General features: G+C 44.3%; 50 protein-coding genes and 5 pseudogenes (1 of these 55 only partly in view). 29 read left to right on the forward strand and 26 right to left on the reverse strand.

Going from position 1 to position 57,671, the window contains the following annotated elements:
- A protein-coding gene (locus LGZ99_RS02430) for an Eco57I restriction-modification methylase domain-containing protein (RefSeq protein ID WP_023043811.1) crosses the window boundary here: on the forward strand, positions 1-2,597 show its 3' portion. The gene continues 610 nt to the left of window position 1, outside the view; the window shows 2,597 of its 3,207 coding nt (coding positions 611-3,207); its start codon lies beyond the left edge, outside the window; the stop codon is at positions 2,595-2,597.
- Between the two features lie 23 nt (positions 2,598-2,620).
- Positions 2,621-2,809 (forward strand): hypothetical protein, encoded by a 189-nt coding sequence (locus LGZ99_RS02435; RefSeq protein WP_036837578.1) that lies wholly within the window; start codon positions 2,621-2,623, stop codon positions 2,807-2,809.
- Between the two features lie 33 nt (positions 2,810-2,842).
- On the opposite strand, the gene glnG is transcribed toward LGZ99_RS02435, so the two are convergent.
- The 3 genes from glnG to glnA form a co-directional block, all read right to left on the reverse strand.
- Entirely contained in the window at positions 2,843-4,267 is a 1,425-nt protein-coding gene (glnG, locus tag LGZ99_RS02440) for a nitrogen regulation protein NR(I) (RefSeq protein ID WP_021326207.1), read from the reverse strand.
- Between the two features lie 9 nt (positions 4,268-4,276).
- On the reverse strand, positions 4,277-5,326 hold the full coding sequence (glnL, locus tag LGZ99_RS02445; protein ID WP_021326208.1) for a nitrogen regulation protein NR(II): 1,050 nt from the start codon (positions 5,324-5,326) through the stop codon (positions 4,277-4,279).
- 163 nt (positions 5,327-5,489) lie between these two features.
- Positions 5,490-6,899 carry a glutamate--ammonia ligase gene (glnA, locus tag LGZ99_RS02450; RefSeq protein WP_021326209.1) on the reverse strand — a complete coding sequence of 470 codons (1,410 nt, stop codon included), beginning with the start codon at positions 6,897-6,899 and terminating at the stop codon, positions 5,490-5,492.
- 426 nt (positions 6,900-7,325) lie between these two features.
- On the opposite strand from glnA, the gene typA reads away from it, so the two are divergent.
- The gene (gene typA / locus LGZ99_RS02455; RefSeq protein WP_262978824.1) at positions 7,326-9,164 is read left to right on the forward strand and encodes a ribosome-dependent GTPase TypA; all 1,839 of its coding nucleotides are present in this window, start codon (positions 7,326-7,328) and stop codon (positions 9,162-9,164) included.
- A gap of 84 nt (positions 9,165-9,248) precedes the next feature.
- On the opposite strand, the gene LGZ99_RS02460 is transcribed toward typA, so the two are convergent.
- The 3 genes from LGZ99_RS02460 to LGZ99_RS02470 form a co-directional block, all read right to left on the reverse strand.
- The gene (locus LGZ99_RS02460; RefSeq protein WP_021326211.1) at positions 9,249-9,818 is read right to left on the reverse strand and encodes a disulfide bond formation protein B; all 570 of its coding nucleotides are present in this window, start codon (positions 9,816-9,818) and stop codon (positions 9,249-9,251) included.
- A gap of 14 nt (positions 9,819-9,832) precedes the next feature.
- Positions 9,833-9,991 carry a DUF5993 family protein gene (locus tag LGZ99_RS02465; protein WP_021326212.1) on the reverse strand — a complete coding sequence of 53 codons (159 nt, stop codon included), beginning with the start codon at positions 9,989-9,991 and terminating at the stop codon, positions 9,833-9,835.
- 576 nt (positions 9,992-10,567) lie between these two features.
- Positions 10,568-12,022 carry a carbon starvation CstA family protein gene (locus LGZ99_RS02470; protein WP_262978825.1) on the reverse strand — a complete coding sequence of 485 codons (1,455 nt, stop codon included), beginning with the start codon at positions 12,020-12,022 and terminating at the stop codon, positions 10,568-10,570.
- Positions 12,023-12,177: 155 nt separating this feature from the next.
- Here LGZ99_RS02470 and yihX point away from each other — a divergent pair, with 155 nt between their 5' ends.
- The 5 genes from yihX (at position 12,178) to LGZ99_RS02495 (ending at position 14,929) form a co-directional block, all read left to right on the forward strand.
- Entirely contained in the window at positions 12,178-12,783 is a 606-nt protein-coding gene (gene yihX, locus LGZ99_RS02475; protein ID WP_262978826.1) for a glucose-1-phosphatase, read from the forward strand.
- A 60-nt stretch (positions 12,784-12,843) separates the two neighbouring features.
- Positions 12,844-13,281: a D-aminoacyl-tRNA deacylase gene (dtd, locus tag LGZ99_RS02480; protein WP_021326214.1), complete on the forward strand. Its 438-nt coding sequence runs from the start codon at positions 12,844-12,846 to the stop codon at positions 13,279-13,281.
- A gap of 72 nt (positions 13,282-13,353) precedes the next feature.
- Positions 13,354-14,271, forward strand: coding sequence for a fatty acid biosynthesis protein FabY (gene fabY, locus LGZ99_RS02485; protein ID WP_021326215.1), 918 nt, complete (start codon positions 13,354-13,356; stop codon positions 14,269-14,271).
- Between the two features lie 144 nt (positions 14,272-14,415).
- Positions 14,416-14,652 carry a type II toxin-antitoxin system RelB/DinJ family antitoxin gene (locus LGZ99_RS02490; protein WP_021326216.1) on the forward strand — a complete coding sequence of 79 codons (237 nt, stop codon included), beginning with the start codon at positions 14,416-14,418 and terminating at the stop codon, positions 14,650-14,652.
- The gene (locus LGZ99_RS02495; protein ID WP_081858275.1) at positions 14,636-14,929 is read left to right on the forward strand and encodes a type II toxin-antitoxin system YafQ family toxin; all 294 of its coding nucleotides are present in this window, start codon (positions 14,636-14,638) and stop codon (positions 14,927-14,929) included. The genes LGZ99_RS02490 and LGZ99_RS02495 overlap by 17 nt, the downstream gene beginning before the upstream one ends.
- 47 nt (positions 14,930-14,976) lie before the next feature.
- Here LGZ99_RS02495 and LGZ99_RS02500 read toward each other — a convergent pair whose 3' ends face one another.
- On the reverse strand, positions 14,977-16,683 hold the full coding sequence (locus tag LGZ99_RS02500; RefSeq protein ID WP_036837587.1) for a translocation/assembly module TamB domain-containing protein: 1,707 nt from the start codon (positions 16,681-16,683) through the stop codon (positions 14,977-14,979).
- Positions 16,684-17,237: 554 nt separating this feature from the next.
- Here LGZ99_RS02500 and LGZ99_RS02505 point away from each other — a divergent pair.
- Positions 17,238-18,791 carry a 4-hydroxyphenylacetate 3-hydroxylase family protein gene (locus LGZ99_RS02505; RefSeq protein WP_081858276.1) on the forward strand — a complete coding sequence of 518 codons (1,554 nt, stop codon included), beginning with the start codon at positions 17,238-17,240 and terminating at the stop codon, positions 18,789-18,791.
- 86 nt (positions 18,792-18,877) lie between these two features.
- Here the strand turns inward: LGZ99_RS02505 and LGZ99_RS02510 are convergent.
- A pseudogene (locus LGZ99_RS02510) lies at positions 18,878-19,856 on the reverse strand (uracil-xanthine permease family protein).
- A gap of 151 nt (positions 19,857-20,007) precedes the next feature.
- On the opposite strand from LGZ99_RS02510, the gene gltS reads away from it, so the two are divergent.
- Positions 20,008-21,216, forward strand: a complete 1,209-nt coding sequence (gene gltS, locus LGZ99_RS02515; RefSeq protein ID WP_021326220.1) for a sodium/glutamate symporter — start codon at positions 20,008-20,010, stop codon at positions 21,214-21,216.
- A 170-nt stretch (positions 21,217-21,386) separates the two neighbouring features.
- On the opposite strand, the gene LGZ99_RS02520 is transcribed toward gltS, so the two are convergent.
- From LGZ99_RS02520 to LGZ99_RS02530, 3 genes and pseudogenes are all read right to left on the reverse strand, one after another.
- Positions 21,387-21,704, reverse strand: coding sequence for a HigA family addiction module antitoxin (locus LGZ99_RS02520; RefSeq protein ID WP_021326382.1), 318 nt, complete (start codon positions 21,702-21,704; stop codon positions 21,387-21,389).
- An 11-nt stretch (positions 21,705-21,715) separates the two neighbouring features.
- A complete protein-coding gene (locus LGZ99_RS02525) occupies positions 21,716-22,006 on the reverse strand; it encodes a type II toxin-antitoxin system RelE/ParE family toxin (protein WP_036837591.1) in 291 nt (96 codons plus the stop codon).
- Positions 22,007-22,186: 180 nt separating this feature from the next.
- Positions 22,187-22,329 (reverse strand): annotated as a pseudogene (locus LGZ99_RS02530) (transposase); the annotation flags it as partial.
- A 104-nt stretch (positions 22,330-22,433) separates the two neighbouring features.
- Here LGZ99_RS02530 and LGZ99_RS02535 point away from each other — a divergent pair.
- The 3 genes and pseudogenes from LGZ99_RS02535 to LGZ99_RS02545 all read left to right on the forward strand — a co-directional run.
- Complete coding sequence (locus LGZ99_RS02535) at positions 22,434-23,207, forward strand: Fic family protein (RefSeq protein ID WP_036837594.1); 774 nt, start codon at positions 22,434-22,436, stop codon at positions 23,205-23,207.
- Positions 23,208-23,502: 295 nt separating this feature from the next.
- A pseudogene (locus tag LGZ99_RS02540) lies at positions 23,503-23,649 on the forward strand (type II toxin-antitoxin system RelE family toxin); the annotation flags it as partial.
- A gap of 44 nt (positions 23,650-23,693) precedes the next feature.
- Positions 23,694-23,988: pseudogene (locus LGZ99_RS02545) on the forward strand (transposase); the annotation flags it as partial.
- A gap of 8 nt (positions 23,989-23,996) precedes the next feature.
- On the opposite strand, the gene LGZ99_RS02550 reads toward LGZ99_RS02545, so the two are convergent.
- Together LGZ99_RS02550 and LGZ99_RS02555 are read right to left on the reverse strand one after the other, a co-directional pair.
- Entirely contained in the window at positions 23,997-24,320 is a 324-nt protein-coding gene (locus LGZ99_RS02550; protein WP_072008831.1) for a CcdB family protein, read from the reverse strand.
- Positions 24,317-24,583 (reverse strand): type II toxin-antitoxin system CcdA family antitoxin, encoded by a 267-nt coding sequence (locus LGZ99_RS02555; protein WP_051769240.1) that lies wholly within the window; start codon positions 24,581-24,583, stop codon positions 24,317-24,319. Before LGZ99_RS02555 ends, LGZ99_RS02550 begins: the two co-directional genes overlap by 4 nt.
- Before the next feature lie 685 nt (positions 24,584-25,268).
- On the opposite strand from LGZ99_RS02555, the gene LGZ99_RS02560 reads away from it, so the two are divergent.
- Positions 25,269-26,969, forward strand: coding sequence for an RCC1 domain-containing protein (locus LGZ99_RS02560; RefSeq protein WP_072008832.1), 1,701 nt, complete (start codon positions 25,269-25,271; stop codon positions 26,967-26,969).
- 667 nt (positions 26,970-27,636) lie between these two features.
- Here the strand turns inward: LGZ99_RS02560 and LGZ99_RS02565 are convergent.
- From LGZ99_RS02565 to recG, 3 genes are all read right to left on the reverse strand, one after another.
- Positions 27,637-27,897, reverse strand: a complete 261-nt coding sequence (locus LGZ99_RS02565) for a hypothetical protein (RefSeq protein WP_036837599.1) — start codon at positions 27,895-27,897, stop codon at positions 27,637-27,639.
- Between the two features lie 97 nt (positions 27,898-27,994).
- Entirely contained in the window at positions 27,995-28,273 is a 279-nt protein-coding gene (locus LGZ99_RS02570; RefSeq protein WP_023044544.1) for a hypothetical protein, read from the reverse strand.
- A 654-nt stretch (positions 28,274-28,927) separates the two neighbouring features.
- Positions 28,928-31,009, reverse strand: coding sequence for an ATP-dependent DNA helicase RecG (gene recG / locus LGZ99_RS02575; RefSeq protein ID WP_036837601.1), 2,082 nt, complete (start codon positions 31,007-31,009; stop codon positions 28,928-28,930).
- 429 nt (positions 31,010-31,438) lie between these two features.
- Between recG and LGZ99_RS02580 the strand changes: the two genes are divergently transcribed.
- The 12 genes from LGZ99_RS02580 to LGZ99_RS02635 all read left to right on the forward strand — a co-directional run bounded on the left by LGZ99_RS02580 (position 31,439) and on the right by LGZ99_RS02635 (position 43,135).
- Positions 31,439-32,005 (forward strand): tyrosine-type DNA invertase, encoded by a 567-nt coding sequence (locus tag LGZ99_RS02580; protein WP_021326372.1) that lies wholly within the window; start codon positions 31,439-31,441, stop codon positions 32,003-32,005.
- 426 nt (positions 32,006-32,431) lie between these two features.
- Positions 32,432-33,031, forward strand: a complete 600-nt coding sequence (locus tag LGZ99_RS02585; protein WP_152552706.1) for a fimbrial protein — start codon at positions 32,432-32,434, stop codon at positions 33,029-33,031.
- A 117-nt stretch (positions 33,032-33,148) separates the two neighbouring features.
- On the forward strand, positions 33,149-33,889 hold the full coding sequence (locus LGZ99_RS02590; protein WP_023044539.1) for a fimbrial biogenesis chaperone: 741 nt from the start codon (positions 33,149-33,151) through the stop codon (positions 33,887-33,889).
- Between the two features lie 13 nt (positions 33,890-33,902).
- Complete coding sequence (locus LGZ99_RS02595; RefSeq protein ID WP_262978827.1) at positions 33,903-34,487, forward strand: fimbrial protein; 585 nt, start codon at positions 33,903-33,905, stop codon at positions 34,485-34,487.
- Between the two features lie 245 nt (positions 34,488-34,732).
- Entirely contained in the window at positions 34,733-35,233 is a 501-nt protein-coding gene (locus LGZ99_RS02600) for a fimbrial protein (protein ID WP_235184672.1), read from the forward strand.
- Positions 35,234-35,311: 78 nt separating this feature from the next.
- Entirely contained in the window at positions 35,312-35,959 is a 648-nt protein-coding gene (locus tag LGZ99_RS02605; protein ID WP_262978828.1) for a hypothetical protein, read from the forward strand.
- 52 nt (positions 35,960-36,011) lie between these two features.
- Positions 36,012-36,761 carry a fimbrial biogenesis chaperone gene (locus LGZ99_RS02610; protein ID WP_235184673.1) on the forward strand — a complete coding sequence of 250 codons (750 nt, stop codon included), beginning with the start codon at positions 36,012-36,014 and terminating at the stop codon, positions 36,759-36,761.
- A gap of 68 nt (positions 36,762-36,829) precedes the next feature.
- Positions 36,830-37,591 carry a fimbrial biogenesis chaperone gene (locus LGZ99_RS02615; RefSeq protein ID WP_023044534.1) on the forward strand — a complete coding sequence of 254 codons (762 nt, stop codon included), beginning with the start codon at positions 36,830-36,832 and terminating at the stop codon, positions 37,589-37,591.
- Between the two features lie 84 nt (positions 37,592-37,675).
- Positions 37,676-40,408 carry a fimbria/pilus outer membrane usher protein gene (locus LGZ99_RS02620; protein WP_081704201.1) on the forward strand — a complete coding sequence of 911 codons (2,733 nt, stop codon included), beginning with the start codon at positions 37,676-37,678 and terminating at the stop codon, positions 40,406-40,408.
- Positions 40,409-40,572: 164 nt separating this feature from the next.
- The gene (locus LGZ99_RS02625) at positions 40,573-41,994 is read left to right on the forward strand and encodes a hypothetical protein (protein ID WP_023044532.1); all 1,422 of its coding nucleotides are present in this window, start codon (positions 40,573-40,575) and stop codon (positions 41,992-41,994) included.
- A 143-nt stretch (positions 41,995-42,137) separates the two neighbouring features.
- Positions 42,138-42,629 carry a CaiF/GrlA family transcriptional regulator gene (locus LGZ99_RS02630; RefSeq protein ID WP_036837637.1) on the forward strand — a complete coding sequence of 164 codons (492 nt, stop codon included), beginning with the start codon at positions 42,138-42,140 and terminating at the stop codon, positions 42,627-42,629.
- Positions 42,630-42,664: 35 nt separating this feature from the next.
- The gene (locus LGZ99_RS02635) at positions 42,665-43,135 is read left to right on the forward strand and encodes a hypothetical protein (RefSeq protein ID WP_036837640.1); all 471 of its coding nucleotides are present in this window, start codon (positions 42,665-42,667) and stop codon (positions 43,133-43,135) included.
- Here LGZ99_RS02635 and spoT read toward each other — a convergent pair.
- The 8 genes from spoT to LGZ99_RS02675 all read right to left on the reverse strand — a co-directional run bounded on the left by spoT (position 43,067) and on the right by LGZ99_RS02675 (position 52,439).
- Positions 43,067-45,184 carry a bifunctional GTP diphosphokinase/guanosine-3',5'-bis pyrophosphate 3'-pyrophosphohydrolase gene (gene spoT / locus LGZ99_RS02640; RefSeq protein ID WP_021326363.1) on the reverse strand — a complete coding sequence of 706 codons (2,118 nt, stop codon included), beginning with the start codon at positions 45,182-45,184 and terminating at the stop codon, positions 43,067-43,069. The two genes, LGZ99_RS02635 and spoT, sit on opposite strands and share 69 nt — an antisense overlap.
- Before the next feature lie 17 nt (positions 45,185-45,201).
- Positions 45,202-45,477 carry a DNA-directed RNA polymerase subunit omega gene (rpoZ, locus tag LGZ99_RS02645; RefSeq protein WP_011144672.1) on the reverse strand — a complete coding sequence of 92 codons (276 nt, stop codon included), beginning with the start codon at positions 45,475-45,477 and terminating at the stop codon, positions 45,202-45,204.
- Between the two features lie 54 nt (positions 45,478-45,531).
- Positions 45,532-46,155 (reverse strand): guanylate kinase, encoded by a 624-nt coding sequence (gmk, locus tag LGZ99_RS02650; protein ID WP_021326362.1) that lies wholly within the window; start codon positions 46,153-46,155, stop codon positions 45,532-45,534.
- 362 nt (positions 46,156-46,517) lie between these two features.
- Complete coding sequence (locus LGZ99_RS02655) at positions 46,518-47,363, reverse strand: hypothetical protein (RefSeq protein WP_152552711.1); 846 nt, start codon at positions 47,361-47,363, stop codon at positions 46,518-46,520.
- A gap of 1,067 nt (positions 47,364-48,430) precedes the next feature.
- Positions 48,431-49,762: an RCC1 domain-containing protein gene (locus LGZ99_RS02660; RefSeq protein ID WP_036837642.1), complete on the reverse strand. Its 1,332-nt coding sequence runs from the start codon at positions 49,760-49,762 to the stop codon at positions 48,431-48,433.
- Between the two features lie 70 nt (positions 49,763-49,832).
- Positions 49,833-51,026 carry an RCC1 domain-containing protein gene (locus LGZ99_RS02665; RefSeq protein ID WP_036837645.1) on the reverse strand — a complete coding sequence of 398 codons (1,194 nt, stop codon included), beginning with the start codon at positions 51,024-51,026 and terminating at the stop codon, positions 49,833-49,835.
- An 817-nt stretch (positions 51,027-51,843) separates the two neighbouring features.
- Positions 51,844-52,122 (reverse strand): helix-turn-helix domain-containing protein, encoded by a 279-nt coding sequence (locus tag LGZ99_RS02670; protein ID WP_036837648.1) that lies wholly within the window; start codon positions 52,120-52,122, stop codon positions 51,844-51,846.
- Positions 52,119-52,439: a type II toxin-antitoxin system RelE/ParE family toxin gene (locus LGZ99_RS02675; protein WP_036837651.1), complete on the reverse strand. Its 321-nt coding sequence runs from the start codon at positions 52,437-52,439 to the stop codon at positions 52,119-52,121. Before LGZ99_RS02675 ends, LGZ99_RS02670 begins: the two co-directional genes overlap by 4 nt.
- A gap of 88 nt (positions 52,440-52,527) precedes the next feature.
- On the opposite strand from LGZ99_RS02675, the gene ligB reads away from it, so the two are divergent.
- Positions 52,528-54,471: an NAD-dependent DNA ligase LigB gene (gene ligB, locus LGZ99_RS02680; protein ID WP_235184678.1), complete on the forward strand. Its 1,944-nt coding sequence runs from the start codon at positions 52,528-52,530 to the stop codon at positions 54,469-54,471.
- Here ligB and LGZ99_RS02685 read toward each other — a convergent pair.
- Positions 54,465-55,082, reverse strand: coding sequence for a trimeric intracellular cation channel family protein (locus LGZ99_RS02685; RefSeq protein WP_021325371.1), 618 nt, complete (start codon positions 55,080-55,082; stop codon positions 54,465-54,467). The two genes, ligB and LGZ99_RS02685, sit on opposite strands and share 7 nt — an antisense overlap.
- A 133-nt stretch (positions 55,083-55,215) precedes the next feature.
- Between LGZ99_RS02685 and LGZ99_RS02690 the strand changes: the two genes are divergently transcribed.
- A complete protein-coding gene (locus LGZ99_RS02690; protein ID WP_036837653.1) occupies positions 55,216-56,505 on the forward strand; it encodes a YidR family protein in 1,290 nt (429 codons plus the stop codon).
- 58 nt (positions 56,506-56,563) lie between these two features.
- Here the strand turns inward: LGZ99_RS02690 and LGZ99_RS02695 are convergent, their stop codons facing one another.
- Positions 56,564-56,884, reverse strand: coding sequence for a YceK/YidQ family lipoprotein (locus tag LGZ99_RS02695; RefSeq protein ID WP_031280738.1), 321 nt, complete (start codon positions 56,882-56,884; stop codon positions 56,564-56,566).
- 315 nt (positions 56,885-57,199) lie between these two features.
- Here LGZ99_RS02695 and LGZ99_RS02700 point away from each other — a divergent pair.
- Positions 57,200-57,485, forward strand: a pseudogene (locus LGZ99_RS02700) (hypothetical protein).
- The last annotated feature ends 186 nt before the right edge of the window (positions 57,486-57,671 follow it).

The raw sequence follows: 57,671 nt of genomic DNA on the forward strand, positions 1-57,671 counted from the left end.
TTTTACAGACAGAAGCTATTAACAAAGAGATTGCATTTAGCTGGAATGGTTTTCGGGAAGATTCTACGTCGGCACGGCTATTTGTCATTCATACTTATAATTCGATTCTCATTAAACTGTTAGCTGCTGAAATTGTGTCGGCACACGGATTAACATCATCGACTCAACCGGCTCAGAGTATGTCAGCACAAAAAGATGATGATGAGTTGGTTAATTATTTGGACGACGCTATCGAGAAATCGGCCATTTTCAGGGAAGCGGGGATTAACGGTTTTGTCGAAGAGGTTATTTTTAGTTGGTATCTTGACCTTGCCAGAAATAAGGTTGTTCCGGCGTTACTACCCTCCTTGCGGCGGTTGCTCTCGGTGCTGTCTCTATACCGGCTTGATCATTTATCCAGGACAAGGGATGTTTTGCGAGATCTATACCAAGGCCTTGTCCCAGGTAAACTCAGGCAGAGCCTTGGCGAATTCTACACTCCAGACTGGTTGGTTGATTTCACGCTTCAGAGAGCCGCTAACGACACACTATTAGAGAAGCGTGTGTTAGATCCTACCTGTGGCTCTGGGGCATTCTTGTTGGCGGTGATCCGTAAAAAGCGTAAGCTGGCGGCCCTGCAAGGGTGGAGTGTGCCTAAAGTTATCAAAAACCTATGTGATAGTGTATGGGGTTTTGATTTGAATCCGCTCGCTGTTCAGACTGCTCGTGTAAATTTCCTCATGGAAATTGCAGACCTGCTCGCTGCATGTCCAGGAATAGATATTGAGGTTCCCGTACTAATGGCGGATGCCATTTATTCACCTGCTGAGATCCCCTCCGGAGAAAATAGAATTGTTGAATACAATATCGGAAGTCAGGTAGCTAAACTGAATATTCGCTTGCCTGCTGAGTTGGCCTTAAACAGGGAACGCCTCGATTTTGTGTTTGAACGAATGGGTAAAGATGTTGAGCAGGGGTTAGAGTTCGCCAAATCCAGCCAAAAACTGACAGCAGCAGGTATCGTCACTCAGGAAGAGTTATCGGACTGGGACAAACCACTCCGACACACTTATGAGCAAGTGTTAAATTTACACAGGCGGCAATGGAATGGTATTTGGTTCCGTATTGTCAGGAACTTTTTTTGGTCAGCGTCAGCAGGCAAATTTGATTTAGTCATTGGAAATCCTCCTTGGGTTAGATGGTCAAAGCTACCCGATCTTTATCGTGAACGTGTTAAACCAACGTGTGAAGACTATGGTATTTTTTCTAAAACTAAACGTCATGGTGGGAATGAACTCGATATATCCGCCATGATAACCTACACGGTCTCCGACAAATGGTTGGATGTAGACGGTAAACTGGCGTTTGTCATCACGGGTACACTTTTTAAGAACCCATCGTCAGCAGGTTTTAGAACATTCAAGCTAGAGCCACAACGTGAGGATTCGCTTTATCTTCAGCCATTGTCTGTTGATGACATGAAGGGATTAAAACCATTTGAAGATGCAAGCAACCACTCGTCAGTTGTGCTGTTCCGGAAATCCATCGTCGCTGCGCAATATCCCGTGACTTACAAGGTATGGTCAGCTAATCCTGGTCACAGGAAAGCCATTAGGGCCAGCACACCTCTTAACGATGTGCTGAAAGCTATTTTGTATACGACAAAAGAAGCGTTTCCGGTTGGTGATGAAGGTTCTCCATGGGCAATACTCGAACCTGGACGCTTCAATGCGATTAAATACCTATCATCGCAGTGTGAATGGACTAAGGGGCGAAAGGGTATCACCACGGATCTTAACGGAGTTTATTTTGTGCCAATCTTGCAAAATAACGGTACTCTCGTCCAGATTCAAAGCCGCCCTGAGGCTGGTCGGAAAGATATTGGTCCACAAAAAACTCAGTGGGTAGAACCCAATATGCTTTACCCCTTAATTAAAGGGGCGAGTGATTTTGATGAGTGCTACTTGAAACTTGCTGCTCCAGATTACGATGATGTTGAGCAAAGACTGTTTACGTTTGTACCAAACACGGGAATTTCAAATGCGGAGTATCAGAGTGCAGATGCACAGTTGGATTCTCCGAAACTGAAGAAAACCTCAATATGGTTTAAGGGGTTTGAGAGACTCTTACTGGAACGTTCTACCTATCGTCGCCAGATGAAAGGTGCTCCTTACCATGCGGTTTATAACGTTGGTGATTACACCTTCAAACCGTGGAAAGTGATCTGGCCGGAAATGTCTGCATCGTTTTATGCAGCGGTTGCAAGCTCTCAGAACGTACCTATTGTTGGTGAACGTGTTTATATTCCAGACCACAAAGTATACTTTGCGTCCTTTGATGACAAAGAAACAGCATATTACTTGTGTGGGTTATTGAACTCACCAACAGTTCAAGAATGGATTGATAGCCACAATGTCTCTATTCAGGTTGCGGATGTATTTAAACACCTATCACTACCTGATTTTGATATTACCAACACGATGCACACTAGCCTTGCTGCGCTTGTTGAGGAGGCTCATCAGTGTCACGACAAAACAGAACGCCAGAAAATTATCAAGCGAATAAAATTGGTCGCGGAAAATGTTTTGATCGCCTGGAGTCTAACGCTTGTAGAATAGATGACAAAGGTAAGTTGACTATTATGGCAAATAGCCTTAACTGGCCTCGCTATCAACGTCGACGGATTCCTGATCAGGAATATGAACGAACGGCCTATTACGGTGGGGCGGAGTCGGAAGCGTTAATGAACTACGGTGTGGATATATCAATACGGGTAAGCATGGGTAAGAAAGAGAGAGGCGGGGCGATTATAGCCCTGTCTCAACCATAAAAATCCGGATACTTATCAAGAAATATTCTTCCATTACTCCAACCCCAATTCTTTTAGTTTCCGTGTAATGGTATTTCGTCCCCAACCCAACAGGCGTGCAGCATCCTGCTTATGTCCTTGGGTATGTTTAAGCGCACAGTTAAGTAAAGTACGTTCTAGCAATGGTAAGGCTTCAGATAGCAGATCCTGCTGACCCTTCTCCAACGCATTTGTTGCCCAGTGAGCGAGTAACTGCGGCCAGTTTTCCGGCATTGTTGTTGTCAATGCTGCCATGCTGGTTTCAGGGTGATGAGTTTCAAATAATTCAGATGGCAAATCTTGTACTAATACTTCCTGACTTGCCGCCATCACAGTCAGCCAGCGGCAGATGTTTTCCAACTGGCGAACATTGCCCGGCCAGGATAAGCGCATTAAAGCAATTTCTGCGTTGGGGTGGAGAATTTTTGCTTCCACGCCCAGCTCTTTGGCAGTTTGTTGCAGGAAATGGCGGGTCAGACGAGGGATATCCTCCACTCTGTCACGCAGGGGAGGTAATTGCATACGAATAACATTCAGGCGGTGATACAGATCTTCACGGAATTTGCCTTTTTCTACCAAGTGTTCAAGATCCTGGTGGGTTGCAGCAATAATCCGCACATCCACTTTCACAGGTGCATAGCCGCCAACTCGGTAAAACTGGCCTTCAGCCAATACCCGTAACAGGCGGGTCTGAATGTCTAATGGCATATCGCCAATTTCATCAAGAAATAGCGAACCGCGATTGGCCTGTTCAAATCGGCCATGACGTACTTGATTGGCGCCGGTAAAAGCCCCTTTATCATGACCAAACAGCTCTGATTCAATCAGATCTTTGGGAATCGCGGCCATATTAAGTGCAATAAATGGTTCATGGGCTCTTGGACTGTGGCGGTGCAGGGCATGGGCCACCAGCTCTTTTCCTGTACCGGATTCGCCATTAATCAACACACTGATCGAAGAGCGAGAAAGGCGGCCAATAATGCGGTAAACATCTTGCATAGCAGGCGCTTCACCTATCATGTCGGAAACCGGTGTAATGACCTGTGGATTTTTAGCGGGTTGATTCTGTTCGCGGGAGTGGCTAAGTGCCCGTTCCAGCAGTGCGGCGGCTTCATCAATATCAAAGGGCTTTGGTAAGTAATCAAAAGCGCCTTGTTGATAGGCATTGACTGCGGCATCCAAATCAGAATGGGCTGTCATAATAATGACCGGCAGCAACGGGTGACTCTGCTTGATATTGTTCAGCAGGTTCAAGCCATTCATTCCCGGCATACGGATATCAGAAATCAGGACATCCGGTGTGTTTTGGGTCAGTGCAGTCAGTACGCTGTCAGCGTCTGCGAAACTGATGCATTCCATCCCCGCGCTACTTAGCGCCCGTTCAAGTACCCAGCGGATTGAGTCGTCATCATCAACGATCCAGATTTTTCCTCGTTGCATAGCTATCCTCTATTTCTTGATCGGTAAGTAGATAGAAAATTCTGTGTGCCCAGGCCAACTGGTAAATTCTATTTTACCGGAGTGCTGATCTATCAAATTACGGGCAATGGATAGACCAAGACCGGTTCCGCCTTCATGAGCACTGACCATCGGGTAAAACAGGGTGTCCTGAATCTGTGGTGGGATACCTGGCCCGTTGTCTTCCACATCTATTCTGGCAGCCAGACGATAGCGCTTACCATGCAGGGTGATTTGGAAAGCGGTTCGGGTGCGCAGGGTAATGACACCACCCTGTGTACCCAGAGCTTGCAAGGCGTTACGGGTGATGTTCAGCAGCACCTGCTCAATCTGATCCGGGTAGTGAGCCAGTTCCGGCAGACTCGGATCGTAATCTTTTATCAGTGTGACGTTATCCGGCATCTCCAGCGAGACTAATTGATAGACCCGCTCTGCAACATAATGAATGCTTTGTTTAATTTGTTCGCCTGGGTGTTGTGGGCCAAGTAATCTGTCCACCAGATGACGTAACCGATCCGCCTGTTCAATAATTACCTGGGTGTATTCCTGCAAAGCAGGATCAGGCAGCGCTCTCGAAAGTAATTGCGCGGCTCCCCTCAGCCCGCCGAGAGGATTTTTAATTTCATGCGCCAGCCCCCGAACCAATTCCCGTGCCGCTATCTGCTGGGCTTGTTGTACCTGCTCTTGGCTTAACCGGCGTTGACTATCCATAGGCGCCAGTTCCAGCAAAATAAACTGCCCGGAAATGGGTTGGGCACTGAGCGACATAATATGAGAGCGGTTATTAACCACTAATGTCACTTCGTTGTCCGTAAAACTCTGACCGCTGACTAAACTGGCGTACATCAGCTCTGTATCCAGTGAAAAGTAACTGAACAGCACCGGAAGAGGTGTACCTAATAGTTTACGGGCGCTCTGAGCTAATAGTTGCAGCGCTGCATGGTTGGCATAGCGGATCACGAGATCGGTATCCAGCACCAGTACGCTGTTAATCAGTGAGTTTAATATTTGCCCGGTATCGGGTAGATTTTCCGTTTTCATTCATACTCCCACCACACTCCCGCACCTTTTTGGTGCACTGTATCATATTCGAGCGTAAAACCTAGCCAAAGCCTGAACTCAGGGAATAGGAAAAAGGCCCATCCGAAGATGGGCTAAAGGTTTCACGGCAACAAAAAATGATCAGCGGGAACGGCGCTGGTAATTACACACTGTAATACAGTTCAAACTCCAGTGGATGTGGCGTCAGGCGGACACGTTCCATTTCACTGTTTTTCAATTCAATATAAGCATCAATGGCGTCATCGGTGAAGACACCACCACGGGTCAGGAACTCGCGGTCGGTATCCAATGCTGCCAATGCTTCATCCAGGGAAGAAGCGACGGTTGGGATCTCTTTGGCTTCTTCCGGTGGCAGGTCATACAGGTTTTTATCCATCGCATCACCCGGATGGATTTTATTGATGATCCCGTCAAGGCCAGCCATCAACTGAGCGGCAAATGCTAAATAAGGGTTAGCTGCCGGGTCAGGGAAACGGACTTCAATACGGCGGGCCTTGGTGCTGGCGACAACCGGAATACGGATGGATGCAGAACGGTTACGGGCAGAGTAGGCCAGCATAACCGGTGCTTCGTAGCCCGGAACCAGACGTTTATAAGAGTTGGTTGTCGGGTTGGTAAATGCGTTCAGTGCACGGGCATGTTTGATAATACCGCCAATGTAGAACAGCGCCAGTTCAGACAGACCACCGTATTTGTCACCGGCAAACAGGTTGGCGCCGTTTTTGGACAGGGACATATGACAGTGCATGCCGGAGCCATTATCACCAACCAGTGGTTTTGGCATGAAGGTGGCGGTTTTGCCAAAATTGTGCGCCACATTATGTACGACGTATTTGTAAATCTGGGTTTCGTCAGCCTTTTTGGTCATGGTGTTGAAGCGGGTCGCGATTTCATTTTGACCGGCAGTGCCAACTTCATGATGGTGAGCTTCCACAACCAACCCCATCGCTTCCATCGTCAGGCACATGGCTGAACGTAAATCTTGAGAAGAATCAACTGGAGGCAGGGGGGCGTAACCGCCTTTTACCGCAGGCCGGTGGCCTTTGTTACCGCCTTCGTATCGAGTTCCAGAGTTCCATGCTGCTTCAATATCATCAATATGGTAGTAGGAACCGGACATAGAACTGCCGAAGCGTATGTCGTCAAACAGGAAAAACTCAGGTTCAGGCCCACACAGGACGGTATCTGCAATGCCGCTTGAACGCAGAAAATCTTCAGCGCGTTTGCAGATGGAGCGTGGATCACGTTCATAGCCTTGCATTGTGCCGGGTTCCAGAATGTCGCAACGGAGGATCAGAGTGGCATCATCAAAGAACGGATCAAGCATGGCTGTACTTGGATCTGGCATCAGCACCATGTCGGATTCGTTAATCCCTTTCCAACCGTGAATTGAAGATCCGTCGAACATTTTTCCATCTTCAAAGAAGTCCGCATCAACCTGATGAGCAGGAATGGTCATATGTTGTTCTTTGCCTTTGGTATCAGTGAAACGTAAATCAATAAACTTCACCTGATGCTCTTCAATCATGGTTAAAACATGTTCAGCGGACATACTCGGTTTCTCCTGGTTTGTGTCGGTCTTGATAAAATGGTTTTAGATTAAGACTTAAAGAAAACACAGTTACATTGTTTTACCTTAACAAGGCTATTTATGCGTTTGCAAACTTGTCGTTGTAAAAAACAATCTTATTAGATGAGAAAAACAATTGCGAAAAGCGTGCCAACTTTCTGACACCTTGCAATATACTGTGTTATGGGTATCACCATGATGGGATGCCTTAATATTCAGGAAAATTGCACTGTATTGGTGCGATTATGTTACTATCCTGCACCCTGTCGGTGCATTTTTATCAATAGTGCATCTTTTATAGGCGTGAAAGGGATCACAGTTCCATTGGTATCAAGTTGTTAAGAACAGATTCTTGTGATCCTGTTTAGTCCCTCGACCAATGTGTGTACAATAGCGCGCTATTTCTAAATGCCTGAGGCAAAGTTTGTGATCGAAAAATTGCGTAATATCGCCATCATCGCGCATGTTGACCATGGTAAAACGACCTTGGTTGACAAGCTGCTGCAACAATCCGGTACTTTCGGTGACCGTGTGACAGCGACAGAACGTGTGATGGACTCCAATGATTTGGAGAAAGAGCGTGGAATTACTATCCTCGCAAAAAATACCGCCATTAAATGGAATGACTACCGTATTAATATCGTAGACACTCCGGGACATGCTGATTTCGGTGGTGAAGTAGAACGTGTTATGTCTATGGTTGACAGCGTACTGTTGCTGGTCGATGCTATGGATGGGCCTATGCCTCAGACCCGTTTTGTAACGCAGAAAGCGTTCGCTCATGGTTTAAAACCTATTGTTGTTATCAACAAAGTTGACCGTCCTGGCGCACGTCCTGATTGGGTTGTCGATCAGGTGTTTGACCTGTTTGTAAATCTGGGCGCGACTGACGAGCAACTGGACTTCCCAATTATCTATGCATCTGCACTGATGGGAATTGCCGGTACCGAGCATACTGATATGGCCGAAGATATGACGCCGTTATATCAGGCGATTGTCGATCATGTAGAGCCACCGAAAGTTGACCTTAATGGTTCATTCCAGATGCAGATTTCTCAGCTGGACTACAACAACTATGTTGGTGTTATCGGTATTGGTCGTATTAAGCGTGGTACGGTTAAACCAAACCAGAACGTGACGATTGTTGATAGCGAAGGTAAAACCCGGAACGGCAAAATTGGTAAAGTTCTGGGCCATTTGGGCCTGGAGCGTATTGAGAGTGAGCAAGCGGAAGCGGGTGATATCGTTGCGATTACCGGTTTGGGCGAGCTGAATATCTCCGATACCCTGTGTGACACCAGCGTTGTTGAAGCCCTGCCGCCACTGGCTGTTGATGAGCCGACGGTAAGCATGTTCTTCTGTGTTAACACCTCTCCTTTCTGTGGTCGTGAAGGTAAATATGTCACTTCACGTCAGATCCTTGAGCGCCTGAAGAAAGAGCTGGTTCACAACGTCGCACTGCGTGTCGAAGAAACCGAAGATCCAGATGCGTTCCGTGTTTCTGGCCGTGGTGAACTGCACTTATCTGTTCTGATTGAGAACATGCGCCGTGAAGGTTTTGAACTGGCGGTATCCCGTCCGAAAGTTATCTTCCGTGAGATCGATGGCCGCAAACAAGAGCCATTCGAGCAGGTGACTCTGGATATTGAAGAGCAGCATCAGGGTAATGTGATGCAGGCGCTGGGCGAGCGTAAAGCTGATCTGCGTGATATGTTGCCAGATGGTAAAGGCCGTGTGCGCCTTGATTACATCATTCCAAGCCGTGGTTTGATTGGTTTCCGGACTGAGTTCCTGACCATGACTTCGGGTACTGGCCTGTTGTATGCAACATTCAGCCACTATGATGATATTCGTGCGGGTGAAATCGGTCGCCGTCAGAACGGTGTCATGATTTCCAATGGTCAGGGTAAAGCGGTTGCTTATGCGCTTTACAGCTTGCAGGATCGTGGTAAGTTGTTCCTCGGTCATGGTGCGGAAGTGTATGAAGGCCAGGTGATCGGCATTCACTCCCGTTCCAATGACCTGACAGTTAACTGCCTGACAGGTAAGAAACTGACAAACGTCCGTGCGTCTGGTACTGACGAAGCGACAACCTTGTCTCCACATATTAAGAAAACCTTGGAACAGGCTCTGGAGTTTATTGATGATGACGAGCTGGTAGAAGTGACTCCTGTGTCGATTCGCCTGCGTAAACGCCATCTGACAGAAAACGACCGTCGTCGTGCGTATCGCAGTAAAGAGGCGTAATCTTTCCTGCCATGTAAATGCTTAGGGCGCCAATGGCGCCCTGAGTTTTTTGGGATTTATTTATTCAGTTAAATATATCTGAGATTATTTACCCAGCAATTGATAATACGTTGGGTTGTCATCACATTGCCCGCCGCCACACTCCAAAATAGTAGAGATCAAATTTGCTGTAATCAATACGACAAATATTCCAATAATAATCTGACCGAAAACAGACTTACTTTCCTTTTCTTCGGTCGTTTTTTCCAGACTTTTCAATATCAGCATGACTGATATGGCGATAATAGCGATAACTGAGGAGATGAGAGCCCAAGTATAAAAATGTATACCAAAAAGTGCAGAGCCATAACCGATATCGCCGGGTGTTATGTGTAAAAACACTTGTCGGATTGCAATAATTCCGGTCACGATACTGCCGATAAGCGCGATGCCATAGTGCGCGCTTTTTATACCAAAACGGAGATTAAACAGGAAACCAAATCCTATCATGATCATGCCTGTCCGCTGTAGCAGACATAATGGGCAAGGGAGTTCGGAAAGGACCAGTTGATAATAGAAAGCAACGGTAAGTGCAGCACTGATACCAAGTAATCCAATGATGTTGAATATTATGCCGTAGCTGATCGTCTGTTTTGTTGTTAATACCTGATTCATCAAATTGTCTCCCGTTAAAAAGACAGATTCAGCGAATCAGTCGCATGATGAATAAACCAGGCTATGGTAGTCACCAAGAGGAGACCCCATAGAGCATAGCTAGTTTTATTCTTTCCAACCAGGGTGGTTATGACCGCAAATAATGCGATCAAAAACGGTAAAAACATGTACATGGTTCACTCTCCTATAATGTTAAAAATATTCAAAACCTTCCCCTGAATAGATAGTCTTCTTCAAGAGAGGAATTCATAATACCAAGCTTGATATTGCTTGCTTCGATATAAGCGATCAATCATCTAAAGACCGGTTGACCATAAAAAAACACTTTGGTGCCGTTAATGAGGTCAACTCTCTGCTGGTCTATTCGTACCGTGCTGCAAATAATAATTGTAGTCAATTTTTATTGTATTTGCCATCACCTGGAATAATGAGTGTAATGCCATTTGAAAGCGCTGTTTATGCTTTAATTAGCTGTTTTTTATTTAATAGTTAAGCAGGCAATGATTATGGGAGGTGAATTGCATCCCTGCTTTAAGGTTTTCTCATTTATTATCATTACTGATGGTGTTGTCTTTAAAACGTTTCGCGTTCTGGCTGGTGTTGGGATGCCCTTTCAGATAAGAAGTCATTGGTTGGGTGTTCATCACTTATAAAGAAGTTTTCCCAGTTGTTTACGACAGGGGAAATGAAAACCCCTCGATGTTTTACCGTGAGGGGCTGTTATTAATATTTAATGTTTTCTTTAGTTTTTACTCATTTAATGCTTCGGCTTCTATATTATCAGAGGCTGATTGAGAGCGGACTTTCGCAAAGAAGACAATCGTTACAATCACCATTGCCGCCAGGCCGATAATGACAGAGATATTCCAATCCAGAGCAAAACCTTCTGGAGCGAATGCCAGATAGGTGAAGCATACTGCGGTCATAAACATGGCCGGCAAGGTGGTGATCCAGTGGAATTTATCGCGGCGCAGCAGCCAGGCTGATGCAGCCCACAACATAACCATTGCCGTAGTTTGGTTCGCCCAACCGAAGTAGCGCCAGATGATATTAAAATCGGTTTTGGTAATCAGATAACCGACAATAAACATGGGCACACTTAATAACAGGCGCTTGGTCATTTCTTGCTGAGGAATATTCAGGAATTCAGCAATAATAAGGCGGGCAGACCGGAATGCTGTATCGCCGGAAGTAATTGGCAGAATCACCACACCAAGGATAGCCAGAATACCGCCGACAGTGCCCAGCAGCGAAGTAGAAACTTCATGAACCACCAGAGATGCAGTCCCCTGATCAATCACCGCCTGTAGTGCGTTAGTGTCTTCATAGAAGCTCAGACCCAGCGTACACCAGATAAGTGCGATAATACCTTCACCGATCATTGCACCGTAGAATACAAAACGGCCATTTTTCTCATTCTGCATACAACGCGCCATCAGCGGGGACTGAGTAGCGTGGAAACCGGAAATAGCGCCACAGGCAATCGTGACAAACAACAACGGCCAAACAGGCAGGTCTTTCGGGTTAAAGTTAGTGGTGAAATCCAATCCTTGTGAGTAGAAAGGCTTATCACTCATAGCCAAACCAACCATTAGCGCGACAGACATAAACAGCAATAACGCACCAAATAGCGGGTAGAGGCGACCGATGATTTTATCAATAGGGACCAGTGTTGCGAGAATATAGTAAGCAAAAATAACGCCAACCCAGATAGCAATGTTATCCCAGCCGATAGCTTCTTTCAGTAAGTTGTTCAGTAAGCCTGCCGGACTCAGAACAAATACTACACCAACCAGCATCAGCAGAATGACAGCAAAGATATTCATGAAATGCTTCATGGTCTTGCCCAATTCATTACCGACAATGACGGGTACTGATGCTCCCCGTGCACGAACACTGAGCATACCAGAGAAATAATCGTGTACTGCACCGGCAAAGATACAGCCGAATACGATCCACAGCATGGCAAGTGGGCCATAGAGGGCGCCAAGAATCGGGCCGAAAATAGGGCCGACACCGGCAATATTAAGTAACTGAATTAGACAAACTTTTGGTGTGGACATAGCGACATAGTCGACACCATCTGCCATAGAAAGCGCGGGGGTTTTTCTTTCTGGTTGAATGGTGAATATCTTTTCGACAATCTTGCCGTATATGAAATATCCTGCCAGAAGAAGCCCAATACAAAGGAGGAACCACAACATAAAATAACACCTTACTCTACTTTTTTTATCTGGAGGCTACTTTATCGTTTCATAAGAAAAATACCGTGAAGTAATTCGCTTTTTGCTTTTCCGTACTGTTTTCTAATTAGAAATACGATTAAAGTAAAAAATCATTAATTAACCAGGAGGTGGTCATGCTATATATCTTCGATATGGGTAATGTGATTATTGATATTGATTTTAAAAGAGTTTTAGCTGTCTGGAGTAATTTGAGCGGCACACCTCTTGCGACGTTGACGAAAAGTTTCTCTATGGGAGAAACGTTTGAAAAACATGAGCGTGGTCAAATTACTGATCTGGAGTTCGCTGATACTTTATGTCAGGAAATGAATATTTCACTCAGTTTTGAGCAGTTTGCTGCCGGATGGCATGCTATTTTTATTGATATTCGGCCTGAAGTCATTCAGGTAATGAATAAATTACGTGAAGCAGGGCATCGGGTTGTAGTGTTATCCAACACAAACCGTCTGCACCTGGATTACTGGCCGCATCATTACCCAGAAATTGCGGCATCGGCTGATTACCTCTATCTGTCCCAGGATTTGGCAATGCGTAAACCTGAACCTGATATTTTCAAATATGTTCTTGAGGCAGAAGGTTTCTCACCGGAGCAGGCGGTATTTTTTGATGATGTGCTGGAAAATGTGGCGGTGGCCGGTACATTAGGAATAGAGAGTGTTCATGTCATTGACCGGCAGACAGTACCGGATTATTTCAAAGCAATCGGTTTTTCTGAATAGATTGAGTAGTTGAACTGATAATGAGAGATAGTGTGCTGATGCTAATATTTAAGGAAAAGTATGATTGCGTTAATCCAGCGGGTAACACAGGCAAGTGTTGTTGTTGAGGACGAAACTGTTGGGGCAATTGGTCACGGTTTGCTGGTATTGCTGGGCGTTGAAAAAGAAGATGATCAACAGAAAGCAAAACGGTTATGTGAGAAAGTGATAGGGTATCGGGTATTCAGTGATGAGCAGGACAAAATGAATCTGAATGTCCAACAGGTTGGCGGCAGTTTGCTGGTTGTCTCCCAGTTTACCCTGGCTGCTGATACTCAAAAGGGAATGCGCCCCAGTTTTTCTGGTGGCGCAAGCCCGGATAAGGCTGATGAATTATATCGCTATTTTGTTGAACGATGCCGTCAAAGTGGTATAAAAACAGAAATCGGGCGGTTTGCTGCCGATATGAAAGTCAGTCTGACAAACGATGGACCCGTTACTTTCTGGTTGCAGGTATAGCCACGAAAAGCAGCCAGTAAAGCGCAATTACCCCCGATTACACATCATGATCAAAAGAAAGGGGCAGTTTCTATGTATCATCTGCGAGTACCTGAAACAGAACAAGAACTGGAAGCATATTATCAATTTCGTTGGGAAATGTTGCGTAAGCCATTGCATCTGCCTGTAGGCTCTGAGAAAGATGGTTATGACACCATGGCTCATCACCAGATGGTTGTGGATGAGAAAGGTAACCCGGTGGCGGTAGGGCGTTTATATATCAACGCGGATAGCGAAGGTGCGATCCGTTTTCTGGCAGTACATCCTCATGTGCAAGGCAAAGGGCTAGGAAAACTGATCGCAATGGCCCTGGAATCCGTTGCCCGCCAGGAAGGGGTGAAACGGGTAGTATGCAGCGCTCGTGAACATGCGGTAGATTTTTTCAGTAAACTGGGGTTCGAAAATCGCGGGCCAATTACCAGCCCGCAAACGACACCGGTTCGCCATTTTCTGATGATCAAACCTGTTGCGACACTTGATGATATTCTTCACCGGCCAGATTGGTGCAATGAACTGCAAAAAGCTTGGTACAAACATATTCCCCTCAGTGAGAAAATGGGGGTGCGGATTTCTCAATATACCGGCCAGAGTTTTATTACCACGATGCCGGAAGCAGGGAATCAAAATCCTCACCAAACTCTCTTTGCGGGTAGTCTGTTCTCACTGGCAACACTGACTGGCTGGGGGTTGATTTGGTTGTTGTTACAAGAACGCCAATTGGGGGGCGATATTATTCTGGCTGATGCTGATATCCGTTACAAAAAGCCTGTTATTGGCAGGCCAAAATCTGTTGCGGATCTCAAAAATATGAGTGGCGATTTGGCTCGTCTTGCTCAGGGCAGTAAAGCGAGAGTGAAGTTGGAAGTGACGGTTAGTGGCGAGCATGGGGTAGGTGCTGTGTTTACCGGCACTTATATGGTGCTGCCAAACGCTTACACGGCGATAGCTTAGGTTTTACAGTGGCATCAAATATGCCACTGGTGGTATTTAGTGCTATAGAATATAGACTTTGTGTGTTTATTAATCTGACAATCTTGATTTGTGTCCACAATAGTCCCACGATAAGGGAGCAAACAGTCAGAACAGGGGGATACTATGAATACGGTCATATTAAAAGTTCGTGTTCCTGAAGAATTAAAAAATGCGGTAGTGAGAGCTGCTCAGGATAACAGTTTGGATATGTCTAGTTTTGTCCGCCTGGTATTAACCAGAGCGACAAAGGAACGCCACATTCCTAATGCCACAACGCAGGCGGCGATCCGTGAGCTAGAAAGTGGTGGTGGTACAAGTGTAGATACCGTAGATGAATTTTGGGATGAAATTTTTAAATAAAATATGCTCAAAATTCGATATTCATCTGCATTTAAAGAAGGATTTAAAACCTTTTCAGCATGATAAATCAGCTCTTTCTGTTATTAATATCGTATTAAAACTACTTGTCACGGGAAAACCGCTTCCCCATGAATACAAAGAGCACTCATTGAAGGGGGATTATATTGGGTATCTGGAATGTCATGGAAAGCCGGATCTCCTATTAATTTATAAGAGAACTGAACAAGAGGTTTTCTTATATCGGGTTGGAAGTCATGCAAAACTCTTTAAGCTGTGATCTCATCCCCAATAGCCCAATTTTTGGGCTATTGGGTGTTTACACGGCTATAGCTTAATAACTGAACAGGTTTCACAGTTTACTGTAGATATCTGCCCTTTATTGATGGTTTGAGTTTCTTTGCCTGATTGTTTATCGGTAGCATCAAATATGCCACTGATGGAACTTTTCACGTCGTCAGCAGAAAGATCTCCTTGTATCCGCAAAGTGAAATTACCTTTACCCTGTAATTTCAACGGAACCCAGCCCCATTGATGCAAAATAGCTAAATCCGCATCCATTCCCTGAAAATCTAAAGTAAATGGCTTCTGTGTTTGTTGGTCTACTGTGCCTTTAATTTTCAGTAACCCATCATCAACAGAGGCATCTAATTGGTCGAGGATGAGTTTATTTCCCTCTGTGTGTAATTTAAGGTAGGGGCGGTTTAATTCAACTTTGTTGAATGTTGCGCTGGTGGCATTCAGGTTCGAAGATCCGCTCCAAATTCCCCATCTTCCCTCTTGCAGTAATTCCACATTATAGACATAACCATTAAGAGCGGTAAGCTGGAATGGAAAATCGGGATTAATGTCAATCAATAGGCTGTTATTGATCGTCAGCCCGTTAATGGAAAAGCCGGATATCCATTCAGGCAATGATTGTTTCAGTAACTGATGCCAGTTTTGCGGCAAGGTATAAGTTAAACCCGCAACTGTTGCATTTGCGATTTTAAACTGCTTTGTTTGGTGGTTCCATTGAGCTTTGATGTGGAATAATCCCTTTTCCCAGCGGGCAGTAAGATTGGAAATATTAAGCTCATTTCCGGCAAGAATAAGGTGACCAATAGCGTCGGTGACATGAAGATCATTCAGCGTAGTATCCATGACGTTGAAATCAATAATTCCTTCTTTCCCTTGCCAGTTCCCGTTAGCCAAGCCGATATTCTTTACTGTGGCATCCAGATAGTTAGCAGACCAGCTTTTACCTTCCAGCTTGGCATTAGTGAGGCTCAGATCTTTAATGTTCACTACGGGGAGTTTACTGGCTTTCAGCCATAATTCTTCAAGCGTCATTGAAGTCTGCCAGCGAATATCACTGATAAGTAAGTTATCCCACTGCCAGCTCCCATCGGGTAGACGTTGCCCATTACCGGATACCGAACCGTGTGCCAATGTTGCACCAAATGAATTGATAATCAGTGTATTCTGTTGGCTATTCCCTTGCATAATCACCTTTTCAAGAGAAATATCATTTAGGTTCAGCTTATCGGCACTGAACTGAAATTTCCCACTCCCTGCCAATCCATCTGATTGAGGGTTCCAGGGAGTGATGCCGCCGGTAATATTTTGCCCTTGGATCTGCCAGTCTGCATTTTCTGACTGAATAGACATTTGATTGAGTTGCAGGATATTGGCGCTAAAAGGTAAGGATTTTTGCTGACCTTTTATTGCTAATTGGCCCTGTTGCAATAACAGACGGTGGAAATGACGCGGGGAAGTAAGTTGCTGCCAACTGAAATCGAATGCCGCAACCTGAGCTTCTAAGGTGAAAGAGTGTTGTTTATTGCTAAGGGCGATATGGGTGAATGTCAGGGTGCCGGGTTGTGACCAGTGATGTTCGATATTGCCAATCTGAACCTGATAATCACTGTTATTACTGAGCCATTGACTCAATTGGTGAGCGCCCCAGCTTGTCTGAATAACGACATAAAGAGTGACTACCGTCAGTATTAGCAGTAATGACAGAGTAACCAGCAATTTTCCTAACCATCTCATCATCAGACTCCAGTTTAATCAGCTTATAGCTTCCTTTTATGCCGTAATTTTTGTGTTCACTCAAGAGATGGTGAATAAAAGTTATGAGCAAGGAGAAATTATTATTTGTAACGCTTGCATAATTGAACGATAAAACAAGAATACCAATAAATAACTATATTAGTTGTTAATTATAATAATTTCATGGGGTGGAGTAAGAAAAAAATAAGGAATTATTAGTTGTTGTTTTATTGTATTAAAATAATTTCCAGATATTAATTTTTACTTCATTATATTTTTGTATATAATAAGTTGTTCTTTATTAAGGTATTGTGGTGCTTGTCTGAATTTGTAAATAATTGTATTGGGTAATTATTAAGTCTATATTTTACCATATGAAAATATAGCCAATGACATTCGAATGAATTAATGTGTTAATAGATGGTTATAAGTGGGATAATGATTTTTTTCGTAATTCCTTCTATTACTTTCTCAGTTTGACTGATGATTGAAATAAGGCTTCATTGTTTACTTTCACTCATCTTCCAGCAAATAAATAACGTAAGGAATCTACTATGTCAGAAAGCATGAAACAAGAATCGTCGAATGAAAGTAGTATCCGCATAACCCGCCCACTTAATGGAAAGGAGTTTCTGGATGGTCTGAATGATGGGCGGGAAATCTGGGCTTATGGTGAACGTATCAACGATATTGCCAATCACCCTGCTTTTCAAAATCCAGCCCGCGCGGTGGCGAAACTTTATGATGCTTTGCATGATCCTGCTCATCGTGACGTACTGACTACCCCGACTGATACAGGCAGTAGTGGTGTGACACATCCCTTTTTCCGTGTACCGCGCTCACAGCAGGATTTAATTGCTGATCGTGATGCTATCGCCGCGTGGGCTCGCATGAGTTACGGTTGGTTGGGTCGAAGCCCTGACTATAAGGCTTCGTTTCTGACCACCATGGGTGCAACCCCAGAAGCTTATGGTGAATTTGCCGGTAATGCGAAAACCTGGTATGCCCGCTCACAAGAAAATGTGTTCTATTGGAATCACGCGATTGTTAACCCGCCAATGGATCGCCATTTACCCGCTGATGAAATTAGTGATGTTTGCATTCACGTTGAAAAAGAGTGTGATGATGGATTAATTGTCAGCGGCGCTAAAGTCGTTGCCACGGGGTCGGCGATTAATCACTATAACTTTATTGGCCATTATGGTTTACCGATAAAGAAACGGGAATTTGCGTTAGTTTTTACAACGCCGATGAATGCTCCGGGGCTGAAATTAGTCTGCCGTCCTTCTTATTCACTGATGGCTAATAAAATGGGCAGTCCTTTTGATTACCCACTCTCTTCCCGCTTTGATGAAAACGATACCATTATTATTCTGGATAAAGTGAAAGTCCCTTGGGAAAACATATTTATCTATGGTGATGTAGATAAAGTCTCATCATTTTTTTCCGACTCCGGCTTTTTTACTCGCGCTATGCTGCATGGTGTAACCCGGTTGGCTGTTAAATTTGATTTTCTGTGTGGATTAATTATTAAAGGCGTTGAAACTACGGGTACGCAGGGTTTTCGTGGTGTGCAAACACGTGTTGGCGAGGTACTGGCATGGCGCAATCTGTTTTGGGCTATCAGCGATGCGATGGTTAAATCCCCGCAGCCATGGACTGGAGATGCCGTATTGCCTAATGATGACTATGGGATGGCCTATCGTTGGTTTATGACGATAGGTTATCCACGGGTAAAAGAAATTATCGAGCAGGATTTAGGGAGTGCTTTGATTTACGTTAACTCTCATGCCAGCGATTTTGCTAACCCGGAACTTTCTCCTTATCTCAATAAATATATGCGTGGCTCAAACGGTTACAGTGCCATTGAGCGTACGAAATTAATGAAACTGATTTGGGATTCGATCGGTACTGAATTTGCCAGCAGGCATGAATTATATGAACGCAATTACGCTGGCAACCATGAAACGACAAGAGTCGATCTGCTATTGTCTGCCCAAAAGTCAGGTTTAGCGGATCAATTTAAGGGATTTGCCGAGCAGTGTATGAGTGAATACGATCTTGATGGCTGGATCGGTGATGATTTTGTTTGGCCTTCCAGCTGCTAGGAGATAAATCATCATCACGCATGTTAAGTTATTGATATATATGCGTGATGATTGATTATTTGTAGCCGGATACCCGATTTTTGAGATTATTTTTCTTGTGGAAACAACAGATTAAGAATGATAGCTGTCAAACCACCAGCGGCAATACCGGAAGAGAGTAACGTTTTCAACCAGTCAGGAGCAAACTGTAAAATTAGCGGCTGTTGAGAAACCCCCATACCAACCGCTAAAGACAGCGCGATAATCATAATCGCCCGGCGGTTAAGCGCCTCTCTGGAAACGATACGGACACCAGACGCGGCAATTGTACCGAACATCACGATAGTAGCCCCGCCCAATACCGGTTCAGGGATCTGTTGTACAAATCCTGCCACCGCAGGAAACAGACCTAACAGAATCAGCATCAGCGCCACAGCATAACCTACATGACGGCTGGCAACGCCGGTTAGCTGGATAACCCCATTATTCTGTCCAAAACAGGAGTTGGGGAAGGTATTTAATACGGCAGAAAGCATAGAATTCAGGCCATTAGCTAAAACACCACCTTTGATACGCTTCATATAGACAGGACCACTGACCGGTTGTTCAGAAACATCGGAAGTCGCGGTAATATCCCCGATGGTTTCCAGTGAAGTGACCATAAAAATCAGCATTAACGGAATAAGTAGATTCCAGTCAAAGGAAAGACCGTAATAAAGTGGCGTGGGAATCGTCAACAGTGAATGGTTTTCCTGTGCCGCTGTTTGTGGCAACATCCCCATAAACCAGGCGACAACATAACCTACCGCCATTGCAATCACCAGAGAAGCGACACGCAGATAAGGATTACTCTGGCGGTTCAGCAAAACAATCACCGCCAATACGACACCTGCCAGAAACAGATTTTTTGGGGAGCCAAAAGTGTGATTATCGATTAATTCTCTGAGTATCGTGAGTGGGCAACCCCAGCGCCTGACAGATTAAAATTGCTGGTGTGATAACTGCGACAAACATTGCTAGTAAATGCTGGCAGGCGGCAAACAGAGTATGTGGCAAGGGAGGGCAATCGTCTAAGCGGTAAATCAATTCACTCTGGTCACATTTTTATATGTTTTAACTTGTGTTTGTTGCAGATTTTTTTTCTAATCCAGCGTTGCCTGCTTTTGGCGTTTTCTAAAGGATGAGTATAACGTCGTAATAACTTACATAATTTTAACAATATAGTTGGGGTACATAGATGTATCATCTTGATGTTTATGGCACGCTTGTTGCGTCCGCATTAGTACTATTAATTGGGCGTAAACTTGTACAATCAGTTCCATTTCTTGAAAAATACACCATTCCGGAACCTGTCGCGGGTGGCCTGTTAGTTGCTTTGATGCTTTTAGTCGTTAAGCAAATGACTGGCTGGGAAATCAGCTTTGATTTGTCTCTTAAAGACCCTTTGATGTTAACTTTCTTTGCCACGATCGGCCTGAATGCGAATCTTTCCAGTTTGCGAGCGGGTGGTAAGGTACTTTTCACTTTTGTCTTCGTTGTTGTTGGCTTGTTGTTGGTGCAGAACACAGTGGGTATCGCGCTGGCTGAATTGCTGGGCCTGGACCCACTAATGGGCTTACTGGCGGGATCTGTTACCTTATCTGGTGGTCATGGTACGGGGGCTGCTTGGGGTAAACTGTTTAGTGAGCGTTATGGTTTTGAAAATGCGACAGAAGTGGCAATGGCCTGTGCGACTTTCGGTTTAGTACTGGGTGGTTTGATTGGTGGCCCGGTTGCCCGTTTTTTGGTGAAAAATACAAAAACCCCAGGGTTGAAGGCAGATGATACCGAAGTGCCAACGGCGTTTGAAAAACCTTATACCGGCCGGATGATTACACCGCTGGTCATGTTGGAAACTATCGCGTTGATCGCTATCTGTCTGATGGCAGGTAATTTTATTTCTGAGCTTATGCAAGGTACATGGTTTGAATTACCGACATTCGTCTGTGTGTTGTTTATTGGGGTTATCCTCAGTAACAGCTTGTCGGCGTTAGGTTTCTACCGGGTATTTGATCGGGCGGTTTCTGTCTTGGGTAACGTGAGTCTTTCGTTGTTTCTGGCAATGGCGTTGATGAGCCTGAAATTGTGGCAGATGGCATCTCTGGCATTGCCAATGCTGACAATTCTTGCGATACAGGCAGTCGTCATGGCGTTGTATGCAATTTTTGTCACCTATCGTGTGATGGGGAAAAACTACGATGCTGCGGTTTTGGCTGCGGGTCATTGTGGTTTTGGTTTGGGGGCGACACCGACTGCTATTGCGAACATGCAGGCGATTACCGACCGTTTCGGTCCATCTCATGTGGCGTTTCTGGTGGTGCCGATGGTAGGCGCGTTCTTTATCGATATCGTTAACGCGATTGTGATTAAACTCTATCTGCTGTTGCCAGTATTCCCGGCGGTGTAGGGAAAATTAGAGAGATACTGTGCCAGCTATTCAGCTGGTGCAGTATTGTGATTGTGTCGCTTCTGTTTCCGGAAGAGGAATCGCCACCAAGCCGTGGGCAATTCTCGCTACATTGGCAGGTAGGATTGCTACACCAAGGTTAGCGGAAACAAAGCAAATCATATTTGCAACTAGGCAGCCACCAAGGGCCGCGCGTGTTGCAGTTTGTCAGCCAAAACCTCATTATGCTGAGCCAGCCACATGTCATTGATGAACTGGAGGTTAAGCCAAAACTCCGGTGTGGTTCCCAAAACCTTTGCCAGTAAAAAGGCAGTTTCCGCAGTCACTCCACGCCGACCACCGCACAGTTCATTGACGGTCTTCCGGCCTACGCCCATAGCTTTTGCCAGTTCGCCTTGGGTGATACCCAAGGGTTCTAGAAATTCTTCTTTGAGCATAGCGCCTACACTGGTAGGTTGATGAGCGGGAATTTTTAGTGCTTCAATCATAGTTTCACCTCTTACCTGTATGTATGGGAGTCCAGATAGATCCCGTTAGCCTCGCCTGCATCCCATTGGAATATCAGGCGATATTGCTTGTTAACGCGGATCGAACACCAGTCCTTTAGATTGCCCTCCAGATGTTCAAATCTGTTACCTGGTGGCACTCTTAAATCCTTCTCGCCTTTAGCGACATGGATAATATCGAGTTTACGCTTTAAAGCACTTTCAATTGTGCTGGGTATGTTGGGTGACTTTTCACCGCGAAAGTAATAATCATCCAACCACTGATCCCTGAACGTCTTAATCATGGTTAATGGTATCCTGTATCGATACATGTTACAATTGGTTTTGAGTCTTCGTTTTTGCCTGCGCTCAATGTGTGTTTTATTTTTCCGCTAAGTTATGTTTGTGAAACAATGAATAATTGACAGTATATGGAACACCATTTACATGGTAAATAGTCAGACCGCTGACAAACCTTGTTAAAAATAACGGTGTCCGCGTACTGCTTCGCATCTGCAAAACTGCGCTCTATCGTCTCCTTTCGTCGTTTGTAAATCTTTTTCCCCCATGAGGTTAATCGGTTTTCTCTGGCTTGCTCTTTACTGGCCTCCAAGACATGGTGGGTTATCATTAAGCGAGAGTGTTTCTGGCGGGAAAGTTTGGGGAGGTGGTCTTTTACTGTGTTTTACTTATAATTTAGCGCATTCGAAATAGTAAAAAGGATTAGCAACAATGAAGCTTTTCAACGCCTTGGGATTTCACTGGGATCGGTCTGCTATTCCTCTTTTTGTCCCGATTTACTCCATTGAACGGGTATGTTTCCGTTTTCACCGGATGTTGCCAGAATTTGTTTGGGATGCCAGCGTGCTTGAAGGTAATCCTTTTACTTTCCCAGAAGTGAAGACATTATTGGACGGTGTAACCGTCGGTGGTAGGCAAGTTTCTGATCAGGAACAAGTACTGAATCTCGCAGAAAGTTCCAAGCGACTGTTATTTATGGTGAAAAAAGGTCAATTTGAGTTGACCAAAGCTACATTTACTGAACTTCACAGCATAGTTGCCCGCAACGAAGCCTTGGAATGGGGACGGTTCCGTGGAGAAGGGCAAGAGGAGAATTACACTCCAGATGTCAGCTTGGGCGAGTATGGTCGGCATACTCCGTTACCTACTGTACCCGGCGCGCCAGAATTGAACCGCATTTTTCAAGCCGGTATGGCTGCATTGGATGAGTGTCAGCCTTTCGAAAAGGGGGCCGCATTCTTCCTTTTCGGCGCGCTACAGCAATTCTTCTTTGACGGTAATAAACGTACTTCGCGTTTCATGATGAACGGTATTTTGATGTCAAATGGCATAGATGCTATCAGCGTGCCTGCGGCGAAAATACATGAGTTCAACGAAAAGATGGTGCGCTTCTACTTGAGCAAAGATGCTTCTGAGATGATGGCGTTCCTTGTGGATTGTCACCCGGAAGCAGAGCAAATTCGTGCGCTGAATACACGAAATTAGCGATCACTGCGCCTAACCTGTTGGATTCGTCCCGATATGTTTTCAATCATGCATTGCCATAATGTGTATTCGGTAACTAGCGTTCAATTCATGTTCTTTCCCCAAGCTTGACGATAAAAAAGTTATTTTGTTTTTATCGTCAACGCTTAGTTTTTTGCTCTAAAAAAGGTCTCTGGTATGAGCCCATGGCGGGATTCCACTTTGTTTACCCTGCCATGTGGTAATTCATTTACCAGCGATTCTATACTCCACTTATAGCAAAAAATTTTTATTGCAATACTAATTTACATGGTGATCTGGCTGCTTTAAAATTAAGCTCCGCTCTTCAGGCTTTCGTCTAGTTTACCAAGTGATAGAAGAAGAGATCGTAATATAGGTGATCGCTGTTGGTAAACGGGAAGATGCGAAAACTTATGAGATAGCTTGTAAACGAATTGTATAATAAATATACCACAATGAAATCGTCCCGACGCTGGGTGATCCGACTTTACCGCAGATGGCATCATGGCAGTCTATCGCTGTCGCTGGCAGGTCGAACTGCTTGTTCAAGGAATTAAAATCCCACACCAACTGGACAGGTTTTGCGACCGGTCAAAAAGCGATAGCGGAAGGACTCATCTGGGCAAGTCTGCTGGCGTTGATAGTCCGGCGCAGTCTGGCGAGACGGTTTTTGCCTTCAGTCTCCTTTCTCAAGGCAGCCAAAAATGTTGATGTCTGGTTGTTGCCGATATTGGGCGCGATTATTCATCATGCCGGGTCGGAAATTGATCTAAAGTTTAAATCAACCAATTAAATCCCTGAAACGATAGTATCTAAAGCTGCCATGATATCGGAGTGAATACCCGGCATAACACAGACAATATTCGCAGCTTTTAACTTGCTCTTTGCTACCGTTGTCACTGACTTTGTAATAATGACATATTGATCACCTTTAATCTTAATCACTGGCGTTAACGTTTTGACGCGTGAATTTTTATCTGACAGCAGAGCAATCGGCATTATTACCCGTGAATCATAATCGTCTAATAGGTCACTCTGAATGTCGATAATGAAAGGGTATTGCTCCCTCGATTTAGGGGATTTGTTGCGGTAAACGGCGTACTGAGCTATCAAATAACCCCGTATTCATCATCATCGGTAAATAGCCCTGCACTACGCTCAAATTCATTGAAAGCGTGGATACCGGCTTTGTTTTCAGCTTTCCATTGCTCTCTTCTTTTCTCACGAACAACATCGGACAATATTTTATCTAGTGTTGCTGATAAGTTGATCCCTAAATCACGGGCTTCATCTACCACCTCAGCGGTCAAATACACATTTGTACTACGTTTACCGGATTGTTTTCGTTCTACGGTTGAAACGCATTGTCTTTTCATCAGACACCTCATTTATGCGCATAAAACATGCACATAAGTTATAGCAGATAGTGAGCATCATCAAGGGGTTCTAAGCTGAAAGCGCATAGTGAATATGATTAGTTAATCTATTAAGTATTATTTTGTTATTGCGGGCTATTAACCAATGGCTGAGAAAAATATAATAATTCAACCTATGGAGTATTCACTTTAAATTTTATCACTCCCGCTTTCTACGAAATAGTTTTTAATGTAAATCCTAAAGAAACAAAGCAACTCACTTTCTTATAAATAGAAAATATATTGCGATCCTATTGGTGATTTTTATTCTTTTCCTTACAGATAATACTTAGTAGATTAAGTTACATGTTTGCGTATTAATAAGAGTAGCCATAAAGGTGTATATCCCCGCTAAATTCTGTCGCTCAAGCCTCATAGTTTTAATTTTCACTCTTTATCGATAAAAATAATCTGAAACCAACTACCAAAAAATCAATTTGGTATTAACCTAAAGTTATCAGCCAATAACTTATTTCTATTATCTTATTTATAAAAGAACGGCTAGTATTAAATTGCAGTAGAAATTCAGCTTAACCCACAAGGGATAGATTTTATGGCATTAGACTCCCGTGTGGGTAAAAGGTAAATCCGATATAACCATCATTAGGAGAATAATATGAATTAAAATAACGATTCCTCACCAAACATGGATACCGAAGGTAATCCTATCAAGCAATATTGGCAACCGGACAGGAGTAGTCTCGCTGATAATAGTGCTTCTATCGCTTCTACCAAAGGGGCAACCGCCATGTTATTGCCAAATGGCAGAGTGATCGCCTGGGGAAATGACCCTAGTAGTCAAATCCCGCCCGATATTGCCCAATTGCAAGATATCGTTAGCCTGAGTGCAACAGATGACGCTTTCGCGGCTCTGCGGAAAAACCGTAGCGTGGTCGCTTGGGGAAATGAAAACGAAGGTAATGGTGGTCAAATACCTGATGAAATTGCTCAATTGACGGATATTATCAGTTTAAAGGCAACAAGTTCTGCCTTCGTTGCCCTACGGACAAACGGTAGCATAGTTGCTTGGGGAGATGAATTTTATGGCGGTAAAATACCTGAGGAAATTGCCCAATTGCAGGATATTACCAGCCTGAGTTCAACAATAAACGCATTTACTGCCCTACGGGAAAATCGCAGCGTGGTCTCTTGGGGAATTAAAAATTGGGGCGGTCAAGTTCCGCCAGAAATAGCTAAATTGCAGGATATTGTCAGTATCAGTGCAATAGTTTCTGCTTTCGCAGCCCTACGATCGGACCGCAGTGTTGTCGCTTGGGGGTTCAAGAACTCAGGTACTCAAATCCCACCAGAAATTGCTCAATTGCGGGATATTGTCAGTCTAAGTGCAACAAATTTTGCTTTTGCCGCCCTACGGGCAAATCACAGTGTTGTTGCTTGGGGCGACCAATCTTCGGGTGGCAATATTCCACCGGAAATTGCCCAATTACAGGATATCGTCAGTCTGAGTTCAAGTTCAGAAATTCTTGCTTTCGCAGCCCTACGGGCAAACCGTAGTGTAGTCGCTTGGGGACATCCAGATTGGGGCGGCAAAATCCCATACGATATTGCCCGATTACAGGATATTGTCAGTCTGAGTTCAATATGTTCTATCACAGGTGCTACTTTTGCAGCCCTTCGGGCGAACGGTAGCGTGGTCACTTGGGGAGAACAGAAATATAGCGACCAAGTTCCGCCCGACATTGCCCGATTACAGGATATTATCAGTCTGAACTCAGTAGGTAATACTTTCATCGCCCGGCGAGCAAACTTCCGCTTGGTCACATGGGGTCGCTATCCTATGCCCCCTGAAATTGCAAGATGGCAGGATATTGTCAGCCTGAGTTCAACAGGTAATGCTTTCGCGGCCTTGCGGGCGAACGGTAGCATGGTTGCTTGGGGAGATGAACGTTATGGCGGCCAGGTTCCGCCAGAAATTGCCGCATTAAAGGATATCGTCAGCCTACATTCAGCAATAGGCTCATATAGTAATATAGGAAGCTCATTCACAGCCCTACGAGCAGACCGCAGTGTGATCTCCTGGGGTAATGTCAGTGTTCCACCCGAAATCGCCAAATTAAAGGATATTGTCAGCCTGAGTGCAGCAAATGATGCTTTCGCAGCCCTACGGGCGAACGGTAGCGTAGTTACCTGGGGATACCAATTGAACGATTATGGAAAAAGAATCGCTGGCTCTGACGTCCAGGTCCCCCCCGGAATAGCCCGATTACAAGATATCGTCAGCCTAAGCGCATCAGGAAATTCATTCGCAGTCTTACGGAGGAATGGCCAGATAGTGGCTTGGGATATTAATAACGATAATATAGTACACAGTGAATATGATGATTAGCCCATTGTTATTATAAATTACTAAAAAACACTAAAACCAAGGCTGAGCTATAATATCTCGGTTCGGCCTATCGTTTATTCCATTTGGAATATTAGCTCTCCCGTCTTGTTATTACCAAAATCACTTTTCAAATAAAAATTAAAAGATAATAACTTTATGAAATAATTTGGAATGTAAATCCTAAAGAAACCAAAATAACCCACTTTTTTATAAAAAGAAAAAATATTAATCCACCCCTGGTGATTTTTATTCTTTGCTTTACAGATAATCATTACAAGATTATGTTATATATTTAAGTTACATATTTGCGTATTAATAAGGATAGCCATAAAGATATATATCCCCGCTAAATTCTGTCGCTCAAGTCTCATAATTTTAATTTTTACTCTTTATCGATAAAAATAATCTGAGAATAACTACCGAAAAATCAATTTAGCATTAACCTATAGTTATCAGCCAATAAAATTTTTCTATTATATTATTAATCAAATGTTGGGACTAAACACCTAGTCTGGAAATATCTTTATCAGTGAAGCAGAAAAACAAGCATTAGGGGCGGAAGTAGCAAACCGTTTAATATAAATAGTTCAGGAATGGAGATTCCATTCCTGATTATGGTGATTTAATTGGGTCTAACACTCAATTAAATCGGATGACAAGTTCTCATTTATTTCTCTTGATGAGATATATTGGTGCCGCTATCTTGTACATAATCATCAAAAACAATAATAAAACTGTTATGAGAAACAGAATATGATTTTTCAATACCTTTCTGTATTACTGACAATGTAAGACCATGCGTATCGGATAGATCCCACACCTTTACATCTTCACAATCAAGATCTAAATATTCCTCTCTACCTTCCTCTCCACATTTATTAACCGAAACTTTAACCGGTTCAGTTGAGAGATTTTTAACATAAATCATAAATCCTCCACTATATCAACAATATAAATTTGTATTTAATTCAATGGCATAATAACGGAAATTAAATTAATAAAACTAGTGCAAAAATAAAATTTTTTTAGGCAGATGGTATCGAATATAAAGAATCTATCCGGTTACCGTTATTTACAACCGAGCTATCATAAATAATTATGTAGCCATTTAATCTTATTGAATATAACAATGTAACACTATCTTTGCGTGCTACTGACATTAAAAAACCGCGCTGATCTGATCTATCCCATTGAACCACCTCTCCTTTATTAATTTCAATATATTCGTCATTACCTTCGTCACTACTCCATTTACTAATTGCAACTTTAACCACAGTCTCTGAAAGACTTTTGACATAAATCATATTAAACTCTCCATTATATCAACGTAGATTTATTTAGCTCTAATTTAAAAACACCCTAATATGTACCATAATGAAATATAAGTATAGATAAAAAAACCAACAAAACTACTATTATTTGCGTGACCTCCATCAAGGTTTTATACTTCGAAAAGAAAATATTTAAAATTACATTCATTGGGTTAATAGAAACATTTACTATTTAAACTTAGTAATTCAATATTACATTGATGAAAATTTCCTATCATAGATTTACATCTATTCCCGTTTTAACCTTTGAGCATAACGTTGTGCTAATACCGCACACACTATCAACTGAATTTGATGAAAAATGGCGGAGCCGCCTGTTACCCCAGTTAGCTGGTAAAAGACTTCGGATAGTGACACGTCGCATCAATTAATCCGAGGTATTAGATTTGATTTTTTAAGAAAATAATAAAAAACCATTTATATTTTATGGGGATATATTTTAACGCTGGTGCTAATTTAGGAATAATTGTAGTTGTATTTTTCATTTCTTTGGCAATAATACATTTTCAATTAAACGGAATAATTAAAAGAAAGCTCTATAGCAGAATCTTAATTATTGAATAAAACCAGATATCCCTATTTTTGGCAGCGTTGAGAAGCGAAAAGCCCGCGCCGATATGTTCTCAATCACGCATGACTATAATGTGTCCGTTCCGGTAACCAGCGTTCAATTAAGGCACGGGCATGTTCAGGATAGTGCTGGTGGATATGACGAGCAATACGCTGCACTTCCGGCAGCATCCCTTGATCTCGCAACAAATCAGCTACCTTAAATTCCACATTCCCAGTTTGGCGTGTTCCTAATAGCTCCCCGGGACCGCGAATTTCCAGATCTTTCTGTGCGATAACAAACCCATCATTACTGTCCCGGAGCACTTGCAGGCGTATTCTGGCGGTACTGCTCAACGGCGTTTTGTAAAGCAACACGCAATGAGAGGCGATAGCACCACGGCCAACTCGTCCGCGTAATTGATGAAGTTGCGCCAAGCCAAGCCGTTCCGGGTTATCAATGATCATCAAACTGGCATTAGGCACATCCACACCGACTTCGATAACCGTTGTTGCAACCAGAAGTTGTAGCTCTCCACGCTTAAAAGCCTCCATCACTTCCAGCTTTTCGGCGGCTTTCATTCGGCCATGCACCAACCCGACTTTCAGTTCCGGCAAGGCGAGAGTCAATTCTTCACTGGTAACTTGTGCCGCTTGAGCTTCCAGTACATCGGAATCTTCAATCAGCGTACAGACCCAATAGGCTTGTCTGTTTTCATCAAGGCAGGCATTTTTGATCCGTTGGATAATCTCTTCACGACGTGTATCCGGGATCGCAACGGTCGTTACCGGTGTTCTCCCCGGCGGCAGTTCATCAATAATAGAAGTATCAAGATCGGCATAAGCAGTCATTGCTAAAGTTCGGGGGATAGGGGTTGCCGTCATTATCAATTGGTGAGGATGAAAACCCTGTTCGCGCCCCTTTTCCCACAAAGCCAGACGTTGATGCACGCCAAACCGATGTTGCTCATCAATAATCACCAACGCCAGACCGGAAAATTTAACCTGTTCCTGAAACATGGCATGTGTGCCAACAATCATAGCGACCTGCCCGCTGGCAATGGCTTCCTGTTGTTTCTGACGTGCTTTCCCTTTTTGTTTACCCGCCAGCCAGCCGATCTGAATCCCCAAAGGCTCCAGCCATTGTCGGAAGGTATTAGCGTGCTGCTCTGCCAGTAGTTCAGTCGGCGCCATCAGGGCAACTTGTTTACCATGCGTAATAACCCGCAACGCAGCCAATGCGGCAACCAGCGTTTTTCCTGAACCAACATCTCCTTGAATCAGTCGCATCATCGGAACATCTTTTGCCAGATCTTGCTCAATGTCCGCTACAACCCGTTGTTGCGCGTTAGTTGGAGAAAATGGCAGACGGTTGAGGAATTGCTGTTTTAACTTGTTTTCAGTCGGCAGCGACTGAGCATGATGGCGTTGTGCGCCCGCTCTAGCTTCTAACATACTTAAATGATGAGCCAGAAGTTCTTCCAGGATCAGGCGGCGGTGAGCCGGGTGTTTGCCGGTTTCCAGATCAGCCAGAACAATATCTGGCGTGGGGCGGTGCAGGGTATGTAATGCTTGTGGCAGGCTGATCATAGAACGGCTTAACTCTTCCGGCAGGAGTTCGTTGATCGCACAGGTATCAAGCAATTGCAGGGCCTGCTCAATCAGCTTACGGAGAGCCGCCTGACGAACACCTTCCGTCGTCGGATAAATAGGCGTTAATGTTTCTTGAAGACGTACATTTCCAGCATAATTTTGAATCTTATACTCAGGATGGATAATTTCCGCTCCCTGACTACCTCTTTTGATTTCACCGTAAGCAACAACCTGCTTCCCTTTTGCCAGATTGTTTTTCATTGCCGCAGAGAAATTAAAAAAACGCAGTGTAAGTACACCAGTGCCATCACTGATTTGGCAGGTCATCATCCGGCGGCGGCCAAAAATAACATTGGTATGGAGGATTTCTCCGGTGACTGTGGCATGGATACCCGGTAAAAGATCATTAATCGTATAAAGGCGGGTCTGGTCTTCATAACGAAGCGGGAAGTGCAATAGCAGATCCTGCAAGTTGATCAGGCCCATTTTTGCCAGTTTAGCTGCCTGACTTGCCCCGACGCCATGCAGGGAAGTTAAAGGGATGGCATCAAGCAGTTGGCCTTTCATGCGATTTCTTCTCTCCATTGCTTGCTTGACAGTTCGTCATGTTTCATTGGTTGCGAACCGGTCTTGCTTATTTTCCATAATAATACAGACCAGGTTAATGTAATCAACGTAATATTTTCCTAATAATTGGTTGAAAATCATGTCAATACACTGTGGGTAAACACCTGTAATCATCAAGGTTATCAACCAAATTTAGCAGCACGCTCCCGTAATGATGAAAAAATAATCAAAAAAAAGTGTTTAAATCCTACCTCTCATCTGTATAACCCTCTGTGACCCCGGTGAACAACATACCATTTGGGCAAATTGATGGTGTGTATTTTATTCCCAGGTTCTGTCGGTTGCTGGCTTATGTCTCGAAGTTGGGAACGATTCTGTCAGGGGGAATAATAGCCGGGTTATGCTATCAATATGTTTGGAGAAATAGTCATGGGCCAAAGAAAATATCTGACTCAGTCAGAAATAGAAAGTATGCTGGAAATGGCGAAAGTCGGTGCTAATCCAGAGCGGAACTATTGTCTGGTGTACATGAGTTTTATCCATGGTTTTCGTGTCAGCGAAGCCAGACATTTACGGTTATCTGATATGGAATTGAAAGAGCGATGCCTGTATATCCGGCGGTTAAAAGGAGGATTTTGTACTAACCATCCTCTGTTGCTCCGTGAGGTTCGGGCGATTAAGGCATGGCTTAAAGTGCGCAAAACTTTCTTGGGGGCAGATAGTGATTGGTTGTTTTTGTCACGCTCTGGGAAGCCACTTACGCGTCAGCGGATTTACCAGATTATTAGTCGATTAGGGCAATTGGCGAATATTGCTGTCGTGCCGCATCCGCATATGTTGCGTCATGCCTGTGGTTTTGCCCTTGCAGACCGGGGAGTGGATACCCGACTGATACAAGATTATCTTGGACATAAAAACATTCGTCACACTGTGCGTTATACAGCGAGTAATGCTGAACGTTTTCAAGGAGTTTGGGGCGTGAAAGGCAAACGTTAATCACTACAATTAGGACCATTTTGACAATTGAGATACACCCACCACGAAACTATACTGAAACTTTTCTAATAATGAAAGATACAGAATTGTATATCTTTGTAAAGCATTATGTATTCTAACACAGCTATACCAAAATAGCCTAATTTTTCCCTGCAATACCCCAAAACACCTCCTTTCCCAGGTTCCTTTTTTGAAATTGTTGCTCTTATTTTTCGAAATCAACAACAAAATATTCTTAAATTTTGTGATTGGTCATTGAATTATTTTATATGTGGCGAATTTTTGAACATAAATTCCAATGTGTATCTCAATTGTCAAAATGGTCCTAATTGACAATTTTATGTACAGCTAAGTGTTACTGATAATCAGCAAATGTATGTAAAGTTAAGTCTGATTTTTGTTCTATAGTTAAGCGGGATTAATTAAATGAAAAAGATATTAAAGATAAGCGTCGTGGCGGCGTTGGTTTTGGGGGCAGCTTCGGCTGCTAATGCGGCGAATAACGCCACAGTAACTATTACTGGTACTGTTTCGGATGTGACATGTGACATTACCAGTGGCGTGAAAAATGGTGATGTCAGTTTGGGTAACCGCAAGCCAAGTGAATTCATCGCTGGTAAGAATAAATTTAATGGCATGTATATTATTGATGAATATAAATCTTTTACTGTTGGTGTCAGCGGCTGTGGTGGTACTGTTGAGGCAAAAAAATCACTTAAGTTGTTGGTGTCAGGGACTACGATAGGAGCAAGCACTGACATATTTAATGATGGTCAGGGTAATGTGGAGGGGCAAATTCCAAATGCGGGTGTTGCATTAACCTATAAGGTTGGTGGTGATGGAACGGAAGAGCTTCTTAAGAAAGACAGCCGTATCGTATTGGCTTCATCAAAAGATACAACTCCTAAAGCGGAAGACTTTAATAACAAATCTGTGGTCTTTAAAGCTTATATGGCGTCAGTAGGTGCGAACCCATCTCCTCAGAACATTCATGCTCCTCTTAATTTTTCCATAGCGTATGAATGATTATTGATTCAATAACCAGCCTGAGGAGCCTTTCTTCAGGCTTCTTTGGTTGCAAATTCTGGATGATTAAAACGGTGTTTTATAAACCGCTGTTGGCTGAGTGAAAAGAGAAAAATGATGATCAGTAAACTCCGACTTCCTAACATCATAGTAAAAAGCTTTGTATTGAGCGCGTTTTTGTTCGCGTCACAGAGCCAGGCCGAAGGCGGATTTGGCATCGATGCTACACGCATTATTTTCTTACAGGATAAAGCGGAAACAACAGTCTCAGTACGCAATACAACAACCAATATCCCTTACCTAGTGACAACTAAAATTACTCGCACCGTTGATGGCAACGGTAAAGCACCCTTTTACGTCTCTCCTCCTTTATTCCGTTTGGACCCTAAGGGAACCAATGTCCTGCGCATCTTAGGTGATACCAGTAAGTTGCCAACCGATCGGGAAAGTGTCTTTTATTTTAATGCTTCCGCGATTCCCGGTAGGAATCCTCCGGGCCAGCGCTTTGAAAGCGCCAAAATTGGCGGTGGAATAGCTTATGCCATCGGCAATACCATCAAACTATTTTATCGGCCAACGGGATTAGCGGGAACGCCAGAGCAGGCATACAAAGCGCTGCGTTTTACCCATGCTGCCGGGGGCATTCAAGTCAGTAATAATTCGCCTTATCACATCAGCTTTACGCAGATCAAAGTTGATGGGGTGCCAGTGAAGTTTTCTGATAGTCATCCGCAAATGCTGGCACCTTTTAGTACCCACGTTTATCCCGCTCAGAATAGTCAGAATAAAAAGAAAGTGGAATGGGCAGTGATCAACGATCTCGGTGGAGGAGATAACTTCAATGGCACAATCCAATAAAACCGGTATCTCAATGGTTCTGTATGTACGCAGGTACCTGAGTTACATCGGTATGGCGGGGGTTTTGTGGCTTTTTGCTAGTCCTTTGTGGGCGAAGAATTCTGTCAATGCCAAGTTTAAGGCCACAATCACCCAAGGGACGTGTGATATCTCTGCGAGCGACAGCAATATCGAACTCGGTACTGTGCAATTTAAAGACGTAGTATCAGGCAAAATCAACAAGGAAGCCTATCTGACGCTGAAAAATTGCACTGCTGTGGTCAATAAAGACAGTATTACTCCCACAATCACCGTTACCGGCGATCACGTTGATACGGATGAAACGCTGTTTCGTAATCGTGATAAACAAAGCCCGGCAATGGGCGTTACTGTGCAATTGAAGACACTCAATGGCGGGGAGTGGTCCTCGGATTTGAAGAACGGAGTCCCATTTCACTTGGCTAATAAAGGCACAATCATAAATGACCACGCCCCTTCTGTTTCTGTGCCGGTCAAGTTTTCACTGATGTGTGCTCCAGTCGTCGGTGAATCGGCAGCTGATTGCAAAAAGACAGGCAAAATCAGCGCAACGATGACATTTACGTTTGATTATCGCTGATGTTATCGGCATTGCAGTGCGATATCTGTTAACAGAAAGAATCATAGAATTAATTTGAGGCAAGTACGATGTTTGGGACAGTGACAGGACAAGAAAAGAATAGGCTGAATGACCCGTTGGCCTGTCTGACCAAGGGTAGGTATGCGGTAATGCGCTGCTTCTGCTGTTCTATCTTGGTTCTATTGTTTCTGGTGGGCAGTGGGGCGGCTGAGGGGCATTACCCCAGAAGCACGAGTGGAGTGGATGTGGAGTTTTATGCTGGGATTATTCCAGAACCTTGTGATATGGAGATAAGCAGCGGAGGTACGCTGGATTTCGGTTCGTTGTCGGCAGCGAGCTTTGCAAAGCCAGGGGATATATTAAGCCCTCATAAGCTTCAATTGAAGTTGACTAATTGTGGCTATCCGAATGCCAATACTCTCAGTAGTCCCGAGATATCTGTGGAAGGTACTACTATCAACAACGGACGCATCATGTTCCGTGATTCTGATGGCCCTGATAGTTCTGAGGGATTTGGATTTGTTCTCATGTATTCAGTGTCGGATGATGGAGGCGACGAGATTGATTGGGGTGACTTAATATCCACTGGAAGGGGTACATCGCTAGACGATCTTGGTATTGAAATTGAAGACCAGCAGGCGGAAGTTCCTATAGTGGTAGCGATCGCTAGGGAGCGGCAGGGTGATGGTGTTATTCGACCTGGTCAATTACATGCGAGTGTCACTTTTACATTTACCTATCGGTGAGGGCGGTTTATCACGGAGGATACAAAGTGGGAAACGAGTGATAAGGGGAGTTGGATGAAAATGAATAATAAAAAACTTATGAACAGTTGTTTAATAGGCTATCGCAATCGGACAAAGTATTTGTTACTCGTCATGATAATGGTCGGGTTGAGTGTCAATTTGGTTTTGCCGGTGCAAGCTCAAACTCAACCTCACGACACAACTGCTCATTTTTCATTGGACGGTTTTCTGTTGCCCCCGACTTGTGTGCTGTCAGTGAATGGCATGTCCGGTGGCAAATATTCTATAAACTACGAAAAACCTTACAGGGCCAATCAGTTCAAGGATGGTGTATCTCTGGAAGAAACGAGAAAAACGTTAAAATTCACTCTGTCGGGTTGTAATCAGGCACCTCTCAAAGGGGACGGCACTCAAATTAGAAAGCAACCGACTCTGTTCGTATGGGGTAATAAGGACACTGATAGTAACAATCTTTACCTTTTCTGGATGCCAGGTTCTACCGCTAAGTGGGTGGGAATTTTGCTGAGCAAAGAGGGGGGAGTTAACCAGGGACCAGTCAAGGTGAAGTCTGTCGAGGACCCGGTACGCTTCGATTTTGAACCTAACCTTGATAAGGACGATGGTCAATCCATGACATTTTCGGTGGTTATGGCCGGTGATAAAGAACATAGAGTGATCGGAGGAGAACTCCTTGTCTCTATACATTTTGAGTTTGAGTATTCGTGATAACTAAGTTCAGGTACGCCTGATAAATGTTGCCAGAAGTGAAGTGGAAGGTATGAATATAAAAACGGTGAATATAAAAGCGTGGATAATGGGATTATTGGGGCTATGGGCAATGATGGCGTTACCGGCTCATGCCGGTCTGATGCTAGGACAGACACGGCTGGTTTATCATCAAAGTGACAAAGTACAAAGTATCTCGTTGCAGAATTCGGGTGATGGCGCGTATCTGATACAAGCGGCAGTGACCTCATGGGATGATACCAAGACTCGGTCATCGGCGTTTACTGTGCTGCCCCCCTTATTTCGTATAGAAGGTAACAGTGCGAATGTGATGCGCGTTATCCGTACCGGTGGTGATTTCCCGGCTGATCGTGAGTCACTGTTTCGTCTTCGCATCAATGCGATTCCTGCGGGGGTAGTTCCCCGTGAGTCTGATGGGCAACAGGATAAGGTTGATGCATCCTTGTCTATCTCGCTAGGTATGAACATTAAATTTATTTACCGGCCAGATAATCTACCGATGACACCGAAACAGGCGTATTCCCGGCTGACGTTTACGCGAACCAGCAATGCCGTCGTGGTGGTTAATCCGACGCCGTATTACCAAACGTTTTCTTGGCTGAACTTGGCTGGTGAAAGCATAAACCTGAATAAAGCGCCATCCATGTTAGCGCCTTTTGGTCAGGTGACTTATTCCCTGACCGGCTTGGCAGGTAAAGCGGCTGATAAGGTGACGTGGGCGATGATGACCGATTTCGGGGGAGAAAGTAAGCCGCAGAACGGTGTATTGCAGAGCCACTAAGCAATGTTTTGGACTGAGTAATATTTTTGGGATGAAGAAATACTGCATGGCATTAATGGGATACTTCAATGAAACAGATATATACAGCTGTGTTGTGTACTTTGTTAATGATCTTGCCTGTATCGCGACTGAAAGCAGAGCCTCAGGGGATGTTTATCGATGAGCCGCGTGTGATCTACCTTGGGTCATCCAGCAACGGTGCTATGTCGACTTTCAGTAATAACAGTGACGACAACTACCTTATTCAGTCAATGGTACGGGAAATGGACCCAAAGAGCGGTTTACCGACAGCGGTTAATGCGCCGTTTATCGTGATTCCTCCTCTGGGCAAGGTGAATGCGCACAGTAGTCAAGTACTGAAAATCCTTCGCACTGGTGGGGACTTTCCAAAAGATCGTGAGTCGGTGTTCTTTCTGAATGTGCGCCTGTTGCCTTCCGAGAAGGAAAATTCTGTGCCAAATAACCTTGTCCAGATGAAAGTGGTCATGACTCTGGCAGTGAAGTTGTTCTATCGCCCGAAAGGATTACCAAAAGAGGGGGTTGCTGGAGCAGTGAAGCAGTTACAGGTATCGGTCAAGGAAGATACTGTGACTCTAACGAATCCGTCGCCGTTCTGGGTAACGTTGCAGACTTTGAAGGTGAATTCGTTTGCTGTGCCTGTTGGGAGTTTGTTCAGTATGGTGCCGCCATTGAGTCAGCAGAGCTGGTCACTACCATCGGGTAAAACACTACCGGGCAGTCATGTCACAGTATTGTGGCGAGCTATCGATGAATTTGGTTTAAATACCGATGAAGAGAGCCGGTCCGTTGTTGTCTCTGGCAGCCACTAGCTAATAGTGAGTGGCGTTGCAGATATCAACAGAAGATATGTGAGCAATGGACCTATCATTAAATAATAGAGATGGCAATTAAGAATGAAAGTATTAATTCCGGCAATAAGCTGTCGTTCAGAACGTCCGTCTATTTGTCGTATAAATCCGGGCATTTCCACCGCTATATCCTTGTCAAAATGCGGAATAGGATTGTGCCTTTCTCCGGTTTTTTGCCGGATGATGCTGGTATTACTGGCGGGTTGGCATACTCAGGTAACAGCGCGTGACTATTTTGATCCTTCTTTATTGGAGTTTGGCCAAAGTTCAGGGCAAACGGTGGATTTATCACAGTTTGAAACTGCTGGTGGTCAGGCACCGGGAACTTACCGAGTTGACATCTACATTAATGGTACTTTCTTTGATTCACGTGATGTTACGTTCCAGCATAATGGTGCTGGTAGTAACGAGCTGGTTCCCGTACTTACCCCAGATTTATTGGAGGCTGCGGGTGTCAATGTGAGTAGTATACCGGCATTAAAAGCATTACCGGCGGATAAGCCAATGGGTAGTCCATTAAGCAAATTCATTCCTCAGGCCACGGCTCATCTGGATTTTTCTCAGATGAAGTTGGGCTTGAGTGTTCCCCAGATAGCGATGAAACCTTTGGAGAATGGTCTGGTTGATCCAAAGTTGTGGCAAGAGGGGATTCCGGCTTTTTTATTGAATTACAATATTAATGGCAATCGGAACCGACGCTCACAATCTGGCAATAAACAGACGAGTCAGAGTCTGTTCGGTAGCTTTAATTCTGGGTTGAATTTGGGGGCCTGGCGTCTTCGTAATACTGCCACCTATTCTTATAGTGCTCAGACTTATAATTGGTATGACTCATTTAATGGTCCAGTGAAGAAAACGACTCAATCCCAGCAAAGTTGGAATTTCTTACAAACCTATTTGCAGCGTGATGTAGTGATGTTACGCAGTGATCTGACGATAGGGGATACCTCGACTGGCAACGTGGCGGGTCAGGTATTTGATGGTTTTCCTTATCGGGGTATTGGGCTTGCTACCAGTGACTCAATGATGCCTGGCAGGCAGAGTGGTTTTGCACCGATTATCAGCGGGATAGCTAAATCCAATGCGCAGATTACGGTGACGCAGAATGGAAGCGTGATTTACCAAACCAACGTCGCGCCAGGCCCATTTCGTATCACAGATCTGGTCAGTAGCAGTACTGCGGGCGACTTACAGGTAACGATAACCGAGGCGGATGGTACCCACCATGGGTTCAGTCAAGCCTATTCTAGTTTGCCCATGATGCTGCGGCAGGGGCAATTTAAGTACGAAGTGGCAGCCGGACGCTATCGTGCGGGGGGATACAACAATCGTAAGCCGGTGTTTGGCATGGCCTCGATGATTTACGGTTTGCCTGGCAACGTCACATTATACGGTGGGGGTTTGGTGGCGCAATCGTACCAGTCTGCGGCGCTGGGGGCTGGGTTTTCCCTTGGTATGATGGGGGCGTTATCTGCGGATGTCACGACGGCTCGAACTCGGTTGCAAAATGCGACTAACTTCCTGCGCGGGGAGTCTTACCGTGCTAAATATTCGAAAAGTATGCTGACCACTGGCACGACAGTGGATTTAACCGCGTACCGCTATTCCACCCGTAATTATCTGAGTTTCTCGGATGCGAATATCCAAGGCTACAGTGTTTGGGGAGAACTTCCCTATTGGATGTCTGAACGGCGGCGTAGTAGTTGGCAAACGAGACTAAGCCAGTCATTGCCCGGTAATTATTCCTTGTGGCTCAGTGGTCGGCGGGATAACTACTGGGGCAGCTCTAAAACCAATACCACTCTGTCGATGGGGTTGAATGGTTCTTTCTACCGTGTGGGTTGGGGGCTTAATTACAGCATTGATCGCATGCGAGGTAATGGTGATTGGCCTGAGAACCGGCAAATTTCGTTGAACGTGAATGTTCCTCTGAGCTTATTTGGCTCCTATGCGGCCCTGAATAATGCGTATGCTAATTATAATTTTTTCCGTGATAGTTCCGGGCGTAGCAATAGCCAGCTAGGGTTAGGTGGCTCCGTATTGGATGACAATAGTCTGTCCTGGAGCGTATCACAAAGCCAAGCTAATCAAGGGCAAGGAAACAGTGGTTCCGTGTCGATGGGATACAATGGCGCTTTCGGGCAGGCGAACTTGGGATACAACTACGATTCACAGGGGGGGCGTAGTGTGAACTATGGGTTTAACGGAGGATTGATTGCTCATCAGCATGGTGTCACCTTGGCATCGCGTATTGGCGATGCTGCTGTGTTAGTGCGAACAGCGGGGGTTGAAGGTGTGCGTGTGATGAACTCCAGCTCGGTTACTACTGATCGCTGGGGGTATGCGGTTATGCCATATGCTAGGACGTACAGCCGTAACAGTATCAGCTTAGACCCGTCATCGCTGCCTGAAGGGGCGAATATGGAGCAAGGCAGCAAGAACGTATTCCCGACGAAAGGGGCTGTTGTGATAGTGGATTACCCCGTACGTATTGGGCAGCAATTGCTGATGAATCTCACCTATCACGGTAAACCTGTACCGTTTGGGGCAATGGCGGGGCTGAAAGGGGAGGCAGATACAAATCTGGCGGCGATAGTGGGAGATGGTGGGCAAGTGTACCTGAGTGGTATGCCGTCTAAGGGGGTACTGAAAGTGAAGTGGAGTAATACACCGGATAGCCAGTGCGAGGTGGCATTTGACCTGGGAGCACCTCCGGTAAAGAAGAAAGGCGATAAGAGTTGGAGTCCAATGAGGCAACTGAACGAAACCTGCCGTTAAAAAGGGATGCTGTATGGTGACAATCTGCACGGGCAATCCAATGCAGAAAACCAAAAGAAGAGGAATCCCTGAGAGGTGGATGTATTTCGGCTGAGACGGGGTGATGGCAACGAATGAGAAGTTCTAACAGGACAATTGGGGAGTAATCCTTGGTTGGGTATCGCATGAATATGAATAAAATGTTTATTAACAGGATAATGCAGGCTGTTGGTCGGATGGTAGCTTATCGTTGCCAGTGGCAGTGGCCGACATGGGCAGGCGTGATATGCCTATCTGTGGGTATCTTTTCTTCCTCCTCGGTACTTGCTACACAAGTAGAATACTGGAATGCGGCGGCAGTCAGTGATGCGCTTGGGCCTAGGCAAGCAGTGCCGTGGAATCGCTCTGTCATCACCTATCCAGCATCGGGGAAAGCAAACTTAGGCGCAAATATTGTGTTTCCCAATGTGTCATCAATGTTGTGGCAAGGAGATGACCCCAAAATAACGATGGAGAACGCTAAGTTTCGGCTCGTATCTAAGGGGAAAATCTTTGACGCTTTGCAAGTTAGCTCGGGTACATACAACTGTAAAATTAAAGCTAGCTTTAAGGATAATCGTCCGGGAACAGCGGAAAAGCGTTTTTCGCTGGATATGATGAATAATTCAGGTCTTAATCAAACTGAATACGAATCTCTTGAAGTAAACAATGGCGATACCAAGGTTGATGAAGATGTAAAAAATGCGGCATTGCAAGATTTCAAATTCGATGTTTCTTGTAGTGGGGACAACTTTTCATGGCAGCGACATCCCGATCAGAAGATCAAATTCGACACGAGTCCTAATGGTGATCTTGTAGGATTTCAGGTTAAGACCTCAAGTGAGAACGATTTTGTGGTTTGGCAACGACCACTAGGTAGTCTCCCTGAGATCAAAGACCCTACAGTAATATTGCAGCCCCCAGAGTGTTTTATTCCGGTTTTTACTGGCAGGAGATTTAGCTTTGGTGAGGTTCAGCCAATAGACGAACCCCCGGGAAGCGGTCAGTTCAACCCCGTCAAACTCAAGGACATGAACTTTATTATGCGAGTTTCCTGCATTGTCACCGAAGGAGAAAATACAGGTGGCACTGTAATTGTGGTGGCATCTTCTAATCATATAATGCCAGGTACTCAGAATCAAATGTTGCGGGTGATGCATAATGCAGAGGCTGATAGTAAAGAGATTGATAATGAAGCGTTGGGGGTAAAGCTTGAGCTGTCTAGCGTAGAAGTCCAAGGACCTTCTAAGAGTGGTCCGGTTAGTTTCAGTGCTGATCCTGATCCTAAATTTAGTTGTATGGGGAATGTTGTTGTGGGTAAAGGTAATACAACTCAGTCAATGAATAAGCAAATAACATTTGCCGACGGTAGTAATAGTACAGATGCAGGAACTGGTGGTTTTGTGTGCCTTCAAGTAGAGAACCCTACACCATCTACAGCACCTACACAACAGACTACGAAGTTTAACTTCAATGTCACTGGAAGCCTCTGGCAACTCCAGAGATTGAAGCTTTCGGATTATGGTTATTTCCAGACGAATTTGGACATGACGTTGGTAAGGCCATAGCGCCTGCGGAGAGCGTTATTTTTACACAAATCATTAAATATGGTGGGCGGATTAGCCTATAGGTATTTCATTTCAGATAAATCACAGTATTTCATTTCTCATGTGGTAACAGGTAAACCAGTTAGTCACCGGGGGAGAGTAAAATGACAATCAATGTTAATGATTCAATGCTGCTTCAAATAAGCGGCAGTCAGACCGATTTGCTTGGAAGTCAGACTATTACGGGTAAACAAAGTAATCATGGGGATTTTCGTCTGCCTGCCTGCTTGTCTCATTTGAATGATACACCGTTGTACATGGCGGTCGCGTATTGGGGATTATTGAAGGGACGCGGATTTACTAAACGTGAAATCAGCCAGGTGTTCCGAGTGACAGAACGCCGGGCAACAGATGTGATGAATTATATCTACAATGAGCGACGTGATGTGATTGCCTGTGAAAAAGTCTTCTTTCGTGAGAAGCAGGGAAGTCGTCGGCTGATGCTGATTGTTACGGCAGTCGTTGAACCAATGCCCCAGAAGGGCCAGGCGCCGTTAACGAAAACGGTGAAGTCGACGCGCTCCCGGACATCATCACAAGCTAATCACATGCGCACTTGGTTTTTGCAGCGGGCTTGTGTTCCGTTTATCTCCTGAGTCGTATCACACATGTGGCGGTCTGGTGGGACATGATGGAAGATGAGTTTTTATCGATTGTGTGTGTGATGCCTTATGGGATGCTGATAAGCCGGGTGGTACTGGTTATCGGTATTGTATTGCTGACTGTCTGTGGATTTTTATTGGGCAACAAAATTCGCTATTCGCTGTATCCCCGTATGCTGTTAGCGTATTGGTGCCGAACATGGATTTTGCCACTGTTGTTTATCGCTATCGGGTTGGTATTGATGTTTGGTGTGGGGGGAGAGGGTTGGTTAGACCGAATACTGGATGAGGTTGATTCAGCATTGATTGGTCTGTTCTTTGATAACCGGGATGACGTGCGGCTGGTGCCGTCATTGCCGGTAGTGTCTTGTGAGTCGGCTGTGGATAGCGCTGTTGGCTGTTCACCTGCTGATTTGCACGGGCTATCCGGTTTAGTTTCTGTTACGGCTGACTCGCATCACATCCGGCATAATTCGGATTTTGCGCATAATATTCGCTAACTGAATACGGTCTTTGGTGGTCAGCCGGATAAAAGCGCAGTAAACACGACCATCTTTCTCTTCTGTATTCATACCTTGAATACTGGAATTGGCTGCGTTAATGGCGGCAGTTAGATTTGCCAAAGCCCCTTGGTGGTTAAACATATCCACTTTTATTTCGGCGGTGAAATCGTTATTGATCTCTTTATCCCATTCAACGGCCATAAATTTTTCGGGTTCTTTCTGATAGCCTCGAATATTACGGCAGGATTCATGGTGGATAACCAACCCTTTGCCGGGGCTGATATGGGCGATAATCGGGTCTCCGGGGATGGGGCGGCAGCATTTGGCGAAAGTAATCAGCACACCGTCAGCGCCTTTGATGGGCAATTTACGTGCTCTGTTGTTATGGCTACCGGTGCTTGTGGTATTTTCCTGTGCGCCTAACAGGTTGCGGGCGACCACGATACTCATGGTATTACCAAGCCCGATTTCAGCTAGCAGATCATCTATGGTCGCGAGTTTCATTCTCTTCAATTCTTTACTGATATTTTCCTGCGGAATATCAACCAGCTTTTTCCCGTTACCCAACGCGTGATTCAACAGGCGGCGACCTAGCCCAATGGAGTCTTCCCGTTTAAGGTTTTTTAGCAATTGACGGATCTTAGCGCGTGCTTTTGAACTGACGACAAAGTTCAGCCAGGCGGCATTTGGGCGAGCGCCCGGTGCGGTTATAATCTCAACGGTTTGACCACTGGTAAGCGATTGAGATAATGGATATGGCTGGCGATCAACTCGCGAACCAACACAGGCGTGACCAATATCGGTGTGTACGGCATAGGCAAAATCAACTGGGGTGGCACCTGCGGGTAATTCCACAATACGCCCCTTCGGGGTAAAAACGTAAATCTCATCAGGAAACAGATCAGATTTAACGCTTTCGATAAATTCAAAAGAGCTGCCGGCACTTTGTTGTAGTTCCAGCAAACTTTGCATCCAGCGTTGAGCACGAACTTGCGCGGCTGTACCGGATTCACCTTGTGCTTTGTAAGCCCAATGTGCAGCAACGCCCATTTCAGCCATTTGATCCATATCTTCGGTGCGAATTTGAACTTCAACTGGCACCCCATGAGGGCCAATCAGAGAAGTGTGCAGGGATTGATAGCCGTTAGCCTTAGGGATGGCAATGTAATCTTTTACTCTGCCCGGGCGGGGTTTATACAGGCTGTGCATCTGCCCCAAAACCCGATAGCAGATATCAACATTATTAACAATGACCCGAAATGCATAGATATCCATAATAGAATGGAAACGTTGCTCTTTGAGGTGCATTTTCCGGTAGATAGAATAGAGATGTTTTTCTCTGCCACTGACTTTGCACTCAATATTGGCTTCAGCTAGCCTGCCTGCAATTTCAGACAAAATTTTCTGGATCATCTCCTTACGGTTACCACGGGCCGCTTTTACCACCTCTTTGATAACCCGGTAGCGGTTAGGGTGAAGGGCTTCAAACCCTAATTCCTCTAACTCCGTTTTCAGATGATGAATCCCCAGACGGTGGGCTAAGGGGCTGTAGATCTCTAACGTTTCCCGGGCGATACGACGGCGTTTATCTGGACGTAACGCCCCGAGAGTACGCATATTATGGGTACGGTCTGCCAGTTTGATCAAAATGACGCGGATATCTTGCACCATCGCCATGATCATTTTGCGGAAGTTTTCTGCTTGTGCCTCTTTTTTATCGCGGAAATTCAGCTTATCAAGCTTGGAAACCCCCTCAACTAACCCAGCGACCACAGGGCCAAAAGGTTGTGCGATATCCTGAAAGGTGGCGGGTGTGTCTTCAATAACATCATGCAACAAAGCGGCCATCAGTGTCTCATGGTCGAGACGCATCTCGGCCAGAATACAGGCAACCGCGACAGGATGCGTAATGTAGGGTTCACCACTGGTACGGGTTTGCCCTTCATGGGCATCCCGTGCAACAGAATAAGCCTGCTTGAGGAGTTCAATTTGACTCCCAGGCAGGTATTTTTGGATAAGCTGATTCAGGCTTTCAAACAGATACAAGGCAGACCTACCGTAGATTAACGACGACTTTCCGCGATAGCGGAAACCGCCTGCATTTCTGCTGCTTCCTGCTCTTGTTGTTCCTGGCGCTCACGGACATCCAGGATTTTACCGTTAATCAGACCCTCTTCCACTTCACGCAGAGCGATAACGGTCACTTTATCGTTCTCTTCAGCAACCAGCGGGTCTTTACCGCCTGTTTGCAGTTGACGTGCTCGACGAGCAGCGACCAATACCAGGTCAAAACGGTTACCAATTTTTTCTACAGCGTCTTGAACAGTTACGCGTGCCATATGTGTGCGACTCCACAGGTAAAGAAATGACTGGGCATAATACTGAAATTGGGTTCAGTCTGCCAATAATTTGCTGATTAAAGCATCATGCCGTTGTGCCTGGCGCTCCCGATGCAGGCGTTCTGAACGGATAATGGTGTGCAGATCGGCTAATGCAGTATTGAAATCGTCATTAACGATTAAATAATCATACTCGTTATAGTGAACCATTTCTGCAACAGCCTGCTCCATGCGTTTTTCAATAATGTCTTCACTGTCCTGACCCCGACCGCGCAGACGGCGGCAAAGCTCTTCTTTTGACGGTGGCAGGATAAAAATACTGCGGGCAGAGGGCATTTGTTTGCGGATCTGCTGCGCGCCTTGCCAATCGATATCAAGAAAGACATCAACGCCACTGGTAAGGGTTTCTTCAATCACTTTCTGGGATGTACCGTAATAATTACCGAAAACACGGGCGTGTTCCAGAAATTCATGATTATCGATCATTTGGCAAAAGGCTTCTTCAGTGATAAAGAAATAGTGTTCACCATGATTTTCACCGGGACGCATTGCGCGCGTGGTATGGGAAACAGAAACCTGAGTATCGTACAAAGGTTGTGTTTTTAATAAAGCCTGAATTAGACTTGATTTACCCGCCCCGCTTGGCGCAGAGACAATATATAATGTGCCTTGGATCATGATGATATCTTGGTTGATTGGATAACAATGTATACCCTTCATCTTTCAGGTTGCTGCTTTCACTTACCGCTGCGCTGCAACTTGAAATCTATTGGGTATAAATAAAAGCAGAATAAAATTCTTGTAACAGTATACACGTACCTGCTCATACGTGTCGCGTTACCGATGCATTTCCACAGAAATTTTCTTGGGGAAAGATGGCTAGTGGATATTTTGTATCGCCGCTTGTTTGGTTTTACCCGTCGGAATTTATAGGCTGAATGTCTAACTCGCCCTATTCAACCGGGGATTGTTCCCCGGCTGCCTTGTTAAAGATGACCATTTGTTGCCATCACCCCCTCCCGGGTAAATTACCTTTACTCTTAGGGGGTCACTTTCTGCTGGTTATCATTGTTTTCTGCGTGAGGTTGTACTACGGCTGGATCTTTAAAATTGGGATTTAAACCACCTGGTGGACTCCAGAAAGCAACGTTATAGATATAATAGTTGGGATCTTTGCTGTCTTGCATTTCAATTGATGGCACCCCATTCTTCCAGTCACTTTCGAATTTGACTTTCTCTTCAGGTTTCCGCTGCCATGAAAAACCCGTTCCCTTACAGGATACAGTGTAATTCAGATCTACTAGTTTGGACTCCATCACGTTACTATCCCCTTTAAACCAGTGGATATCCTTATTTACAACGACTGCATCTGTAAAAAGTGTTGACTTGGCCTTTCCTGCTGCCTTGTCTTTGCGGTAGGCCGTCATCTCACAGGTGTACTTTCCTGTAACGACGTGTGGAACAACGAAGAGACGGTTTTGCGCTCTAACCCAAAGCATGAGATCTTTTAACACGGTGGGATACTCTGTTTCTGGAAACTCAACATTGAACCTTGATGGAAAAACACCTATTAAGTTTTTTGTCCCTTTTGGCGGATAACGAACTGGCTTACCGTTATTGTTTTCCCCATCCAATACTGGCTGCCCGAGGGCAACAATGGCTAGCTGGGGAACCCAGTCTATGATTTCAGCTTTATATGCAAGAACCGGGGTAGAGAAAAGCGCACTTACAGATAAGCTCACTCCCACCACCCATATCGGCCACCGGCGACAATGCGCCGTTATCCGGCCAATATCCTGTTTCACTCCGCTGATGGATGTGTTGCCAGCATTCATTAAATATTCAGATGGGGATGATTCCCCGATTGTTAGGTTAAAAATTTTCATTCTCTGTGATAACCCTGTCCCGGCCAGATTGTATTGGCCTTTTAAGGGTTCTCCTTTTTCAGATGATTATTTTCTGCATCGGATCACCCGTGCAGGCCGTTATTACACTTACCTGCCTTAACGGCAGGTTTCGTTCAATTGCCTCACATCACTTTCAAGATCCAGGATGATGGCATATTGCTTAAGGTATATTTGCCTGCCATCTTCCGTTATTGCTGCCAGATTTATCAGCAATTACTGGCCGTACACATGGATAATCTAACATGACTATTGCCCATTGCGTTTGAGGCCGGAGGGAAGACTATCCCGGATAATTAGTCTTATCCCAAAAACTTAGGGGGTTGCGTATAGAATACGGGTATTGCTACGAGAGCCATTACCTTTTCCAGAATAGGATCTCGGTATTGCCTTTATAAGGTTATCGCTAATATCCATGCCAGGGGAGAAAATGTAATTTTGATTCATATTACTCTCCTAGTAAGGTTATATCCGATTTACCTTTACCCACAGGGAGTCGATGCCATAAAACTTATCCCTTGCGGTGTAAGCTGACTTTTTATTGCTATGAAGACATAAATAAGGATAGCAACCTTTTTAAAAAAAGATAATAGAAAAAATTCATCGGCTGATAACTTTTGGTTAACACTAAATCTGATTGTTGGTAGTGGGTCTTAGATTATTTTCCACAAATAAATTAAAAGAGTGATAATAATGAGGTTTGAACGGAAGAATTTAGAGCGAATATACATCTTTATGACTATTATTACGTGAACGAGTAACTTAATTTACTAATAATTAATTGTAAAGTAGGAAATAATGCGTTGTTATGGTTGTGTCATAATTCTTGTGTGGTTTGTGAAAAATCAGTTATTTTTAGGATTTTAATATTTATTTTCCAAACTATTTAGTGGAGTTATTGTCTTTTCATCTTTATTTGGAAGGTTATTTTAGTAATAACAGCGGGAGGGGGAGCCGATATTTCAAATGGAATAAACGACAGGCTGAACCGAGGTATATGGCTCAGCCTTGGTTTTAGTGTTTTTTTAATAATTCATAATAACAATGGGCTAATCATCATATTCACTATGTACTATATTATCGTTACCAACATCCCAGGCTAATATCTGACCATTCTGTCGTAAGACTGTGAAAGATTTACCGGTTGTACTTAGGCTGACGATATCTTGTAATCGGGCTATCCCAGATGGGAGTTTGACACTTGGATCACTGTGTCCCCAAGAGACCACGCTACCATTCGCCCTTAGGGCAGCGAACGCATCATTTGCTGCACTTAGGCTGACAATGTCCGTTAAGTTGGCGATTTGGGGTGGGATGCTGGTACTTGCCCCCCAGATGACTACGCTGCGGTTTGCCCTCAAGGCAGCGAATGAGCCTCTTGCTAGATGTGAGCTTATTGCGGGATGTAGGCTGACTATATCCTTTAATGCAGCAATTTCGGGTGGAACCTGACCGCCAGAGTTCGGATCACCCCAGGTAACTACACTACGGTCTGCCCGCAGGGCAGCAAATGCTTTGTCTGTTGCACTTAGGCTGACAATGTCCGTTAAGTTAGCAATTTCTGTCGGGACGCTGCCGCCTGATTCTCCATCTCCCCAGGCGTCCACGCTACCATCCTTTTGCAGGGCTGCGAAAGAAGTCCATGTTGAACTTAGGCTGACGAAATACTTATTTATTACAATATTAGAAGGTACAGAATATTTACCCCAGGAGACTACTTTATCATTCGCCCGCTGGGCCACGAATGTGTTCGCAGTTGTACTTATTCTGACAATATCCTGTAATTGGGCAATGTCAGACGGGACTTGCCCTCCTTGATATGGATTTCCCCAGGCGACCACACTACCATTCGCTCGTAGGGCGGCGAAGGCAGAATGTGTTGAACTTAGGCTGACAATGTCCTGTAATTCAGCAATATCGGGTGGGATTGGGCTTCCCCAATTTGGCGCTTTCTGATCTGGATCTCCCCAAACGACTACACTACGGTTTTCCCGCAGGGCGGCGAAAGCACTCGACGTTGAACTCAGACTGACAATATCCCGTAATTTGGCAATTTCTGGTGGGACTTCGCCGCCGTTGTCTCGATCACCCCAAGCGACCACGCTACGGTCTGCCCGCAGTGCGGCTACAGCAGAGGTTGTTGAAGTCAGGCTGACTATATCCTGTAATTGAGCAATTTCGGGTGGGATATTTCTGACATCATCATCTCCCCAAGCGATCACTCTGCCATTTGGTAATAACATGGCGGTTGACCAGGCCGTAGGGACGATGCAGATCTTGTCGTTGGAGTTACTATTACCGTATGTCCCAAATTGTTGGTATAACTTTATAGAATTATCGCGGGTATCCATGTTTGGTGAGAAATCGTTATTTTGGCTCATCTTCTTCTCCTAATAAGGTCATATCGGATTTACCTTTTCTGTACCGTAAAACTTCTGCTCAATGGATTAACTAACTATCATATTCATTATGTAGTTTATTGTCGTAAATAGAGCCCCAGCCTACTCTCTGACCATTGGTTCGCACTATTATGAATGAGTTTCTTGATGCACTAAGGCTAACGATATCTTGTAATCGAGTTATCCCGGGAGGGACTTGATTGCCTTGATAATTGCCATATCCCCAGGCAACGACGCTACCGTTCATCCGTAGGGCTGCAAATGCGGTTTCTGTTGCACTTATACTGATAATATCCTGCAATACGGCAATTTCGGGTGGAGTTTTGATATCATTCCCTTCCCAGACAACCACACTGCGATCTGCCCGTAGGGCCGCGAAAGCACTTGATGTTGTACACAGACTGACAATATCTTGTAATTGGGCAATATCCGACGGAATATTGCCATCCGAAGATGGGTCGCCCCAAGTAACGACACTGTGATTTGCCCGTAGAGCCGCAAAAGCAAAATTTGTTGCGCTTATGCTGACAATATCCCGCAATTGAATAATTTCTGGTGGGATTTGAGTACCTAAGTCTTGGAATCCCCAGGTGACGACGCTGCGGTTTGACCGTAGAGCTGCGAAAGCAGAAGCTATTGCACTAATACTGACAATATCCCGCAATTGGGCAATTTCTGGCGGAACCTGACCTCCCCAATTCTTAATTCCCCAGGCGACCACGCTGCGATTTGCTCGTAGGGCTGCAAATGCGTTTATTGTTGAACTCAGGCTGGTAATATCCTGCAATTGGGCAATTTCATCAGGTATTTGACCGCCAGAAAATTCATCGCCCCAGGCGACTATGTTTCTGTTTGCTCGTAGAGCCACGAAAGCAGAACCTGTTGCTTTCAGGCTGACAATATCCGTTAATTGGGAAATGTCGGGTGGGACTTGACCATCGTTACCTTCGTTTTCGTTTCCCCAGGCGACCACGCTCCGGTTTTTCCGTAGAGCCGCAAAAGCATCATCTGTTGCACTCAGGCTAACGATATCCTGTAATTGAGCAATGTCGGGCGGGATTTGACTACTAGGACCATTTCCCCAAGCGATCACTCTGCCATTTGGTAATAACATGGCAGTTGCCTCTTTAGTAGAGGCGATGGGCGTATTATTATCAGCGTCACTATTCCTGTCTGGTTGCCAATATTGTTTTATAGGATTATCGTTGGTATCCATATTTGGTGAGAAATCGTTATTTTGATTCATATTACTCTCCTAATGATGGTTATATAGAATTTATCTTTTACCCACAGGGAGTCTATGTCATGAAATCTATCCCTTGCGGGTTAAGCTGCATTTCTACTGATATGAAGAACGTTGTCTATTCTTTAAATATAATAGGAAAAATAATTAATACCTAATGACAAGTCTATTTTTTAATCCGGCTTCAATTGTTTTTCTACCAAATAAGTGACAAAAACTACAATTTTTAAGTTTGATCAGAAGAACTTAGCGGAAATATAAATAACATTCCAAAATAGTGCTACACCTTGTACAACGTACAGCCCTATGTGTAGTAAGGGTCGAAGACCATGTGTGTATCAGAATTATGAAACCTTATTTATATCATTATGGTTGCTAATAATATGTGAATGCATAAATTAATTTACTAATAATTAATCACAAAACAGAAAATGAAGAATTATTAATATTTTTGTCGTAATATTTGTTCTATATGATTTATAAAAAGTCCGTTATTTTTGGGTAGTGTTTTCTTTTCAAACTATTTCGTGAAATTATTTCCTTTTGATATTTATTTGAAAGTTGATTTTGATAATAACAGAGGGAGAACGCAATGAAATTTCAAATGAATATTCGATAGGCTGAGTTATTATATTTGATTCCGTCATTGATTAGTGGCTCGTGATAACAAAATAATACTTAATAGATTGACTAATCGTATCGCTATACACTTTGGTATTGAAGTTTACCCAGCTAACCCTTCGGTTGTTCACCCGCAAGGCTATTACAAAAGAAAATAAATATGAAAAACACCCGAAGATGCTTTTCTATATCGCTTGGATTAAATTGTTTTGAAGCCAAAATGTAGTTCACAATTGCAAGCTCTGGCGTAGTTCAATAGTGTTTTAAGTGTTGGGTTTCCATTTCCTTTTTCAAGCCTGGAAATATTCGCTTCTTTTGTTCCCATACGTTGCGCAACTTGATTTTGAGTTAAACCAGCAGCACGCCGCATGTGTAATAGAGTATTAATTAGCTCGAATTCTGGTTCTAGCGCATCATATTCAGCTTTTACATCTGGGTTAGCTAATGCTTTGGATTTTAGAGACTTTAAACTACTCATTTTGTAACCTCTTTCATTCGTTCATAAGCGAGATCAAGATCCTTTTTAGATATCTTCTGGTTTTTCTTAATAAACGCATGAAGGACAATGATATTTGAACCTTGTAGATAGCAAAACAATCCGCGTCCTAGACCTTCTTGCGCTTTGGCGCGAATCTCGAATAGACCTTTTCCCATTGACTTAGTGTGTGGTTCTCCAAGATTAGCGCCATGTTCTTCAATGAGCTCAAGCAGTTTTAGCATGCGAGCCTGAATTCTGGGTGGCATATTGAGGATCGCATCCTCGGCACCATCATAGAGTTCAATGTTCCAGTTCATATTCAATATTGCCCTTAATCTTATCTTATGTGATAAGTTTGTAAGTTGTCAAGACTCTGTTTTCGATGAAAACCACTGGTGGCGGAGATTGTTGATAGCAGCCCTGAACCAAGTATTAAATACATCAGGTTTTCACCATGATATCCGCTCTATGCAGTATATGAAAAAGCTCGTTATCTTGGGATTTCAGGAAGTTATTCCTTCGAACCGCTTCGCAAAGTTATTATCTCAGCCTTGGACAGCCTCTCTTTATCCTCTATTTTGCCGTTATGCATGGATAGCCAGAGAGCAACGGATGCTTAATTTATTGATATTAATTCTGTTCATTATTTTCAGTACACCGATAGTTGCGGCTGAAATATCAGATACAGAGAAAAATTGCCCAGCATGGTCGCAAGACAAATTACAACGTGAAACAAAAAGCCTGATGCAACAGATGGCTCTATGGGATCAACTTTATCGTCAGAAAGGGATCAGCGAGATCGATGATGAAGTTTATGATCAATTAATGACGGAGCTAATTCATTGGCAACTCTGTTTGAAACAAGCACCTCATTCGGATTTTCCTGTGGCAGTTATTACAGATAATAAGCTTGTTCATCCGGTTGCTCATACTGGATTAAATAAACTAAAAGACGAACGGGAAATTAACCGATGGTTGCACGGCAGATTACCTGTCTGGTTACAGCCAAAGATTGATGGCGTGGCGGTAACATTGATTTACCAGAAAGGAAAATTAGTTTCATTAATCAGCCGGGGTAATGGCTCTGAAGGCGTAGATTGGACAGCGAAAAGCCAATATATCTCTGAGATTCCTCAAGAGATAGAAAATGTACCGCCTTATATGGTACTGCAAGGGGAGCTTTTTCTGCATCAGGATGGGCATATACAGCAATCTTCTGGCAGTGATGGCGCTCGTAATCGTGTTGCGGGTTTGATGATGCGCAAGGAGCATTCGCCAGAATTAAAGCAAGTCGGTTTGTTTATCTGGAGCTGGCCGGATGGTCCTGTCGAGATGGAAAATAAATTGCGAAAACTAGCGGATATGGGGTTTCCATTAGCGCTTCGCTACAGCCATCAAATAGAGAGGCCAGAACAGGTACAGAAACTGCGGATGCATTATTTTGAACAACCTATGCCTTTTGCCACAGACGGTATCGTGCTGAAACAGGAAATTGAACCTAAAGGAAGTCAGTGGCGGTCTGGATCTAACAGTTGGGCTGTGGCATGGAAACACCCTTTGCGCCATCAAGTCACACACGTCAGGGAAGTGAGTTTTACTATTGGCAGAACAGGCAAAATCTCTGTTGTGCTTGGGCTGGATAAGGTAAAACTGGATGACCGACAAATCAGTCGAGTCAATATTGGTTCAGTCCGTCGTTGGCAGCAGTTGGATGTGTTACCGGGGGATCGGGTAACTCTTACACTAGCCGGTCATGGTATCCCGAAATTAGATCAAGTGGTGTGGCGGATTAAAGAGCGTCAGGATATTCAGCCACCGGATAAGCAGCGTTATCATGCGCTGAGTTGCCTGACGTTAACGGTGGGCTGTGAACAGCAATTTAATGCACGACTGAAATGGCTTGGTGAAAAGCTGCACATGACAGGTGTCAGTAGCGGTAGCTGGGCAATGTTGACTGAACAGAAATTAGTCACTGATTTAACCGGCTGGTTGTCACTTTCGGTTCAAGATATTGAGGCTTTACCGGGAATCGGAGATAAAAGAGCACAGGCTATTTATTCACAATTCAGTAAGGCAAAAAATCAGCCTTTTTCTTATTGGATGAAAGGCATTGGAGTGCCTTATATGGATAAGCTGTCTGACGATGTTGATCACTGGCAGCAACTGGAGCAGAAATTAGCCGGAGCACAGTTAAAACAACAGCTCACTGCTGGGCAATTGAAAAAATTGTCTGATTTTGTCAATGACGCGCAGATTAAAATGATTGCAGATAAACTGTCAGTAGCAGGGATAACGGGTTTTGACCGGGAAAACGGGGTCGTGGTTAACCCCGTTGGTATGGTTCAGTGATCGGAGTGCTCATAATTAAAGACAGGTAATCCAAGGCGGTAGCGAATAGCAACCAATCTTGCTGTCAAACCTGCGATCAGGGTAATCAGAACAATGCCGTTTGGCGGTAACGGCGTGTGTTGTAAGCCAATATATAACCAGGCGGCAGCAAAAGAGACACCAGCATAAATCTCTTTCTGGAAAACCAGCGGTATGGTGTTACACAACATATCGCGTAACACGCCACCGAAAACGCCGGTGATAACCGCAGCAATGGCGGCAATGATTGGGCCATAGTTCATATCCAGTGCAATCTGGGCGCCAAGAATGGAGAAGACAATCAAACCAATGGCATCAAGGATCAGGAACAGACGGCGTAAATGTTTCATCATCGGTGCAACCCAGGTGGTTATCACAGCGGCGCAGGCGACGGTGACGATATATTCAGGGTGTTTAACCCAACCAAGGGGATAATGCCCAAGAAGTATGTCCCGAACGGAGCCACCGCCAATGGCGGTTACCGAAGCAATAATAATCACGCCGAACATATCCATCTTACGGCGACCAGCGGCTAAAGCACCCGTCATCGCTTCAGCAGTAATACCAATGATATAAAGAACACTCAGTAACATAGATTATTCGATGTGCACAGCGTAAAAAGGTAAGAGTAATGTCGAAATGGTAAAGTCTCGACTGAAATTTTTTAGTTCCATCTATTTCGGATTAATATTATTTATCCGAAAAACCTGATGTAAGGATAATGCAATGACCTTTCAGGAACGGCAAATCACGTTTGATAATCGCAGTCATCAGCTTACTAATATTAATGTCTGGACACCAGACAGCCAGTGGTTAGTTTATGATGTTCGTCCCCATGGGGCTTCTTTTACTGGTTTAACAATAGAAAAAATTCATGTACACGGTGGCAAAACAGAAATTATCTATCAGGCCAAAGAGGGTGCTCATGTTGGCGTGGTGACGGTTAGCCCAACAGAACCCGTCCGGTATGCGTTTATTCATGGGCCTGAATTCCCTGATGAGCAATGGCATTATGATTTCCATCACCGGCGAGGGGTGATTGTCAGTGAGGATTTACCCAGAAAAGCGGTTACATTGGATGCCATGGATATTACCGCCCCTTATACACCGGGAGCGCTGCGCGGAGGCAGCCACGTTCATGTATTCAGCCCGGATGGTAGTCGTTTGAGTTTCACTTATAATGACCATGTTATGCATGAGCTTGATCCAGCATTGGATTTGCGCAATATCGCCGTGGCGGTGCCTCTCAAGTCGGTTGAATCACCTAAACACCATCCCCGTGAACATGATGGTAGCTATTTCTCCGTTGTAGTCAGTAGTACAACACCTCAGCCAGAGCCGGGTAGTGATGAGATTAACCGTGCCTATGAAGAGTGTTGGGTCGGTCAAGCTGGATATCGTAAAGCGGATGGCAGTTGGCAGCGTTGGGCGTTGGCATTTATTGGCAATACCATTTCTGCAACAGGGCAAAAAGTACCGGAAGTCTATGTCGTTGATCTGTCTGAACAGGATGTTGATTATGCAATCGCAGGGGAAAAACCGCTGCAAGGCACAGAAACAACGTTACCGGCACCGCCTGCCGGTGTAATGCAGCGTCGTCTGACATTTACCAGTCACAAACGCTGGCCGGGGGTAGTAAATAACCCACGTCATTGGTTGCGTGCTTCACCGGATGGTGAGCAGATTGGTTTTCTGATGAAAGATGATAATGATATTGTTCAATTGTGGACAATATCGCCAAATGGTGGAGAACCTCGTCAAATAACTAAGGGAAATTGTGGCATTCAATCCGCTTTTAGTTGGGAGGGCAACGGTCAGTTTGTCGCTTTTATTTGTGATAACAGTGTGATGCTGTGTGATGTGCAAAATGGGCAGATGCGGCGACTGACTGAGCGTACTGAACAGGCACCTTCTGCGGATGCGGTTGTGATTTCACCGGATAGTCAGCATATTGCATTTATGCGTGAAGTCGATGGCTATATGCAAATTTTCCTGGTGGAAACAGGAATAAAATAAATATATTTGCCGCCAGTTTGCTATTTACTGGTGGCAATAAATAAACCGGAACGAATTATTAGTTGGCTTTGAGCTGGTGTTGTGCTTTTTCTATTTTTTCAATTCGTTCTTTTGGTGAATTTGCTGATTGATCCTCATCAGATTTTATATAGTCATAAGGTAATAAAATGGTATCCAGCAAGGCAGAAAAAGGCAGGTCAATTGCTAATAGTGGCTTCATTACCCAGCCAGTGTCGTTATCTTTCAGCATTTCAATATTCGTTTTTGCGCCGGAATAATAACCACGGTTAGGCCCTGAATGGGTCATAATGCTCGTGCACCCGCTGGTTAACAGCCATCCTAATGTGACGCAAAATAGAATTAATTTATTACTCTTCATTGGTTCTATTGATCTCGTATGGTCAAACAGCCGGAATATTTCGCTCTTGCGTTGGTTTGTTGGGTGACTTCTATTCCCGTAAGTTCCTTAGCTAAGAGCCTTTACGTCATCACTATAATCACGACACGCAACATTGACCATAGCACTGATACCAAAAAGTAGTGAATTTTTTATGTAACACTCCTTTTTTCTGTTCTTCTGATTAATAAGGAATGATACAAATCATCATAATGATTTTAATGGTCTATATCTTAAATACTTTTTAAGTATAAAAATGATTTGGTTTTTATATTTCCAATTGAAAAGGAGTTTTTTGTGCCGATATCTTTTAGCCCAAAAATAGGGGAGATCCTTGAATGTAACTATGGGAATTATCCTATAAGTAATGATGGTTTTGTCGTGACAAATTTTTATGATGGTCACATGCCGCCTGAAATGGTGAAAAACTGATCTCGTTCAGCAAGTCAGTCGCCAACGTCTTAGCAGACCGCGAATGGTCCGTGGATATCTGAATCAATGCTTATCGAGAGAGCTTGTAGCAGAGATACAACGAGCAGTTATCAAATCCATTAATGCAAGCTGGATGCTATCTAATTCTTAACTTGCTTTAAAATCACTGTTGACGATTTAGTCAGAATTCACGATAATACAACTGTAGCCCATAGAGGCCCTTAAAGATTTTTCCCCACTGAGGGACACCTGCGAAGCCCAGCAAATATGCTGGGCTTCTGCCATTTCACGTCAAGTAAAACGTTTAGAGGTGTGCTATGGCAAATTTAATGTTGGC

This window comes from Photorhabdus temperata (genome assembly GCF_025384845.1).
Taxonomy (GTDB): domain Bacteria; phylum Pseudomonadota; class Gammaproteobacteria; order Enterobacterales; family Enterobacteriaceae; genus Photorhabdus; species Photorhabdus temperata.

Coding starts and splice junctions, on each gene's coding strand:
- LGZ99_RS02435 (WP_036837578.1), top strand. CDS start 2,621: ATGGCAAATAGCCTTAACTGGCCTCGCTATCAACGTCGACGGATTCCT.
- glnG (WP_021326207.1), bottom strand. CDS start 4,267: ATGCAACGAGGAAAAATCTGGATCGTTGATGATGACGACTCAATCCGC.
- glnL (WP_021326208.1), bottom strand. CDS start 5,326: ATGAAAACGGAAAATCTACCCGATACCGGGCAAATATTAAACTCACTG.
- glnA (WP_021326209.1), bottom strand. CDS start 6,899: ATGTCCGCTGAACATGTTTTAACCATGATTGAAGAGCATCAGGTGAAG.
- typA (WP_262978824.1), top strand. CDS start 7,326: ATGCCTGAGGCAAAGTTTGTGATCGAAAAATTGCGTAATATCGCCATC.
- LGZ99_RS02460 (WP_021326211.1), bottom strand. CDS start 9,818: ATGAATCAGGTATTAACAACAAAACAGACGATCAGCTACGGCATAATA.
- LGZ99_RS02465 (WP_021326212.1), bottom strand. CDS start 9,991: ATGTACATGTTTTTACCGTTTTTGATCGCATTATTTGCGGTCATAACC.
- LGZ99_RS02470 (WP_262978825.1), bottom strand. CDS start 12,022: ATGTTGTGGTTCCTCCTTTGTATTGGGCTTCTTCTGGCAGGATATTTC.
- yihX (WP_262978826.1), top strand. CDS start 12,178: ATGCTATATATCTTCGATATGGGTAATGTGATTATTGATATTGATTTT.
- dtd (WP_021326214.1), top strand. CDS start 12,844: ATGATTGCGTTAATCCAGCGGGTAACACAGGCAAGTGTTGTTGTTGAG.
- fabY (WP_021326215.1), top strand. CDS start 13,354: ATGTATCATCTGCGAGTACCTGAAACAGAACAAGAACTGGAAGCATAT.
- LGZ99_RS02490 (WP_021326216.1), top strand. CDS start 14,416: ATGAATACGGTCATATTAAAAGTTCGTGTTCCTGAAGAATTAAAAAAT.
- LGZ99_RS02495 (WP_081858275.1), top strand. CDS start 14,636: ATGAAATTTTTAAATAAAATATGCTCAAAATTCGATATTCATCTGCAT.
- LGZ99_RS02500 (WP_036837587.1), bottom strand. CDS start 16,683: ATGAGATGGTTAGGAAAATTGCTGGTTACTCTGTCATTACTGCTAATA.
- LGZ99_RS02505 (WP_081858276.1), top strand. CDS start 17,238: ATGTCAGAAAGCATGAAACAAGAATCGTCGAATGAAAGTAGTATCCGC.
- gltS (WP_021326220.1), top strand. CDS start 20,008: ATGTATCATCTTGATGTTTATGGCACGCTTGTTGCGTCCGCATTAGTA.
- LGZ99_RS02520 (WP_021326382.1), bottom strand. CDS start 21,704: ATGATTGAAGCACTAAAAATTCCCGCTCATCAACCTACCAGTGTAGGC.
- LGZ99_RS02525 (WP_036837591.1), bottom strand. CDS start 22,006: ATGATTAAGACGTTCAGGGATCAGTGGTTGGATGATTATTACTTTCGC.
- LGZ99_RS02535 (WP_036837594.1), top strand. CDS start 22,434: ATGAAGCTTTTCAACGCCTTGGGATTTCACTGGGATCGGTCTGCTATT.
- LGZ99_RS02555 (WP_051769240.1), bottom strand. CDS start 24,583: ATGAAAAGACAATGCGTTTCAACCGTAGAACGAAAACAATCCGGTAAA.
- LGZ99_RS02560 (WP_072008832.1), top strand. CDS start 25,269: ATGGATACCGAAGGTAATCCTATCAAGCAATATTGGCAACCGGACAGG.
- LGZ99_RS02565 (WP_036837599.1), bottom strand. CDS start 27,897: ATGATTTATGTTAAAAATCTCTCAACTGAACCGGTTAAAGTTTCGGTT.
- LGZ99_RS02570 (WP_023044544.1), bottom strand. CDS start 28,273: ATGATTTATGTCAAAAGTCTTTCAGAGACTGTGGTTAAAGTTGCAATT.
- recG (WP_036837601.1), bottom strand. CDS start 31,009: ATGAAAGGCCAACTGCTTGATGCCATCCCTTTAACTTCCCTGCATGGC.
- LGZ99_RS02580 (WP_021326372.1), top strand. CDS start 31,439: ATGGGCCAAAGAAAATATCTGACTCAGTCAGAAATAGAAAGTATGCTG.
- LGZ99_RS02585 (WP_152552706.1), top strand. CDS start 32,432: ATGAAAAAGATATTAAAGATAAGCGTCGTGGCGGCGTTGGTTTTGGGG.
- LGZ99_RS02590 (WP_023044539.1), top strand. CDS start 33,149: ATGATCAGTAAACTCCGACTTCCTAACATCATAGTAAAAAGCTTTGTA.
- LGZ99_RS02595 (WP_262978827.1), top strand. CDS start 33,903: ATGGTTCTGTATGTACGCAGGTACCTGAGTTACATCGGTATGGCGGGG.
- LGZ99_RS02605 (WP_262978828.1), top strand. CDS start 35,312: ATGAACAGTTGTTTAATAGGCTATCGCAATCGGACAAAGTATTTGTTA.
- LGZ99_RS02610 (WP_235184673.1), top strand. CDS start 36,012: ATGAATATAAAAACGGTGAATATAAAAGCGTGGATAATGGGATTATTG.
- LGZ99_RS02615 (WP_023044534.1), top strand. CDS start 36,830: ATGAAACAGATATATACAGCTGTGTTGTGTACTTTGTTAATGATCTTG.
- LGZ99_RS02620 (WP_081704201.1), top strand. CDS start 37,676: ATGAAAGTATTAATTCCGGCAATAAGCTGTCGTTCAGAACGTCCGTCT.
- LGZ99_RS02625 (WP_023044532.1), top strand. CDS start 40,573: ATGAATATGAATAAAATGTTTATTAACAGGATAATGCAGGCTGTTGGT.
- LGZ99_RS02630 (WP_036837637.1), top strand. CDS start 42,138: ATGACAATCAATGTTAATGATTCAATGCTGCTTCAAATAAGCGGCAGT.
- LGZ99_RS02635 (WP_036837640.1), top strand. CDS start 42,665: ATGGAAGATGAGTTTTTATCGATTGTGTGTGTGATGCCTTATGGGATG.
- rpoZ (WP_011144672.1), bottom strand. CDS start 45,477: ATGGCACGCGTAACTGTTCAAGACGCTGTAGAAAAAATTGGTAACCGT.
- gmk (WP_021326362.1), bottom strand. CDS start 46,155: ATGATCCAAGGCACATTATATATTGTCTCTGCGCCAAGCGGGGCGGGT.
- LGZ99_RS02655 (WP_152552711.1), bottom strand. CDS start 47,363: ATGAAAATTTTTAACCTAACAATCGGGGAATCATCCCCATCTGAATAT.
- LGZ99_RS02660 (WP_036837642.1), bottom strand. CDS start 49,762: ATGAGCCAAAATAACGATTTCTCACCAAACATGGATACCCGCGATAAT.
- LGZ99_RS02665 (WP_036837645.1), bottom strand. CDS start 51,026: ATGAATCAAAATAACGATTTCTCACCAAATATGGATACCAACGATAAT.
- LGZ99_RS02670 (WP_036837648.1), bottom strand. CDS start 52,122: ATGAGTAGTTTAAAGTCTCTAAAATCCAAAGCATTAGCTAACCCAGAT.
- LGZ99_RS02675 (WP_036837651.1), bottom strand. CDS start 52,439: ATGAACTGGAACATTGAACTCTATGATGGTGCCGAGGATGCGATCCTC.
- LGZ99_RS02685 (WP_021325371.1), bottom strand. CDS start 55,082: ATGTTACTGAGTGTTCTTTATATCATTGGTATTACTGCTGAAGCGATG.
- LGZ99_RS02690 (WP_036837653.1), top strand. CDS start 55,216: ATGACCTTTCAGGAACGGCAAATCACGTTTGATAATCGCAGTCATCAG.
- LGZ99_RS02695 (WP_031280738.1), bottom strand. CDS start 56,884: ATGAAGAGTAATAAATTAATTCTATTTTGCGTCACATTAGGATGGCTG.